The organism is Streptomyces albofaciens JCM 4342 (assembly GCF_008634025.1).
GTDB classification, from domain to species: domain Bacteria; phylum Actinomycetota; class Actinomycetes; order Streptomycetales; family Streptomycetaceae; genus Streptomyces; species Streptomyces albofaciens.
On sequence record NZ_PDCM01000002.1, the window covers coordinates 2,619,529 to 2,677,199 of the forward strand.

48 protein-coding genes (2 of these 48 only partly in view) are annotated in these 57,671 nt (G+C 71.0%); 14 read left to right on the plus strand and 34 right to left on the minus strand.

The features are described from left to right. The 6 genes from rlmN to rpsB all read right to left on the minus strand — a co-directional run. A protein-coding gene (gene rlmN, locus CP973_RS31295; RefSeq protein WP_150247212.1) for a dual-specificity RNA methyltransferase RlmN crosses the window boundary here: on the minus strand, window positions 1-959 show its 5' portion. It extends 148 nt beyond the left edge of the window; the window shows 959 of its 1,107 coding nt (coding positions 1-959); the start codon lies at window positions 957-959; the stop codon falls past the left edge of the window. A 135-nt stretch (window positions 960-1,094) separates the two neighbouring features. Continuing rightward, the gene (locus CP973_RS31300; protein WP_150247213.1) at window positions 1,095-2,234 is read right to left on the minus strand and encodes a phosphatidate cytidylyltransferase; all 1,140 of its coding nucleotides are present in this window, start codon (window positions 2,232-2,234) and stop codon (window positions 1,095-1,097) included. Next, window positions 2,234-2,791, minus strand: coding sequence for a ribosome recycling factor (gene frr, locus CP973_RS31305; protein ID WP_150247214.1), 558 nt, complete (start codon window positions 2,789-2,791; stop codon window positions 2,234-2,236). The genes CP973_RS31300 and frr overlap by 1 nt, the downstream gene beginning before the upstream one ends. 175 nt (window positions 2,792-2,966) lie before the next feature. After that, the gene (gene pyrH, locus CP973_RS31310; protein WP_003980212.1) at window positions 2,967-3,740 is read right to left on the minus strand and encodes a UMP kinase; all 774 of its coding nucleotides are present in this window, start codon (window positions 3,738-3,740) and stop codon (window positions 2,967-2,969) included. A 176-nt stretch (window positions 3,741-3,916) separates the two neighbouring features. Beyond that, complete coding sequence (tsf, locus tag CP973_RS31315) at window positions 3,917-4,753, minus strand: translation elongation factor Ts (protein ID WP_150247215.1); 837 nt, start codon at window positions 4,751-4,753, stop codon at window positions 3,917-3,919. Between the two features lie 109 nt (window positions 4,754-4,862). Beyond that, window positions 4,863-5,744, minus strand: coding sequence for a 30S ribosomal protein S2 (gene rpsB / locus CP973_RS31320; protein ID WP_003980214.1), 882 nt, complete (start codon window positions 5,742-5,744; stop codon window positions 4,863-4,865). A 693-nt stretch (window positions 5,745-6,437) separates the two neighbouring features. On the opposite strand from rpsB, the gene CP973_RS31325 reads away from it, so the two are divergent. Continuing rightward, window positions 6,438-7,394 carry a M23 family metallopeptidase gene (locus tag CP973_RS31325; RefSeq protein WP_150247216.1) on the plus strand — a complete coding sequence of 319 codons (957 nt, stop codon included), beginning with the start codon at window positions 6,438-6,440 and terminating at the stop codon, window positions 7,392-7,394. A gap of 133 nt (window positions 7,395-7,527) precedes the next feature. Here the strand turns inward: CP973_RS31325 and CP973_RS31330 are convergent, their stop codons facing one another. The 17 genes from CP973_RS31330 to CP973_RS31415 form a co-directional block, all read right to left on the minus strand. After that, complete coding sequence (locus tag CP973_RS31330) at window positions 7,528-8,067, minus strand: TetR/AcrR family transcriptional regulator (RefSeq protein ID WP_150250548.1); 540 nt, start codon at window positions 8,065-8,067, stop codon at window positions 7,528-7,530. A gap of 941 nt (window positions 8,068-9,008) precedes the next feature. Further along, complete coding sequence (gene whiG / locus CP973_RS31340) at window positions 9,009-9,845, minus strand: RNA polymerase sigma factor WhiG (protein WP_150247217.1); 837 nt, start codon at window positions 9,843-9,845, stop codon at window positions 9,009-9,011. Window positions 9,846-10,213: 368 nt separating this feature from the next. Further along, the gene (gene dprA / locus CP973_RS31345) at window positions 10,214-11,380 is read right to left on the minus strand and encodes a DNA-processing protein DprA (RefSeq protein ID WP_150247218.1); all 1,167 of its coding nucleotides are present in this window, start codon (window positions 11,378-11,380) and stop codon (window positions 10,214-10,216) included. A gap of 349 nt (window positions 11,381-11,729) precedes the next feature. Beyond that, a complete protein-coding gene (locus CP973_RS31350; RefSeq protein ID WP_150247219.1) occupies window positions 11,730-13,346 on the minus strand; it encodes a YifB family Mg chelatase-like AAA ATPase in 1,617 nt (538 codons plus the stop codon). A gap of 1 nt (window position 13,347) precedes the next feature. Beyond that, entirely contained in the window at window positions 13,348-13,746 is a 399-nt protein-coding gene (locus CP973_RS31355) for a YraN family protein (protein WP_150250551.1), read from the minus strand. A gap of 557 nt (window positions 13,747-14,303) precedes the next feature. Then, window positions 14,304-14,612: a DUF2469 domain-containing protein gene (locus CP973_RS31360; RefSeq protein WP_150247220.1), complete on the minus strand. Its 309-nt coding sequence runs from the start codon at window positions 14,610-14,612 to the stop codon at window positions 14,304-14,306. A 38-nt stretch (window positions 14,613-14,650) separates the two neighbouring features. Beyond that, a complete protein-coding gene (locus CP973_RS31365; RefSeq protein WP_150250553.1) occupies window positions 14,651-15,139 on the minus strand; it encodes an NUDIX hydrolase in 489 nt (162 codons plus the stop codon). A gap of 151 nt (window positions 15,140-15,290) precedes the next feature. Further along, the gene (lepB, locus tag CP973_RS31370) at window positions 15,291-16,016 is read right to left on the minus strand and encodes a signal peptidase I (protein ID WP_150247221.1); all 726 of its coding nucleotides are present in this window, start codon (window positions 16,014-16,016) and stop codon (window positions 15,291-15,293) included. Between the two features lie 189 nt (window positions 16,017-16,205). After that, complete coding sequence (gene lepB / locus CP973_RS31375; protein ID WP_150250557.1) at window positions 16,206-17,183, minus strand: signal peptidase I; 978 nt, start codon at window positions 17,181-17,183, stop codon at window positions 16,206-16,208. Then, window positions 17,125-18,345: a signal peptidase I gene (lepB, locus tag CP973_RS31380; protein WP_244410138.1), complete on the minus strand. Its 1,221-nt coding sequence runs from the start codon at window positions 18,343-18,345 to the stop codon at window positions 17,125-17,127. The genes lepB (CP973_RS31375) and lepB (CP973_RS31380) overlap by 59 nt, the downstream gene beginning before the upstream one ends. Beyond that, a complete protein-coding gene (gene lepB, locus CP973_RS31385; RefSeq protein ID WP_150247222.1) occupies window positions 18,338-19,240 on the minus strand; it encodes a signal peptidase I in 903 nt (300 codons plus the stop codon). Before lepB (CP973_RS31385) ends, lepB (CP973_RS31380) begins: the two co-directional genes overlap by 8 nt. Window positions 19,241-19,285: 45 nt before the next feature. Further along, complete coding sequence (gene rplS / locus CP973_RS31390; RefSeq protein ID WP_003980226.1) at window positions 19,286-19,633, minus strand: 50S ribosomal protein L19; 348 nt, start codon at window positions 19,631-19,633, stop codon at window positions 19,286-19,288. A gap of 131 nt (window positions 19,634-19,764) precedes the next feature. After that, window positions 19,765-20,574, minus strand: coding sequence for a tRNA (guanosine(37)-N1)-methyltransferase TrmD (gene trmD, locus CP973_RS31395; RefSeq protein WP_150247223.1), 810 nt, complete (start codon window positions 20,572-20,574; stop codon window positions 19,765-19,767). Then, entirely contained in the window at window positions 20,574-21,128 is a 555-nt protein-coding gene (gene rimM / locus CP973_RS31400; RefSeq protein ID WP_150247224.1) for a ribosome maturation factor RimM, read from the minus strand. The genes trmD and rimM overlap by 1 nt, the downstream gene beginning before the upstream one ends. Window positions 21,129-21,316: 188 nt before the next feature. Further along, window positions 21,317-21,556 (minus strand): RNA-binding protein, encoded by a 240-nt coding sequence (locus CP973_RS31405; RefSeq protein WP_003980229.1) that lies wholly within the window; start codon window positions 21,554-21,556, stop codon window positions 21,317-21,319. Between the two features lie 2 nt (window positions 21,557-21,558). Further along, window positions 21,559-21,999: a 30S ribosomal protein S16 gene (rpsP, locus tag CP973_RS31410; RefSeq protein WP_150247225.1), complete on the minus strand. Its 441-nt coding sequence runs from the start codon at window positions 21,997-21,999 to the stop codon at window positions 21,559-21,561. A gap of 156 nt (window positions 22,000-22,155) precedes the next feature. After that, complete coding sequence (locus CP973_RS31415; protein ID WP_003980231.1) at window positions 22,156-22,746, minus strand: hypothetical protein; 591 nt, start codon at window positions 22,744-22,746, stop codon at window positions 22,156-22,158. An 801-nt stretch (window positions 22,747-23,547) separates the two neighbouring features. Here CP973_RS31415 and CP973_RS31420 point away from each other — a divergent pair. From CP973_RS31420 to CP973_RS31460, 9 genes are all read left to right on the plus strand, one after another. Further along, window positions 23,548-24,423 carry a methyltransferase domain-containing protein gene (locus CP973_RS31420; protein ID WP_150247226.1) on the plus strand — a complete coding sequence of 292 codons (876 nt, stop codon included), beginning with the start codon at window positions 23,548-23,550 and terminating at the stop codon, window positions 24,421-24,423. Between the two features lie 354 nt (window positions 24,424-24,777). After that, entirely contained in the window at window positions 24,778-25,725 is a 948-nt protein-coding gene (gene yhfZ / locus CP973_RS31425) for a GntR family transcriptional regulator YhfZ (RefSeq protein WP_150247227.1), read from the plus strand. Window positions 25,726-25,979: 254 nt separating this feature from the next. Next, window positions 25,980-26,351, plus strand: coding sequence for a PRD domain-containing protein (locus tag CP973_RS31430; RefSeq protein ID WP_150247228.1), 372 nt, complete (start codon window positions 25,980-25,982; stop codon window positions 26,349-26,351). Further along, on the plus strand, window positions 26,348-26,704 hold the full coding sequence (locus CP973_RS31435) for a DUF2620 family protein (protein WP_150247229.1): 357 nt from the start codon (window positions 26,348-26,350) through the stop codon (window positions 26,702-26,704). The genes CP973_RS31430 and CP973_RS31435 overlap by 4 nt, the downstream gene beginning before the upstream one ends. 89 nt (window positions 26,705-26,793) lie before the next feature. Then, on the plus strand, window positions 26,794-28,176 hold the full coding sequence (locus CP973_RS31440) for a YhfT family protein (RefSeq protein ID WP_150247230.1): 1,383 nt from the start codon (window positions 26,794-26,796) through the stop codon (window positions 28,174-28,176). A gap of 35 nt (window positions 28,177-28,211) precedes the next feature. Beyond that, entirely contained in the window at window positions 28,212-29,222 is a 1,011-nt protein-coding gene (locus CP973_RS31445) for a phosphotriesterase family protein (protein WP_150247231.1), read from the plus strand. Further along, the gene (locus CP973_RS31450) at window positions 29,219-30,463 is read left to right on the plus strand and encodes an aminotransferase class V-fold PLP-dependent enzyme (RefSeq protein ID WP_150247232.1); all 1,245 of its coding nucleotides are present in this window, start codon (window positions 29,219-29,221) and stop codon (window positions 30,461-30,463) included. The genes CP973_RS31445 and CP973_RS31450 overlap by 4 nt, the downstream gene beginning before the upstream one ends. 5 nt (window positions 30,464-30,468) lie before the next feature. After that, on the plus strand, window positions 30,469-31,656 hold the full coding sequence (locus CP973_RS31455; protein ID WP_150247233.1) for an alanine racemase: 1,188 nt from the start codon (window positions 30,469-30,471) through the stop codon (window positions 31,654-31,656). After that, complete coding sequence (locus CP973_RS31460; protein ID WP_150247234.1) at window positions 31,653-32,903, plus strand: phosphopentomutase; 1,251 nt, start codon at window positions 31,653-31,655, stop codon at window positions 32,901-32,903. The genes CP973_RS31455 and CP973_RS31460 overlap by 4 nt, the downstream gene beginning before the upstream one ends. 110 nt (window positions 32,904-33,013) lie before the next feature. Here CP973_RS31460 and ffh read toward each other — a convergent pair whose 3' ends face one another. The 5 genes from ffh to nsdA all read right to left on the minus strand — a co-directional run bounded on the left by ffh (window position 33,014) and on the right by nsdA (window position 42,330). Then, window positions 33,014-34,570, minus strand: coding sequence for a signal recognition particle protein (gene ffh, locus CP973_RS31465; protein WP_150247235.1), 1,557 nt, complete (start codon window positions 34,568-34,570; stop codon window positions 33,014-33,016). Window positions 34,571-35,284: 714 nt separating this feature from the next. Next, the gene (locus tag CP973_RS31470; RefSeq protein ID WP_150250559.1) at window positions 35,285-37,762 is read right to left on the minus strand and encodes a [protein-PII] uridylyltransferase; all 2,478 of its coding nucleotides are present in this window, start codon (window positions 37,760-37,762) and stop codon (window positions 35,285-35,287) included. Window positions 37,763-38,505: 743 nt separating this feature from the next. Further along, a complete protein-coding gene (locus tag CP973_RS31475; RefSeq protein WP_150247236.1) occupies window positions 38,506-38,844 on the minus strand; it encodes a P-II family nitrogen regulator in 339 nt (112 codons plus the stop codon). Then, entirely contained in the window at window positions 38,841-40,289 is a 1,449-nt protein-coding gene (locus CP973_RS31480; RefSeq protein WP_244410140.1) for an ammonium transporter, read from the minus strand. The genes CP973_RS31475 and CP973_RS31480 overlap by 4 nt, the downstream gene beginning before the upstream one ends. 565 nt (window positions 40,290-40,854) lie before the next feature. Continuing rightward, window positions 40,855-42,330 carry a transcriptional repressor NsdA gene (gene nsdA, locus CP973_RS31490; protein WP_150247238.1) on the minus strand — a complete coding sequence of 492 codons (1,476 nt, stop codon included), beginning with the start codon at window positions 42,328-42,330 and terminating at the stop codon, window positions 40,855-40,857. Between the two features lie 1,441 nt (window positions 42,331-43,771). Between nsdA and CP973_RS31495 the strand changes: the two genes are divergently transcribed. Then, complete coding sequence (locus CP973_RS31495) at window positions 43,772-44,440, plus strand: bifunctional DNA primase/polymerase (RefSeq protein WP_150247239.1); 669 nt, start codon at window positions 43,772-43,774, stop codon at window positions 44,438-44,440. A 311-nt stretch (window positions 44,441-44,751) separates the two neighbouring features. Here the strand turns inward: CP973_RS31495 and ftsY are convergent, their stop codons facing one another. Next, a complete protein-coding gene (ftsY, locus tag CP973_RS31505; protein ID WP_150247240.1) occupies window positions 44,752-45,981 on the minus strand; it encodes a signal recognition particle-docking protein FtsY in 1,230 nt (409 codons plus the stop codon). Between the two features lie 701 nt (window positions 45,982-46,682). Between ftsY and CP973_RS31510 the strand changes: the two genes are divergently transcribed. Further along, a complete protein-coding gene (locus tag CP973_RS31510) occupies window positions 46,683-48,164 on the plus strand; it encodes a purine-cytosine permease family protein (RefSeq protein WP_150247241.1) in 1,482 nt (493 codons plus the stop codon). Between the two features lie 92 nt (window positions 48,165-48,256). Next, window positions 48,257-49,246, plus strand: coding sequence for an LLM class flavin-dependent oxidoreductase (locus CP973_RS31515; RefSeq protein ID WP_150247242.1), 990 nt, complete (start codon window positions 48,257-48,259; stop codon window positions 49,244-49,246). Window positions 49,247-49,453: 207 nt separating this feature from the next. On the opposite strand, the gene CP973_RS31520 is transcribed toward CP973_RS31515, so the two are convergent. From CP973_RS31520 to CP973_RS31535, 4 genes are all read right to left on the minus strand, one after another. Next, entirely contained in the window at window positions 49,454-50,869 is a 1,416-nt protein-coding gene (locus CP973_RS31520; RefSeq protein ID WP_150247243.1) for a sugar porter family MFS transporter, read from the minus strand. Window positions 50,870-51,131: 262 nt separating this feature from the next. Continuing rightward, window positions 51,132-54,689, minus strand: a complete 3,558-nt coding sequence (gene smc, locus CP973_RS31525; RefSeq protein WP_150247244.1) for a chromosome segregation protein SMC — start codon at window positions 54,687-54,689, stop codon at window positions 51,132-51,134. A 653-nt stretch (window positions 54,690-55,342) separates the two neighbouring features. After that, window positions 55,343-55,549 carry a hypothetical protein gene (locus CP973_RS31530; RefSeq protein WP_030376453.1) on the minus strand — a complete coding sequence of 69 codons (207 nt, stop codon included), beginning with the start codon at window positions 55,547-55,549 and terminating at the stop codon, window positions 55,343-55,345. A 381-nt stretch (window positions 55,550-55,930) separates the two neighbouring features. Beyond that, window positions 55,931-56,212 carry an acylphosphatase gene (locus CP973_RS31535; protein ID WP_150247245.1) on the minus strand — a complete coding sequence of 94 codons (282 nt, stop codon included), beginning with the start codon at window positions 56,210-56,212 and terminating at the stop codon, window positions 55,931-55,933. A gap of 134 nt (window positions 56,213-56,346) precedes the next feature. On the opposite strand from CP973_RS31535, the gene CP973_RS31540 reads away from it, so the two are divergent. Then, window positions 56,347-57,327 (plus strand): CAP domain-containing protein, encoded by a 981-nt coding sequence (locus tag CP973_RS31540; RefSeq protein ID WP_150247246.1) that lies wholly within the window; start codon window positions 56,347-56,349, stop codon window positions 57,325-57,327. Window positions 57,328-57,518: 191 nt separating this feature from the next. On the opposite strand, the gene CP973_RS31545 is transcribed toward CP973_RS31540, so the two are convergent. After that, window positions 57,519-57,671: the 3' portion of a hypothetical protein gene (locus CP973_RS31545; protein ID WP_150247247.1), read on the minus strand. The gene runs 84 nt beyond the window's last position; 153 of the gene's 237 nt are visible here — the last part of the coding sequence; the start codon falls outside the window, past its right edge; the stop codon is at window positions 57,519-57,521.

Here is a 57,671-nt window from a genome sequence, read left to right on the forward strand (position 1 = left end):
GGGGTCGGGTTCAGCGGGATCAGGTTGACGTGCACGCGCTTGCCCTTGAGCAGGCGGCCCAGCAGGTCGCCGCGCCACGCCTGGTCGTTGATGTCGCGGATCAGGGCGTACTCGATCGAGATGCGGCGGCCGGACTTCTCGGCGTACTCCCAGGCCGCGTCCAGCACCTCACGCACCTTCCAGCGCGTGTTGACCGGCACGAGCGTGTCGCGCAGCTCGTCGTCGGGGGCGTGCAGCGAGACCGCGAGCCGGCACTTGAGGCCTTCGTCCGCGAACCGCAGCATCGCCGGGACCAGGCCGACCGTGGAGACCGTGATGCCGCGCTGGGAGAGCCCCACCCCGTCGGGCTCGGGGTCGGTCAGCCGGCGGATCGCCCCCACGACCCGCTTGTAGTTCGCCAGCGGCTCGCCCATGCCCATGAAGACGATGTTGGACAGCCGGGCCGGACCACCCGGAACCTCACCGTCACGCAGCGCCCGCATGCCGTCGACGATCTGGTGGACGATCTCGGCGGTGGACAGGTTCCGGTCCAGCCCCGCCTGCCCCGTCGCGCAGAACGGACAGTTCATGCCGCACCCGGCCTGCGACGAGATGCACATCGTGACCCGGTCCGGGTAGCGCATCAGCACGGACTCCACGAGGGTGCCGTCGTGCAGCCGCCACAGCGTCTTGCGCGTGGTGTCGTCGTCACAGGAGATGTGGCGCACCACACTCATCAGCTCGGGCAGCAGCTCCGCCGCCAGCTTCTCGCGCGCCGCGGCCGGGATGTCGGTCCACTCCGCCGGGTCGTGCGCGTACCGCGCGAAGTAGTGCTGCGACAGCTGCTTGGCGCGGAACGGCTTCTCACCGGCCGCGGCCACGGCTTCGCGCCGCTCGGCGGGGGTGAGATCAGCAAGGTGCCGCGGGGGCTTCTTGGCTCCGCGCGGCGCGACGAAAGTGAGTTCTCCGGGCTTAGGCATGGTTCTTCCAGTGTCGCAGACGTACGAAGTGACGATCGCCGACGCGGACCGGGGGCGGTTCGGGGGCGCTCCAGGCGTACGAAAAGGCCCGCCACGCGGTGTGACGGGCCCCTCGTACGTACGGAGAACCGCTGGTCAGCCGGTACCGACGAAGATGACGTACAGCAGCCAGACGACCGGGGCGGTCGGCAGGAGGGAGTCCAGGCGGTCCATGATCCCGCCGTGGCCGGGCAGCAGTGTGCCCATGTCCTTGATGCCGAGATCCCGCTTGATCATGGACTCGCCGAGGTCGCCGAGCGTCGCGCTGGCGGCGACCGCGATGCCCAGCAGCAGGCCCTGCCACCAGGCGCCGTTCTCGATGATCAGCTCCATGGACAGCGCGCCCGCGATCATGGCGAACAGCACCGCGCCGAACAGGCCCTCGCGGGTCTTGCCGGGACTGATGCGCGGCGCGAGCTTGTGCTTGCCGAAGCGCCAGCCCACCGCGTACGCGCCCGTGTCGCTGACGACGGTCAGCAGCAGGAACGTCAGGACGCGCTGCGGCCCGTCGTCGGCGGCGAGCATCATCGCCACGAACGTCGCCAGGAAGGGCACGTAGAACGTCGCGAAGACGCCTGCCGTGACGTCCCGCAGATAGTTCTCGGGGGCCTCGGTCATGCGCCACACCAGGGCGGCGAGCGCGGTGAGCGCCATCGCCACCCAGGCGCCCTCCGCGCCGCGTACATAGCCGGCGACCACCATCGCCGTACCGCCGAGCGCGAGCGGCACCAGCGGCACCTTGATGTCCTTGCGCTCCGACAGCCGCGAGGTCAGCTCCCACAGGCCCACGACCACCGCGATGACTATCACGCCCACGAACAGCGGCTTGTAGACGAAGAGCGAGAACAGGATGACGGCACCGAGGCCGACGCCGACCCCTATGGCGGCCCGGAGATTGCGTCCCGCGCTCTTCTTCTGCGGTTTGTGGGGCTGCTGTGAACTGTCGGACCCCGGCAAAGAGGTGGACATGGGCTCCTGCGGCTGTTCATCGCGGAACAGGGGGCCGCTCGGCCGAGCGGCCCCCGAATCGTCCCGGTGGTCCCGGTCGTCGTCCAGAGGGTTCCGGTCGTCGTCCTGGTGTCCGCCTGCGTCGGGCACGATGGGCATGGGGCGAGTCTGCGCCGCCGCGCCCCAGTCGTGCGCGGGACCCGCCGAACCGACGGGTCCCTGGTCGGGTGGTCCCCATTGACCGGCTCGGCCGACGCCAGGCGGGGCCCCCCAGGATGACTCGTTCATCAGACCTCGAGGAGCTCGGATTCCTTGTGCTTGAGGAGCTCGTCCACCTGCGCGACGTACTTCGCGGTGGTGTCGTCGAGCTCCTTCTCCGCCCGGCGCACCTCGTCCTCGCCGGACTCCTTGTCCTTGACGAGCTTGTCGAGGGCGTCCTTGGCCTTGCGCCGGATGCTGCGGATCGAGACCTTCGAGTCCTCGGCCTTGTTCTTGGCGACCTTGATGAACTCCCGGCGGCGCTCCTCGGTGAGCTCGGGGAAGTTCACACGAATGATGTGGCCGTCGTTGCTCGGGTTGACGCCCAGGTCGGAGTCCCGGATCGCCTGCTCGATGTTGCGCAGGGCGCTCTTGTCGAACGGGGTCACCACGGCCATCCGCGGTTCGGGCACCGAGAACGACGCCAGCTGGTTGATCGGCGTCATGGCACCGTAGTAGTCCGCCACGATCTTGTTGAACATCGCCGGGTGCGCACGCCCGGTGCGAATCGCGGCGAAGTCCTCCTTGGCGACCACGACGGCCTTCTCCATCTTCTCCTCGGCCTCGAGGAGGATCTCTTCGATCACCACTTGCTCCTGGTCTTTTCGGTAAGAAGCAGAGCCTCGCCCCTGCCGCGCGTCTTCTCCTGCACGGTGTCCGACCGGCAGGCAGTTGTCCATCCCCGTGCCGGGCTCTTCCCCCGGCCCGGGGTTGCCGCCCGTACGGTGCGCTGCCCGTACGGCAATACGGCAGTTGGGGCCGTCAGGCCCGGGTGCCCTGATCGCTGACGAGCGTGCCGATCTTCTCACCCTTCACCGCGCGCGCGATGTTGCCCTCGGCGAGCAGCTCGAAGACGAGGATCGGAAGCTTGTTGTCACGGCAGAGCGTGATGGCGGTGGCGTCGGCGACCTTGAGGTCGCGGGTGATGACCTCGCCGTATTCGAGAGCGTCGAACTTCACCGCGTCCGGGAACTTCTTGGGGTCGGCGTCGTAGACCCCGTCCACCCCGTTCTTGCCCATCAGCATGGCCTCGGCACCGACCTCCAGGGCACGCTGGGCGGCGGTGGTGTCGGTGGAGAAGTACGGCATACCCATGCCGGCACCGAAGATGACCACGCGGCCCTTCTCCATGTGCCGCACGGCGCGCAGCGGAATGTAGGGCTCCGCGACCTGTCCCATGGTGATGGCGGTCTGGACGCGGCAGTCGATGCCCTCCTTCTCCAGGAAGTCCTGGAGGGCCAGGCAGTTCATGACCGTGCCGAGCATGCCCATGTAGTCGGAGCGGGCCCGGTCCATGCCGCGCTGCTGCAGCTCGGCGCCGCGGAAGAAGTTGCCGCCGCCGATCACGATGGCGATCTCGTAGCCGTCCCGGACCACGGCCGCGATCTCGCGGGCGATGGCGTGCACGACATCGGGGTCGACACCCAGTCCGCCGCCGCCGGCGAACGCTTCGCCCGACAGCTTCAGGAGGAAGCGTCCCTTTCCTTCGCTGTCGGCTTTGTGGGCTGTGTCCGCGCCGTCGGCACCCTGATTCATCACGCTCTCCTCGTGCACATACGAAGAAGGCCATTGCCGGGGGTCTGGTTCAGATCCCTGTACGGCAATGGCCTCCTCGTCACATCTGCGGCCGGCCGGTACGCGGCCGACTGCGTACGACCCTAGCGGGGCCGCAGGTCATTCGCTGGCCTTGGCGACAAGGCCCACGGCTGGGCTCAGGCGCCGACGCGGATGCGCGCGAAGCGCTTCAGCGAGACACCGGCCTCTTCCAGGACCTTCTCGACGGACTTCTTGTTGTCCTTCGCGAAGGGCTGCGCCAGCAGCGTGTTCTCCTTGAAGAAGCCGTTGACGCGACCCTCGACGATCTTCGGGAGGGCGGCCTCGGGCTTGCCCTCCTCGCGCGAGGTGGCCTCGGCGACGCGGCGCTCGTTCTCGACGATGTCGGCCGGGACGTCCTCACGGCTGAGGTACTTCGGCGCGAACGCGGCGATGTGCTGCGCGACGTCCTTGGCGACCTCGGCGTTCTCCTTGTCCAGCTCGACCAGGACGCCGACCTGCGGCGGGAGGTCGGGCATGGTGCGGTGCATGTAGGCGGCCACGTAGCCACCGGAGAACTGCGCGAAGCGGTCCAGGACGATCTTCTCACCGAGCGTGGCGTTGGCCTCGTCGACGTACGCCTGGACGGTCTTGCCGGCCTCGATCTCGGAGGCGAGCAGCGCCTCGATGTCGGCCGGGGAGGTCTTGGCGACGTGCGCGGCCAGCGCGTCGGCGACGGCCAGGAACTTGTCACCCTTGGCGACGAAGTCCGTCTCGCACTTCAGCTCCAGCAGAACGCCGGAGGTCTTGTCCTCGGAGATGAGGGAGACGACGGCGCCGTTCTCGGCCGAACGGCCCTCGCGCTTGGCGACGCCCTTCTGGCCCTTGACGCGGAGGATCTCCACGGCCTTGTCGACGCTGCCCTCGGCCTCGTCCAGGGCCTTCTTGCAGTCCATCATGCCGGCGCCGGTGAGCTCACGGAGCTTCTTGACGTCCGCGGCGGTGTAGTTCGCCATGGTCTGTGAATCTCTTCTCGAAATCTCGACAGTCGAAAGATCTACGGGTGGACGGCGGGGGCGGCGCGCTGCGCGCCCTCCCCCGCCGTCGTCAACCGGTCGTGCGGCGTCAGGCCTGCTCGGCGGCCGGCTTCTCGGCCTCGGGGGCGGCCTCGGCGGCGGGGGCCTCGGCGGGCTTGTCCTCGGCCTTGGCGGCGTCCTCGGAGTCGGCCTTCTTGTCACCCTCAAGCAGGTCGCGCTCCCACTCGGCGAGCGGCTCGCCGGCCTTCTCGCCCGGCTTCTGGTCGCCGGTGGCGGCGCCGGAGCGGGCGATGAGGCCCTCGGCGACGGCGTCGGCGATCACGCGGGTGAGCAGGGTGACGGAGCGGATCGCGTCGTCGTTGCCCGGGATCTTGTAGTCGACCTCGTCGGGGTCGCAGTTCGTGTCCAGGATGGCCACGACCGGGATGTTGAGCTTGCGCGCCTCGCCGACGGCGATGTGCTCCTTCTTGGTGTCCACGATCCAGACGGCGCTGGGCACCTTCTGCATCTCGCGGATGCCACCGAGGGTCTTCTCCAGCTTGGCCTTCTCGCGGGAGAGGACCAGGAGCTCCTTCTTGGTGAGGCCGGAGGCGGCCACATCCTCGAAGTCGATCTGCTCAAGCTCCTTCAGGCGCTGCAGGCGCTTGTAGACGGTCGAGAAGTTGGTCAGCATGCCGCCGAGCCAGCGCTGGTTCACGTAGGGCATGCCCACGCGGGTCGCCTGCTCGGCAATGGCCTCCTGGGCCTGCTTCTTGGTGCCGACGAACATCACCGAGCCGCCGTGGGCGACGGTCTCCTTGACGAACTCGTAGGCGCGGTCGATGTACGACAGCGACTGGAGCAGGTCGATGATGTAGATGCCGTTGCGCTCCGTGAAGATGAAGCGCTTCATCTTCGGGTTCCAACGGCGGGTCTGGTGCCCGAAGTGGACGCCGCTCTCCAGCAGCTCCCGCATCGTGACGACGGCCATGGCCGTACTCCTCGTGTTACTCGGTTCCACTGCGACCGGGCGGCCGCGGTGCCTGACGCCCCGGCGCGCTCTGCCGGGGAAGAGACCTTGCGGGGCCTTCCGAGGACCGAGGGGCGCGGCCACCGTGCTGCCCGAAAAGGGACTGTTGCGCCGGTGGCGGGGCGTGCGAAGTCGACCCGGTGACCCGGATCGCCACAAGAAGTGTACGGGACCGCCGAAGGGGCGGGCGACACGCTCCTTTCGGCCATGTGGGGGTGGGGGTGGGATGGGGCTGGGGTGAGGTTGGGGTGGGCGGGTTTTGGGGTGCGGGGGCTGAGTCCGGGTTTGAGCCGGGTCCGAGCCTGGGGCCGAGGTCAGGTTTGAGCCGGGTCCCGGGCCGGGTCCCGAAGCAGGTACCGAACCGGGTCCCGAGCCGGGTCCCGAGCCGGGTCCCGAGCCGGGTCTGGCTGTGGGGACTGGGCGCGGGGACTGGGTGCGCGCATCGCGACTGGGTGCGCGCATCGGGACTGGGCGCGCAGATCGGGGCGAGGCGAGCAGATCGGCGGGGCGCGCAGATCGGGGCGGGGTGCGCAGATCGGGGCGGAGCGGCGGGGCAGGCATCGCACGGGTGACGGGGTTGTACACAACCCGCGGGTAATCCACTGATCCGGCTCAAGATCCCCAAGCTGCGGCGGAACACGTCATCGTCGCGGCATGCACCCGCGAACCCGAACCGTTTCCGAGGCTGTACGCAACGTGATCACGCGGTGGTCGGCGTTTCAGCAACCGACCACCCATCCGACGCTCCCCAAGTCCCCCGAGCCCCCCGAGCCCACACCCATCACCCGCCGGAGGCGGGCGGCACGGACCACGTGGCCCCGTCGCCCCACCGTCCGCCTCCTGCCCTTGTGGGCGGCGGGCACCACGCTGGCCCTGCTGTCCGCCGGAGCGGCCGCAGCCGGTGGAATCCTCCCCGGGGCGGGAGCCGGGCCACCTGGTCCCGAGGGCGCGACAAGGTCCCCCCAGCACCGGCCGGCACCGACGATCGACGGCTCCGCCGGTTCCGGGCCGGACCGCCCTCCGCCAGGGGTGGTCGGCGAACGTGCGTGGCCGGTCGTCGGAACGGCGGGCGCGCGGCCCACCGTCGCGCGCGGCTGGGAGCCTCCGCCCGCCCCGTGGGCGCCCGGCCATCGGGGTGCGGACCTCCTGGCGACCGCGAACGCGACGGTACGGGCCGCCGCCCCAGGCCGCGTCCTCTTCACCGGCGAGGTGGCGGGCCGGGGCGTCCTGTCCATCGAGGTGGCGGCGTCCGGAACCCCACCGCTTCGCACCACGTACGAGCCGGTCCACCCGACCGTCCGCAAGGGCGACCACGTCACAGCGGGCCAGCCGGTGGCCACCCTCGCCCCGGGCCCGTTCCACTGCTCCACCCCATGCCTGCACTGGGGCCTGCTCCGCGGTAAGACCTACCTGGACCCGCTCTCCCTGCTCCCACCGTCGATACGACACTCCGCGCCATCGCGGCTCCTCCCGATCACGGCCGCACGGGCGTCGGGGGGCGGACGGACCAAGATCGGAACAGGGAACGGCGTCAGGGCGGGAGACCCATGGAGGGAGACCACCCGTAGGGGGAAAGCGCGGACGGGGCAGGCCATGGATCGCGGGCCGTGAACCGGAAGCCGTAGCCCTGGGACCTCGGGCGTTGGTCTCGGGCGTGGGACCTCGGATGTTGGTCAGCCTTGGGCCTTGGGCTTTGGGCCTTGGGCCGGAGACCCGACCAGCCGATCAGCGCCTTACGCGCCGCTCAGCCTTTGACGCCACCCAGGACCATGGCGACCGCAGCCTCCGTGATCTGCGTAGGGTCTTCCGCGGCACCGAGTTCGATACGACGAACCGCGGCGTCGACGACGCCCTGGAGCAGCATGGCGGCGAGACGCGGCTGCTCGTGACCGAGACCGGCCAAAGCCTCCACGATCATCGCGATGAGACCGCCGTGCGCCGCCCGGATCTTCTCCCGCGCACCGGCGTCCAGCTCACCTGCCGAGATCGCGACCACGGCCCGGTGGCGGCGGTCACCGACCAACGCGAGCTGTTGACGTACGTAAGCCTCGATCTTGGCCTCAGGCGTCTCGACCCGCTCCATCGCCGCCTCGACCTCAGCCGCCCACACGGGGAAGTCGACGGCACACAGCTCCTCGACGACGGCCGCGCGGGAACGGAAGTACTCGTAGACGGAGGAGCGCGCGAGACCCGTGCGCTCGGCGAGGGCGGGAAAGGTCAACGCCTCGGTCCCGCCTTCGGACAGCAGGGTGCGGGCAGCGTCCAAAAGGGCGCCACGCTGCATCGTCCGGTGCTCGGCCACTGAAGCCGCTCGAATCCTGGGCACGTCACCACTGTACGGATGGCACGCCTGGCACGGCACTCCGCATCACGATGTGTCCACCGATACCCCCAGACCACGTAGCAGGGAGCGGCCGAACGACAACTGTGATGACAACCCCGTACGGACAAGTGCATGCCCTGGAGGAGCGGCCGCATCCGTGTGCTGACGGCAGACATCTGACGTGTGGGCTGGAGGGGTGGGGCTGACCTTGCGGAACAGGCACCAGCACTGATTCCGAGCCCGTCTCAGCACGCCCGAGAGCCAGTCGTCTGGCGGAAGCGGCCGGCGCGCTGCGGAGAGCACTGACCGCGCACGGCTGATCGCGAGGGCGGGGTGCGGCCGTCGGGCGGGATCGCCAGGTCAGGATCGCCAGGTGTGGGTGGCGTACGGCGACCGGACGAGTCACGCCGCGTTCCGGGGCGGGTCGAGTCGGGGTGGGTCGAGTCGGCACGGATGACCGGACCGGGCCGGGACGGGGCGAGTCGGCACGGAACGGATTGGACCGACCCGGGGCGGGTCGAGTCGGAACGGATCGGGCCGGGCCGGGCCGACGGGCTCAGCCGTGGGCCAAGGCGGGAACGATCGCGGGTCACAGCTTGCCCTCGGACGCAGGAGCAGTGGTGCTCGTATGCGATCGACGAGGCCAGAGATGACTCACAGCCGCAGAAGGCCTCGATGGGGGTGGGGGTGGGGGTGGGGGTGGCGGCGGCGCGGGGCTGTGGTGGAGGCCGTGGCGGTGCGGGGCGGTGGAGGTGGTGCGGGGAGACGGTGGGGGCGGTGGTGGTGGAGGCGGGTGGGCGGGGGGGAGGGGAAAGGAGAGGACCGAGGACCGAGTGGACGCGCCCCGCCCGGCGACAGCTCAGCCGCAAAGACACCGGCACCGAGCATCGCTCTCCCCTGGCTCAGCGCCCCACATCGGCCAGCTTCGCCCGCAACTGCAGTACGGATTTGGTGTGGATCTGGCTGACCCGGCTCTCCGTGACGCCGAGAACGTTGCCGATCTCGGCGAGCGTGAGGCCCTCGTAGTAATAGAGCGTGACGACGGTCTTCTCCCGTTCGGGAAGCGTGTTGATGGCACGCGCCAGTAGCCGCCGTAGCTCGCGATCCTCGGCCACCTCGACCGGGTTGTCGGCCGCCGTGTCCTCCAGCGTGTCCATCAGGCTCAGCCGCTCGCCCCCCTCGCCACCGACGTGCAGCAGCTCCTCCAGGGCGACGACATTGGCCAACGACAACTGGCTGAACACCCCGTGGAGTTCTTCCAGCGCGATACCCATTTCCGACGCCACCTCCGCTTCGGTCGGAGTACGCCGGAGTTTGGCCTCCAGCGTGGCGTACGCGCGCTCGACCGCCCTGGCCTTCTGCCGTACGGAGCGCGGAATCCAGTCCAGCGCCCGCAATTCGTCGATCATCGCGCCCCGGATGCGGGTGATGGCGTACGTTTCGAACTTGATCGAACGCTCGGGATCGAACTTCTCGATGGCGTCGATGAGCCCGAACACCCCGGAGGACACGAAGTCGGCCTGCTCGACGTTGGGCGGCAGGCCGACACTGACCCGGCCGGCGACGTACTTCACCAGGGGTGAGTAGTGCAGGATCAGCTGCTCGCGCAGCCGCCCGTCGCCCGAGGTCTTGTAGGCGCGCCACAGCTCCTCCAGGGAGGTGGGCGCGGTGGGGCGCACGCTACCGCGCGCGGCGGGGGGAGCGGCCGCGCGGTCGGACCCGGAGGTGTGCTGGGGCATTCGTCGCCTTGAGCCGTTCTGCCGAAACACTGGGGAACACGTGCGTGAGGGTGGGATTACTCGTGAGCGTAGCGTGACTGCAGTGTTGCGATGCGCGATGAAGGGTCGTTCGGGAGTGCGCAGATACGTTCCGCTGCCCGCACCCCTGGGTTACAGGGGGCGACCCTGATTCCACTCCCAAGGGGGTGGCAGCAGCGTTACGGGCGCCCGGCGCACGCTCCCCCGAACGCGACTTCGCCACCCGTCCGGCGTGTCCGCGGCTGACGCGCTCCGCCACCGTCCAGCGATGGCGGAACCCCACGAACGGAAGCACGGCGCGCCCGGGCCCCGCGGTCACTCCCTTCCTCTCATCACCCGTTCGCCCCAGGTCAAGGGCCTCCTCGCCGGGCGACCGAAGGGGCTGCGGACGCCCGAGCCAACTCCCACACAGCACCACACCTTTGAACGAATCCCAGCGACTGCAGCTCGAAGAGCTTGCCTTGTGTCACTTCCTCTGCCATTCCTGACTCCCGCGCCAGTCGTCGCAAGTCCGCACCACCCCGCGCGGGGACCGCTTCGAGCACCCGGCTCGCCACCGGGTCGAGCAGATCGCGGGCGAGCACAGGACCGCGCTGGACGGGGGCAAGCTCGCCGATGCTGCCGACCAGCTCGATGATCTCGGCAGCGTTGGTGACGACGACGGCTTCACCCTGCAGCAGTTGATGAACGCCGGCCGACAGTCCGCTGGTGACCGGCCCTGGCACTCCCATGGTGAACCGGCCCAGCCCCGCCGCCCGCCGTGCCGTGACCAGCGATCCGCTGCGCAGTTCGGCCTCCACGACAACCGTTCCCCGGGTGAGGGCCGCGATGAGGCGGTTCCGCATGATGAAACGGCTCCGGCTCGGGTGATCTCCCGGCGGCAACTCCGCGATCACCAAACCCTGTTCCGCGACTCGCCCGATCAACTCGGTGTGTCCCCGCGGGTAGGCGTAGTCGACGCCGGAGGCGAGCACGGCGACCGTAGCTCCTTCGGCGGCCAGGGCACCTCTGTGAGCCGCTCCGTCCACTCCGTAAGCAGCCCCGGACACCACGGTCCAGCCACGGTCGGCCAGGCTCGCGCCCAGGGTGGCCGCCATATGTGCGCCGTAGTCCGTGCAAGCCCTGGAGCCGACGATCGCCACGGACCGCAGCGCCCACAAGCGCAGGTTCGCCCTGCCACGTACCCACAGGCCGATCGGCCTGCCGTCCTCCAAGTCGTCCAACTGCCGCGGCCACTCATCGTCCCCGGGACACACGAACCGGCCGCCGAGCGCGGTGATAGCCGCGAGATCCTCGGTCGGCTTGTCCACCACGTCCAACCGGGTCGCCCGCAGGCGTAGCCCCTCGAACTTCTCCGCCGACACCCCCGTCGGCATCTCCCGTTCGCCGACCAGGGACTGTACGAGGTGTACGGGCGTCGTCCGCCCCAGCCATCGCCCCACCGTCTCGTCACCGGGCTCGACGATGCGCGTCAACGCCGCGCGCGCCTTCCTCTCCTCCTCTCCTACTTCACGCATGTGTTTCCCATCCCTTGCTGGTCGCCGAGAAGTTCACGTTCCCCCGCACGTTCCCGCTCCTTTCCGTTGGCGCTCCCACGCCAGTCGGGCAGCGCTGTGTAGCCGAAAGCGGTAATCGGGTCGAATAGCGACACGCTGCCAAGCTGGCGCTCGTCACCAACCCGTTGGTTACTGCCCCGCCCGGTACTACGGCGCCGGGCACGGGCCGCTGCCGCCAGTGCTGCGCTGGACTCGGAAGCAGCTGGCATATAGGCGAGGTTCGGATTGCGCGTCGACGCGTGGAAATTGCGCGCCGACGCGTACGAATCGGTTTCCTACGCCCTCGAACCTGTTCCTTCGCTCTCCCCCCTCACCTCACCCCGGCCGCCACCGGCACCCCCCGTCTGACCCCCGTGCGCAGTTCCAGGGCCCAGTTGATGTCTTCTGCTGTGGGGCGGTCGCGGCCGGCCAGGTCGGCGGAGGTCCAGGCGACGCGGAGTACGCGGTCCATGCCGCGGGCCGTCAGCAGGCCGGTCTCCAGGTCGCGTTCTGCTTGGGCCATCGCGCCGGGGGCCACTTGCCAGCGTGTCCGCAGTTCGTGCCCCGGGACCTCGCTGTTGGTTCTCCAAGGCGTGTCGGCGAAGCGGGCGGTGGCGCGGTCGCGGGCGGCTCGTACGCGTTCGGCCACTTCGGCGGTGGATTCGGCGCTCCGAGCCAGCGTGAGCAGTTCGGCACGCGCCACCGGCTCGACCGTCACCCGCAGATCGACGCGGTCCAACAACGGGCCCGACAAGCGGGCCCGATAGCGTCGGATCGTGGACGGGCGGCATTCACAGCCGCCGCCGAGCGTGCCGTGGCGTCCGCATGGGCATGGATTCGCTGCCAGGGCCAGCAAGAACTTCGCGGGCATCCGCATCATCCCGGCGGCCCGTGCGACCACGACGTACCCGCATTCGAGCGGCTGTCGTAGTGCGTCCAGAACGCGGGCGTTGCATTCCGCGGCCTCATCGATGAAAAGGACGCCATTGTGCGCCAGCGACACGGCTCCCGGGCGGGGCAATCCGCTGCCGCCGCCCACGAGAGATGCCATGGTCGCGCTGTGGTGCGGCGCGCAGTACGGCGGACGGTCCACCAATGGCTGCCCCGGAGGCAGGGCACCGGCCACCGAATGCACGGCCGTCACCTCCAGGGACTCCTGCGGTGAAAGGCGGGGCAGAAGGCCGGGCAAGCGTTCGGCCAGAAGGGTTTTCCCGGCTCCCGGCGGGCCGGTGAAAAAAACGTGGTGGCGACCTGCTGCCGCTACTTCCAGAGCTTTTCTGGCTCCGTATTGCCCGGCGACGTCGGAGAGATCCGGCACCCGGTCCCCCTGTATGCGCTCCGCTCCGATTCCATTGCCAGGCACGGTCAGTCCCGCCAGCAGCGGGTCAGGGCGCCCCTCCGCCGTCGGGTCCGCGTCCTCCTCTTCCGGTACCGGCTCGTCGGTGAGCACCGCGATCAGCTGTCGGAGGCTGCGGACGCCGAGAACCGCCACTCCTGGGACGAGCGACGCTTCGGCCACCGCCTTCTCCGGCACGACGACCTGCCGGTACCCCGCGTCGGCCGCGGCCAGGACCGCGGGGAGCACTCCGCGCACCGGCCGGACGCGGCCGTCCAGGCCCAGTTCGCCGATCATGACGAGATCGGCCAGCTCGCGCGGGTCGATACGTTCCGCGGCACCGAGCACCGCACAGGCCACCGCGAGGTCGAATCCGCTTCCGCCCTTGGGGACCGAGGCCGGGCTGAGTCCGACGGTGAGCTTCTTCTGGGGCCACTCGCTGCCGGAGTTGACCACGGCGGCCCGCACCCTGTCGCGCGATTCGATCAGGCTCTTGTCAGGCAGCCCGACCAGGGTGAAGGCCGCCACACCCGGCTCCAGGTCCGCCTGCACCTCCACGACCACGCCCTCGACCCCGACCAGCGCGACCGAGCACGTCCGGGCGAATCCCATCTCAGGTCACCCCCCTCACGTGCTCCACGAGCGGGGCACCGCGCGAGGGCAGCACCACGCCGATCACGTCGATGCGCACTCCGCCGGGCGGTGGCCCGCCGTGCTGTTCCAGCCAGCGTTCGGCCAGGTGACGGAGACGGGCGGCCTTCTCGGGGCGTACGGCTGCCATCGGGTGCTCGTAGGCTCCCGCGCGGCGGGCCTTGACCTCGCAGAGCACCAGCGCGTCACCGTCGGCGGCCACGATGTCGACTTCGCCGTCCTGACAGCGCCAGTTCCGGGCGAGAATGCGCATACCGGCGGCGGTCAGGTGCCGTGCGGCCAGGTCTTCCCCGTACCGCCCGAGCGCCCGTCGCGCGCTGGTGACGCGCGGGACACCGGGAGCGGGGACCTCGACGGCCAGCCGTCGGGGCCGGCGCCGGGCTCGGGCATCTCCAAGGCCGCCGCGAGAGCATTGCGGGTCACTACCGCGGCTCATGATCGTTCGGGCTCCCCGGACCCTCGACCCGATGGGGGCCGACCGACCGACCTCCGGGCTGCCGCGCCCGCCTTCACCTGCGGTTACCTGGAACTTTTCCGCATTCGCGGCGCTGTGCCCGGGGTCGTTGACGGGACTGTTCGTGGCGTTCACTCGGCACCACCTCCGGCACCGACTGTGACGCTTCAGCCCAGACTTATTGGATCTTGGTGGACAACCGACCGGCTGTGGAAAACTCCGTCACCCATCCCGGTGGTGGAGGCCCGTCCCCGGATGGAAGACCATGCGAGGGGGTAGTGGCAGAAGCCACGGAGGCAGTCACGCCCCGGCCGGATCAAGCCTTACCCATCTGCCGACCCCACCCGTACTCCGTCGGCCGCCCGTCCCCAGCCCGCCAACCGACCCGTCCGCAACCAGCCGACCCATCCCTAGCCGGCCGATCGGTCCGCACCCCGCCCGCCGGCCCCCATCCGTACGCCGTCTCAGCTGCTCGGAAGGTCCAGATCGGTCTTGTTCAGCTCTTCGATGTTCACGTCCTTGAACGTCAACACCCGGACCTGCTTCACGAAGCGAGCCGGCCGGTACATGTCCCAGACCCAGGCGTCCGCCATCGAGACCTCGAAGAAGACCTCACCCTGCACGGAGTGCACCTGCATCTCATAGTCATTGGTGAGATAGAAGCGACGCTCGGTTTCGATCACGTACTTGAACAGCCCGACGACATCGCGGTACTCCCGGTAGAGCTTCAGCTCCATCTCGGTCTCGTACTTTTCGAGGTCCTCGGCGCTCATGGCAGATCCCCTTCAGCCGTGCGTCCCCCCATTGTGCGTCAGACGCTCTCGGTAGCCAGCAGCACCGGCACGCCAGGGGGCCCCTCGTCGAGCAGCCTGCGCAGCAGCTCGGCGAATGTCTTCGGATACACCGTCTCATGCGACGCGGAAAGTTCTTCCGAAGTCCACCACCTCAGTCCCGATACGCTGCGTCGCTCAAGATCAGTCTGCCCCGACATCTCGGTAGCAGTCCGCTCCGTACGGCCCAGGTAATACCACTCGTCCTGCTCCCAGCGCCGCCCGTCGAAGGGGAAGGAGCAGTGCCGCTTCCACAGCACCGGGCCCAGCTCCACGTCGGTGATCCCGGTCTCCTCGGCCAGCTCCCTACGGGCCGCCTCCTCCCGGGTCTCCGTACCCTCCAGGCCGCCACCCGGCGTGAACCACCACGTACTGGACGGGTCGCCCGGCTCATAACCGTGCAGCAGCAGGACCCGGTCGTCCGGGTCGAGCAGCACCACGCGCGATACCTGCCGTACCTCAACCGGCAGGTGATCCGAACCCGCCGCCCCTGAGCACGCGCCGTTCGCCCCTCCCCCTACCGGAAGGCTCTCGACCGACGCGGCACTCCCTCCGGAGGCTACGCCCCCATCCCGTCCGCCCTGTACATCCCGCTCCGACACCCCAGCCTCTTCCGTCACCTCAGCCACTCCTCCGCCTCCTGCGTCGCGCCAACGGCCCGTACGCCGCGCCTCCCAGGATCAGTACCGCGCCGACGACGACGGCGATGACGATGGTCCGCACCGGGCCGGGCTGCGAGGTGCCGCCGGGCATCGCCGCGAACCCGGCCGGGCGTTCCACCATGCCCATGCTGCCGAGCGGCCACGCCCGGGCGTCCACCCGCGCGTCCACCGCGGTGCGCGACACGGTACCGTGGTCGGCGTCCTGGAGATGCGTACGGGAGTCCAGGGAGTCGTTGCGGTGGTCGCCGAGCAGGAAGAGCTGGCCCACCGGGACCTTCGAGCTGAAGCCGGTCGGCGAGGCCGGGCCCTTGGCGCGCAGATACGGTTCTTCGACGGGCTTGCCGTTGATCGTCAAGCGCCCGTCCTTGCTGCAGCAGGCGACCGTGTCGCCGCCGACCCCGACGACCCGCTTGACCATCGGCAGATCGCCCCACACCGAGTCCCGGAAGACCACGACGTCGCCCCGCCGCACCTCCGCGCCGTCCACCTGCTCGGCCAGGACCCGGTCCCCCACCCCGATCGTCGGTGCCATCGAGTCGGTCGGCACCGTGTAGGGGCGGTAGGTCAGCGCTCCCCATACGAAGCCGCCCAGGAACAGCACACAGCCGACGGCCATGACCACACCGGACAGCACGCTGCCCGTCGTACGGCCGCGGTCGTCGCCCGCCCGCTCTCTGCTGCTCATCCCAGCTCCCGCCCCGCGAGCCCGACCCGCGTCGAAGATCTGCGACGGCACCCTACCCGGGGGTACGTTCCCCAGTCAGCACCATGAGCCGTTCGGACAGCGAAACACCGGGCACGCTCGGACGCGTACCCGGTGTTCATGTCAGCCGGTCACCGGACCGCGCATCTCGTACGCGGCCCGCTCAGCCGTTCAGTCCGACGCCCGCGCCTCGGCCCGAGCGGCCCGCCTGCGGCGCCGCCACAGCACGATCGGCACCGCGCCCGCGAATCCCAGCGCCGCCGGGGTCGCCGCCATGGCCTTGTTCAGCGCCGGCTGGTCGAACGTGTCCGGCACCGACAGCCACGACCAGCGGTTGATCGGCCAGGCGATCGTGAAGGCGCGCCCCACGACCTGCTTGGTCTCGACCGTGCCGTTGCCCTTGAGGTTCGTGTGGTAGCGCGAGTCGAGGGAGTCCTGACGGTGGTCGCCCATGACCCAGATGCTGCCCTTGGGCACGGTCATCTTTTCGATGTTCTTGTCGCCACAGGGGGTGTTGCCGGGGAAGAGGTACGAGTCCTCCTTCAGCGGCGTGCCGTTGACCTTGACCGGGCCGTTGCCGTGGCACTCCACCGTGTCGCCGCCGACCGCGATGACCCGCTTGATCAGGTCCTTCTCCTCCGCCGACGGCATCAGGCCGATGAAGCTGAGGACCTGCTGGAGCGCGTTGGGCTCGGGGGTGGCCACCTCGTTCAGCCAGCCGCCCGGGTCATGGAAGACGACGACCTCGCCGCGCTCCGGCTCCGAGCCGAACCACGGGGTGAGCTTGTCCACCAGGACGCGGTCACCGCGCTGCAGGGTGTCCTGCATCGAGTCGGACGGGATGGAGAACGCCTGCACCAGGAACGTCTTGATGATCAGCGCCAGGACCAGCGCGATTCCGATGAGAATCGGCAGCTCTTTCCAGAAGGCACGCGGCTTCTTGCCCTTCTTCACGCTGCCGCTCTCCTCCTCGTCCGTCTGCTGTTCCTTGCCCATCGAGACTCCCGGACCGGGCGGCCGCCCCGGGCCCGCCGGCTGTCCGGCATCCGCCGACCGCTCCGGTCCGCCGGACGCGGCGGCCTGTGAGGACTCACCGTTTCCTGCCGGCTCTTCGGGCTCTTCGGTTCCGGACCGTGCGCCGACCGCCAAGTCCCCCACATCCACTCCTTACTCCACGCCGCCGCCCGCCCGATCGTCGGTGCAGGCCCACCACTCCCATAACGAGCGGGAGTTCCGCAGGGGTCGGGAGTACGGACAAACTGTCGGAGGACACACTATGCGGCGTGTGCCCCGCCGTCGCCCTCGCACCCGGCGCGTCGCGTACGGTCGCGTAGGTCTCCGGCTCCTCCAGACGACGCCAGTGCCCCACCGGCCAGGCGATGACCACGGCCCGGCCCACCACGCTGTCCACCGAGATCGTCCCACGGTACGGCTCGTCCAGGTGATACCGCGAATCCGCCGAATTGGAGCGGTGGTCGCCCATCACGAAGATCCGCCCGGCGGGAACCTTGACCTCGAAGGCGAACTGCGAGGGCGGATTGCCCGGATGAATGTACGGTTCGTCCAGAGGTGTCCCGTTGACCGTGACGTGACCCTGCTTGTCGCAACACTTGACCGTGTCGCCCCCGACGCCCACCACGCGCTTGATCAGATCCTGCTCGTCGGCGGACGGCAGCAGCCCGATGAAGGTCAGGAACTCCTTGATCTGCTTGACCACGACGGGGTCGTCAGCGGGCTCGACCTGCTCGCCCTTGAGCCAGCCCCCGGGGTCCTTGAAGACGACCACGTCGCCGCGCTCGGGCTCGGAGCCGAACCAAGGGGTCAGCTTGTCGACCAGCACCCGGTCGCCGATCCGGATGGTCTGCTCCATCGAGCCCGAGGGGATCACGAACGCCTGGACGAGGAAGGTCTTGAGCACCAGCGCGATGGCCAGGGCCACGCCTATGAGGATCGGTATTTCCTTGAGGTAGGAGCGACGCCTGCGGCGTTTGATGCGACGCGCCTGGCGCCGCCGCTCGGCGCGCCCTCCTCTGGCGGGCCTGATCGTACGCGTGACGACGCCGCCGGTACCGCCGTCGTCCTCCGCGGTCTCGAAGCCGTACGCGCCCGCGTCGCCCCCTGCGCCCCCGCCCGCGTACGCACCGCCCCCGTGGCTCCCGGTTCCGTACGGCCCGTCCGCGTACCCGTCGTACCTCCCGTACGCTCCGTTCTCGTACGCCCCGTACGGGCCCTCCCCGTACGCCCCCTCCGCGCCCGTATCCGCCCCTGTACCCCCCCGCTGCCCGCGTTTGGGCCGCCCCCGGCTACCCATGGCTGCCTGCCGGTCCCGGTATGCCGTCGAAGGCACGCGGGCGGTGCAGGGCCGTCCAGTGGCCCACCGGCCAGGCGATCCAGTCGGCGCGGCCGATCACCTTGCCGACCGGAACGGTGCCGCCGCCCGGTTCGCCGAGGTGGTCCCGTGAGTCACGTGATCTGCCGCGGTGGTCTCCCATGACCCACAGTTTCCCCTCCGGCACCACGATGTCGAACGCGTCGGAGGACGGCGCGTCCCCTGGATACAGATAGCCCTCGGCCACCGGCTCGCCGTTCACCTTGATCCGCCCCCGCTTGTCGCAGCAGGTCACCCGGTCCCCGCCGACGCCGATGACACGCTTGATGTAGTCGGTGGCCGGGGGCTCGGCCAGGCCCAGCGCCGCGCCCGCCCCCCTGACCAGCCCCGTGACCGGGTTCTCCGACGGTTCGCTCTGCAGGAACGAGCCGGTGCCGTCGAAAACGATCACGTCGCCCCGGCGCGGCTCGCCGCCGAAGCGGTACGCCAGCTTGTTCACCAGCACCCGGTCGCCGATCCGCAGGGTGTTCTCCATGGAGGAGCTGGGGATCAGGAAGGGCTGTACGACGAAGGCGCTGAGCAGCAGCACAAACGCCACGCAGACGGCCAGCAGCAGCACGGGCCGGTGCCACAGGGCCGCCAGGGCCGCCGCCGGCCGGGACATGAGCCGTCGCAGGCGGGGCGCCCGGCGCGGAGAGGCCGCTTCCTGTGGGGACGTGCCCTGGGCCGTCCGCTCCTCGGAGGCAGGCCGGCCGGCCTCGTCCTCCTTCTCGGAGGAAGGGCGTTCGGGAAAACACGCGGAGCGCGACCCCTGCTCCGGCCCCTGCTCGGGGGCGGGAGAGCGGTCGCGCTCCGAAAGCTGTGCGTCGGTGTCCATCGGACCCTGAGCCTATCCGGCCGGTCCAGGACGCCGGACGTCTGTTCAGCTGTCGCGCTTCTCCTTGATCTTCGCAGCCTTGCCGCGCAGCTCACGGAGGTAGTACAGCTTGGCGCGACGCACGTCACCGCGGGTCACCAGCTCGATCTTCTCCACGATCGGGGTGTGCACGGGGAAGGTGCGCTCGACGCCGACGGAGAAGCTGACCTTGCGGACCGTGAAGGTCTCGCGCACGCCGGCGCCCTGGCGGCGGATGACGACGCCCTTGAACTGCTGCACACGGGAGCGGTTGCCCTCGATGACGCGCACGTGGACGTTGACGGTGTCGCCCGGGCGGAAGGCCGGGATGTCGCTGCGCAGCGACGCGGAGTCGACGGAGTCGAGAAGGTTCATGACCCACTGCTTTCTTCGTTGATGCCACAGGTCATCAACGGAACCGGAAGTTCAGATGAGGTTGCCGTTCCGTCGGGCGGGCGTCGTTCCCCCTGTGGCAGGGGCGCGCGCCGGACGCACACAGCAGCGGCCTATTCTTCCACGGCGTCCCGGGTACGCCCAAATCGACCGTCCGTTCCCTCGGCCCACCCCAGGATGGAGAGGGTTTCGCGGTCCTTCTTGTCGAAGGCGGCCGGGTCGGCGCGCTCGATGAGGTCGGGGCGGTTGCGGTCGGTACGGCGGAACGCCTCGTCGCGGCGCCAGCGGGCGATCTTGCCGTGGTGGCCGCTGAGCAGGACCTCGGGGATGCCGCGGCCGCGCCACTCGGGCGGCTTCGTGTAGACCGGTCCCTCCAGGAGGTCCGCCATCGCACCGGGGGCGAAGGAGTCGTCCTGGTGGGAGGCCGAATTGCCCAGTACGCCGGGCAGCAGCCGGGCGATGGCCTCGACCATGACGAGCACCGGGGCCTCACCTCCCGCGAGCACATAGTCGCCGATGGAGACCTCGCGGACGTCCACGCGGTCGCCGTACTCCTCGATGACGCGGCGGTCGATGCCCTCGTAACGCGCCGGGGTGAAGACCAGCCAGGGCTTCTCGGAGAGCTCGACGGCAAGCTGCTGAGTGAAGGGCCGGCCGCTCGGCGTGGGGACGACGATGACCGGCTCGCCCTCCTGGGAGTCGATGACCGAGTCCAGCGCCTCGCCCCACGGCTCGGGCTTCATGACCATGCCGGGGCCGCCGCCGTACGGCGTGTCGTCGACGGTGTTGTGCTTGTCGTGGGTCCAGTCCCGCAGGTCGTGGATGCGCACGTCGAGCTGGCCGCGGGCGCGCGCCTTGCCGACCAGGGAGACGTTGAGCGGTTCCAGGTACTCCGGGAAGATCGTGACGATGTCGAGCCGCATCACACGTCCTCGCCCGCGTCACGGGCCGAGGCCACCTCGGCCCGGCTGTCGTCGAGCAGGCCGGCCGGGGGGTCGACGACGGCCTTCTGCTGCGCCAGGTCGATCTCCGGCACGATCTCGGAGACGAACGGGATCATGATCTCGCCACCGTCCGGGCGCCGGACGATCAGCAGGTCCTGGTAGGGCAGGTGGGAGATCTCGGTGATGCGTCCGACGGGCGTGCCGTCGGTGGTGACCACGTCGAGATCGATGAGCTGGTGGTCGTAGAACTCCTCGGGGTCCTCGGGGACCTCCTCGGGGTCGACCTCCGCGATCAGCAGCGTGTTGCGCAGCGCCTCGGCGCCCGTACGGTCGCGGACGCCCTCGAAGCGCAGCAGCAGGCGCCCGCTGTGCACCCGGCCGGTCTCGATGGTCAGCGGGCCGGCGGTGGGCGGGTCCGTGGCGAGTACGGCGCCGGGTGCGAGTCGCAGTTCCGGCTCGTCGGTCCGCACCTCGACGGTGACCTCGCCCTTGATGCCGTGGGCGCGGCCGATCCGCGCGACTACCAGCTGCACAGTGGCCCCTCTTCGCGGCGGCCGCCGCCGCTCGCGCGGTGGTCGTGCTCGCCGTCGTGGTTCATCGATCGGTGATTTCGGTCATACGGACATCGTCGCAGACGCCTATGACAACGGGCCGGGGTGAGCCGTAGCCCTCCCCGGCCCGTGCCGGTACTGCCTGGTCCGGGGGCTCGCCCCGGTTCTGCTCAGCGGACCTGGTCCACGTCGACGAGGTCGACCCGGATACCACGGCCGCCGATGGCGCCTACGACCGTTCGCAGGGCGCGCGCGGTGCGGCCGTTGCGGCCGATCACCTTGCCGAGGTCGTCGGGGTGGACCCGGACCTCCAGCACGCGCCCGCGGCGCAGGGTGCGCGAGGCGACCTGCACGTCGTCGGGGTTGTCGACGATGCCCTTTACGAGGTGCTCGAGGGCCTCCTCGAGCATGATCAGGACTCGGTCGACTCAGAGGTGGACTCGGCCTCGGCCTCGTCCGCCTTCTTGTCAGCCTTCTTCGCCTTCGGGGTGATGGCCTCACCCTTCGGCTCGTCGCCGGCGTCCTTGGCCAGGGCCTCGAACAGGGCGCTCTTGTCGGCCTTCGGCTCGGCGACCTTCATCGGCGCCGGGGCGGGCAGGCCCTTGAACTTCTGCCAGTCACCGGTGACCTTGAGGATGGCCAGGACGGGCTCGGTCGGCTGCGCGCCGACACCCAGCCAGTACTGGACACGCTCGGAGTCGACCTCGATGCGCGACGGGTTCTGCACCGGGTGGTACAGACCGATCTCCTCGATGGCCCGGCCGTCACGGCGGGTACGGGAGTCGGCGACGATGATGCGGTAGTGAGGCGCGCGGATCTTGCCCAGACGCTTCAGCTTGATCTTGACTGCCACGGGAGTGGTGTCTCCTGGTCTTGACGTGGTTGGGCACAACGGGATGCCACGTGGGGTTGCGGTACTCGGAGTGCCCGATGGACGCGCCAGCCGGAGGAGAGAGGGGTCCTGTGCGACTGTCGAGTACAGCTAGCCATTGTGCCACACCACTCCAGGTCAGCCGACCGCGGCCACCTCGGGAATCCGGAACGGCTTGCCGCAGCCGCCGCAGACGATGGGCGCCTGCGCCAGCACGGACGGGACGACCCGGACATTCCTGCCGCAATCACAGACAGCCTTGACGCGTACACCGCCACCGGATGAGCCATGCCGAGCGGCCGGCCCCCGGAAGCTTCGGGCACTGTCGGCCGTGGTCGCGGCGGAGTGCGCCTTGAGGGCTCTGGCGAGCCGCTCGATGGTGGGACGGTAGCGCCTTCGGGCCTCGGGGTTGAGCGTGACCAGCGAGAAGCCGCTGCTCGGATGCGGCTCGTCGACGTGGTCGAGGCCCAACTCCTCGGCGATCGCGAGGAATCGACGGTTGTGGTAGCGGCCTGCGCGCGAGGTGTCGCGGACGCCGCGGGCGGCGGCGATGCCGTGGACTGCCTCGTGCAGCAGCCGTTCGAAGGAGAGCTCGGCGCCACAGGCGGACGACGACTCCCCGATCAAGGACTCGGGCGCGGCCAGGTCCGGCAGCTCGGGGTGGTGCCGTTGAATGTCGGCCCACGCGAGCGCCAGCTCGGCGGCGAGAACAGGCGGTGTCGTGCTCACGTCGTGACAACGAGCCGGGCCCATCCAGTGTTCCGATTACGGGGCATCTCAAATAATTTGCACGTACCGGTCAGTTTCTGGTCATGGGTTTCGAGGACGGCGTGTGCGCAGAACTGCGGAGAAGGCGCGCGCCAGGTGGCAAGCCGGGGCGTACCCGCGCGTACGCCCCGGCGCGTAAGAGATGTGTACGCGCCGGGGCATCGGTGGCCCATGGGTCGCGACGTGACCCCGGTGGAATCCGGTGGGACCCGGCGGCGTGCGCGACGATCGCGATGCTATCGGGAGGCGTGTCGGCACCCGGCACCGCCCCGCCGTCTGTTTGCAGACACCGTACGGCTCTCGTACGCCCGGCGGATGGGCTCCGCGGGCAGCGGGGGTGCCGGCCCTGTCGGAGAACGCGCCCGTTCCGGACGCCGCCCCGGTGGTGCCTCCCCATGGACACCGGACCCGAGCGGCGCGCCGCCGCTTCCGCTCACAGCCCTGCCGAGATGCCTCCCGCCGCAGTACGCCAGCGCCCCGAACCCCTGTTGTGTACGGGAAATACCGTCCACCTGTGATGTGAGCAGAGGCGCTTTCGTCCTGACGTATGTGTTGCGGGCGCGACAGTTTGCGTCACCGTCCCGAAAAGCACCCCGGCGCACCGAGGGGCGCGCGGGAGACAACCCCGGCGCACCCCTGGACTCAGGCACGGATGGGGAGTTGTCTGGAATGCGGGGGGCGCACGACGCGAACACAGGGGCGGGACACGGGGGCGATCGATCACTGACAGCTTCGGGTTCTCGGCGGATTGGGGCGCTTTCGATGACACCCACGCTCGTACGGCATCACCTCCGGCAGTCCGGCTCTCCCGGCTCGTACGGCTCCACGGCACCGGCCGATCCCTGCGCGCGCGCCCGTGACTGGGCCGAGATCCAGGAACGGATGCTGGTGCCGCTGTACGAGGCCGTCTACGACCGGATGGATGTCGGGACGCACACCAGGCTGCTGGGCCTGGGCTGCGGTTCCGGGCTCGCGCTGCTGATCGCCGCTGCCCGCGGCGCGCAGGTCTGCGGTGTGGACCTGGACGAACAACGGCTGGATCTCGCGCGGCAACGACTGGCACCCGACTCCGCGCGCGAGGCCCGGGACGACGCGATGCGTGCCACCGTACTGGCATGCGGGGGCCCGGAACGGGCTGCGGACCCCGGCGGCGGCTCCTTCAATATGGTGACGGCCTTTCACCCGGTGGGCTGCGTCAGCAGCATCGAGGGCCTGACCGCTTCTCTGGTGACGGCGGCCGGACTCACGGAGCACGGCAGTCCCGTGGTGCTGGGCGGCTGGGGCCCGGTGGAGCGGTGCGCCACGGCGAGCGTGCTGCGGGTGGCCCAGCGGCTGGCCGACCCCTTGCGCACGGCGGGCGGCTGGCGGCCCAGCGGCCGGGACGATCTTGAGGAGTTGGCCGACCGGGTGGGCCTGCGGCCCGACGGCTCGGGCCGGGTGGCCTGCCCGTTCGGCTACGGCGACCTGCCGAGCGCGGTGCGAGGGCTGCTGTCCACGGGTCTGTTCGACGCTGCGCTGGAGGTCACCGACCAGGCGCAGGTGGAGAAGGAGCTGAGCGAGGCGCTGCATCCGCACCAGCGTCCGGACGGCACGGTCTGGATGCCGAATGTGTTCCGCTATCTCATCGCCCGCACGTGACTCCTACGATCCCCGCCCAGGCTGCCGACGTTGCCGATGATCTGACGCCCTGAACTCCGATAACCCGCCACTGCCAGTACGTCCGCCCGTCCCTCGCCGAGGCTTCGCCGGCCGCGGCGCGGGCTTCCGGAACGGCCGGCCCACGCCGTGCCGCACGCTGCCCGTGCCGCGCTCCGCAGCCGTCCTTACGCCGTTGCGGCATGCGGCGCGGACGGCCACCGCGGCGATGGTGTCGTCACGCCCCTTCCCCCTTGCCCGCAACCGCGAGGACGCCGAGCGCGTCATCGCGGGGCCCCACGCGTTCACCCTCGCGAGCGATCCCCAATATCCAGAATTCTGTTTACTGTGATTTCCATGAACAGCATCGACGAACGGTTCCTGACCCGCAACGGACACGCCGCCAGGCGGCTCGCCGCCCTCCTGATCAATCAGCCCACCGAAGGCGAGGCCGCACGACTCCCCCGAGTGCGCGACCTGGCCGCGCGCCTCGGGGTCGGCAACGGCACGGTGCAGGCCGCGCTCCAACTCCTGGAGGAATCGGGGGCGATAGACACGGTGGCCCGCGGACACCTCGGCACCTTCCTGGTCCGTTCCGACCGCGCCATACTGTGGCGCCTCGCGGGTCTGGGCACCGTTCTCGCCGCGATGCCGTTGCCCCACTCGCGTCGTCACGAGGGCCTGGCGACCGGCTTGCGCGGCGCGTTCGAGAAGACCGGCGCGCCCTTCGCGATCACCTTCATGCGCGGTGCGGCGACCCGCGTGGCGGCCCTGCTGGAGGGGAAGGCCGATCTGGCGGTGCTGTCCCGCTTCTCCGCCGACGCGCTGATGGAGCGGCATCCGATCGAGTTGATCGCCGATCTCGGCCCGACCACCTATGCAGGCGCCCACGGGCTGCTGCTGCGGCACGGCGTCCAGCCCGACAGCGAAGGCCTGCGGGTCGCGGTGGATCAGACGTCGGAGGACCAACGCGCACTGGCCGAGCGGGCGTTCGCGGGCCGGACGGATGTGACCTGGCTGGAGAGTTCGTTCACGCAGCTGTACGACCTATTTGCACAGGACCGGGCCGACGCCACCGTCTGGAACCTCGACGAGGTGCCGGGACAGCTGGCCGGAGAGGTGGACGTACTACCGCTCGACGATGAGACCACCGGCGATTTCTCCCCCCGGAATTCCAGCGCGGCGCTGATAGCCCGGAAGGAGGGCGGCGAGGCGTTGGCAGCGGTGAGTGGGGCGCTCGATCTGGAGGCCGTCACCAGCTTGCAGGGCGAGGTGCTGCGAGGAGAGCGCATGCCTGCCTACTGAGATTACTGAGATCGCCGGTCGGCCAAGGGGCCGGATCTGATCGGAGTCGGTTCAGGCAGCCGCCCTGCCAGGCCCGACGAAATCCGAGGTGCTGGGCGGACCGCGGCATCGGATCTGTTCGCGGGACCTGGCCTGACTGCGGCACCGGGACTAGCCGCGGCATCGGAGCCGATCGCCGGTGACGCCTCCGCGTTTCGCATGCAATCCGGAAAGACGAGACCTGCTTGTTGGCTACCAGGAGGGGAGGGACGGCCATGGAGGCCCTGCTCGCACGACGGATCCGGCTCTTCGTGGAGAGCGGTCAGGTACGGCCCGAGGTCGCCGCGTTCGTCCGGGTCGAACTGGACGCACTGGCCACCGAAGGGTGTGTGGTCACCGAGGACTCCGCGGGCATGCTCACCAGCCACCTGCTCATGGCATTGACCCGGCTGCAGAACGGCGAGCCGGTGGCGGAATTCCGCACCGACGGCCTGGCCGCCGCGGAGCTGGCGGAGCATCCCCGAGCCGTCCGGCGGGCCCGCGCCGTTTCCCTACGGGCCGAGCAGGCCCTCGGCGCCCCGCTCCCCGAGTCCGAGATCAAATTCCTGGCGATGCACTTCGCCCTACTGCGAAGGGACACACCATGACGACCATCCTCACCGGCGGGGTCGGCAAGACCGAGGTCGCGGACGCGGTACGGCGGCTGGCGCCGGCCGGCGTCGAGGCCGTGGTCAGCAACGACATGGACGCCGTGGCGCTGCTGCAAGCCGGCCGGGCCGACTACTTCCTGGGCACCTGCCAGACCGGAGCCGGTGCGTCATTGGGTGTCCTGGTCGGACTCATGGGTGCTGCCACCTGTCACACCTTCGGCCGCTCCGTCCCCTCGGTGGAAGAGATCGACACTTTGCTGGACCAGGGCAAGAGAGTGTTCGGCTTCGCCGTGGACCAGGTCGACGCGATCGTGCCCGCACTGGTTCTGGCCATAGCCACCCGAGCGTGACCGCGCCGGACCGCCCCTCGGGGTCCGGCAGGCCTCGGCCCCGCGAGCCGTACGTTCCGATGACATGCCAGGGCACAAAGGAGTGACCCGTGAGCAGCACCGTCCTCGCCGCGAGCACCGGTCTCGACTTCTCGCTCGCGCAGCAACTGACCGTCGTGGCGCTGTGCGCGCTGACCGCCTTCCTCGCGCACCTGGCACTGGCCGTCTTCAACGACGGCCTCCGGCCCTTCATGCTCGACTTCGTCCAGGGCCGTACGACCCGGAGCGCGACCACGGCGGTCTCCTTCGGACTCTCCGCCGGGTTCATCTTCGGGCTGGGCGCCCCGATGGCGCTCTCCTCCGGGACGCTCAACCCCTGGCTGCTGTTTCTGCCCACCGACATCCTGGGCCTCCTCGCGCCGAAGAAGTGGCTCGCGCCGGTGCTGGGCGGCGCGTGGGGCGGGGTGGTCGTGTTCGGCCTGAAAGGCGCCAACGACCTCGCGCACGATCTCCCGGTCGATTTCCTGACGGCCCTGCAGCAGATGGCGACGCCGATCCTCTTCCTCTTCACGCTGTTTCCGGTGCTGGCGATCACCAAGCAGTTCGGGAAGCTGCTCGGCGGACTGGCCGGTGTGGTGGAACTGGCACTGGTCGTGCTGACGATGAAGGTGTGGCCCGACGTGTTCGCGGGGGCGCCGGCCATGGCGGTCGGTGTGCTGCTCCTCATCGGCTGCGCGGTGGCCAGGGACGTACGGCAGCGCCGGGCGGCGGAGCGGGCCGCCGCGGGCGCGGTGCCGGCAGCAGGCGAAGAGGCCTCGACGGTCACATCCGGCAGGGCGCCGGGAGGCGTGGATCCGATGGCGTCGTTGTTCGGCGCCAGTGCGGCCCGGCTGCGCCGGCACCTGCCGTTGTTCATGGTGCTGGGTGCGGGGATCTGTCTGCTGTCCCAGCTGCATGTGTTCGGTGGCGGGGAGGCGACCAGCTTCCTGATCGCCAAGGGGCAGTACGCGGAAGCCGCGCAGGTCGACTTCTACCGTGCCCTCGGATTCATCCCGTTGATCGCCACCACCGCGCTGGCCTCCGGCGCGTACGGCATCGTCGGCTTCACCCTCGTCTATCCCATCGGCTATCTGCTGCCGAGTCCCTGGCCGGCCCTGGTCTGCGGTGCCCTGGTCTTCGCCGTCGAGGTGCTGGCGCTGAGCTGGATCGGCAAGGCACTGGGACGGCTGCCGTCGGTGCGCGACTCCTCGCAGCATCTGCGTGGCGCCATCGGCGACACCCTGCACCTGGCGATTCTCTTCGGTTCCCTGATGGCGGCGCATGCCATGGGCGGCGGGCTCGGGATTCTCATAGCCGGCGGCCTCTACCTCCTCAACGAGGCCATGGGCCGGGTGGTGGTCCGGATGGCCGCCGCGCCCGCCGCGGTCCTCGTGACCGGCATCGTCCTCAACGTCCTCCACTGGCTGCACCTCTTCACCCCGATCAAGACCTGAGCAGGCGTGTGGACACGCCGGGAAGGCAGTGTGCGATGAACTCTCTCCTGCGGACCGTCACCGGCCCGCTGTCCGTGACGGCCGTGCAGGGCCCTGTTCTCGCCCACGAGCATCTGGCCCTCGACCTCTCCCGCCCCACCGACCGTACGGCTTCGCTGACAGCCGGGCATGCCATAGCGGTAGCCGGCGAACTGGCCGCGCTCCGCGAGCGGTTCGGGCTGTCGCTCGTCGTCGAGCTGACCTGCCGGGGCATGGGGCGCGACCCTGCTGCGCTGATCCGTATTTCCCAGGAGGCGGGGGTCGCGGTCGTGGCGGGCACCGGCTGGTATCACGATGCCTTCCACCCGCCCGAGGTGGAGGATGCGAGCGTCGAGGAGCTGGCGAACAGGCTGGTGGAGGAGGTCGAGAGCGGCATGGGCACCGGTGGGCCCTCCCCCGGTGTCATCGGAGAGGTCGGCAGCCATGGGGACCTGCCGGGCGAGGCGGAGATGCGTACGCTCACCGCGGCCGCCCACGCCGCCGTCACCACAGGCCTGTCGCTGGCCACCCACGCGCAGTTGGGGCGCGGCGGCCTCGCCCAGTTGGATGTGCTGACCGCGGCCGGACTGGAGCCGTGTCGGATCAGCATCGGCCACCAGGACCTGCTCGACGCCCCCGCGATCCACCGAGAGCTGGCGGCGGCGGGAGCGTACGTCGCCTTCGACACCGTCGGAAAGGAGAGGTATCAGAGCGACGCGACCCGGTTGCGGCTGCTGCTCGCGTTGCTGGAGGCCGGGCACGCCGATCGCGCCCTGCTCAGCTGCGACATCTCGCGGCACGGGTACCTGCTCGACGAAGGCGGCCATGGGTACGGGCACCTGTTCCGGTCGTTCCTGCCGGACCTGCGGGCCGCCGGAGCCGACGACGCGCTGATCGACCTCCTGACCCGCCGCAATCCGCTGCGCTTCCTCACGGGCGGGGACGGCAGGGAGCGGCAGCCGTTTCAGGCCCGGACCACAGTCGCACTCCAGGAAAACGGCCTGGCGGGAAGAGAGGCGTCGCCATGAGCGTGCGATTGCCCCGGACGTTTCCGTTGCCGACGGTCACGTTGGAGGGAGCGGAGGCGAACCAGTTCCGGCTGATGGAGAGTGTCGCCCGGCATTTCGAGGGCCGGCAGCTCTTCGAGGCGGATGCGGGTGTGGTGCCGGGGGTGGGGCGTCCGCGTACCACCGCACGGGTCGAGGCCGTTCTCGCGGAGTTCTTCGGGGCTCCTGCCGCGGCGCTGGTTCAAGGCGCGGGCACGGGCGCGATCCGGGCAGCGCTCGGTGCCGTGCTCCGTGCGGGCGATCCGCTGCTCGTGCACCGCGCGCCGGTCTACCGCACTACCGGCGTCACCTTGCGCGGGCTGGGGGTGGAGACGGTCGAGGCGGATTTCAACGACCGTGCCGCGTTGGACCGGGCGCTGTCCTCCGGACGGTTCCGGTGGGCGTTCGTCCAGCACACCCGGCAGCGGGTGGCGGATTCCCACGACCCGGGCGAGGTGCTCGCCGCCTGCCGGGCCGCCGGTGTGCGCACCGTCGTGGACGACAACTACGCGGTCTTCCGGGTGCCGCGATGCGGTGTGGAACTGGGCGCGGACGCTTCCTGCTTCTCACTGTTCAAGCTGCACGGCCCGGAGGGGGTGGGCGCAGTGGTCGGCGCGCGTGACCTGGTGGAGCGGGTGCACGACGACAACTACTCCGGCGGCGGCCAGGTGCAGGGGCACCAGGCGCTGGACGCGCTGCGGGCGCTCAGCCACGTACCGGTGATGTGGGCGGTGCAGTCCAGGGTGGGTGCGGAGATCGCCGAGCGGCTGGGGGCCGGGGAGGTGCCCGGGGTCGCCGAGGTGCGGATCGCCAATGTCCAGGACCGGTGCGTGCTGCTCCGGCTGGACCGGCCGGTCGCCCGCGCGGTGCCGGACGCCGCGGCCCGGTACGGCGCCGCCCCGTACCCCGTGGGTGCCAACTCCCGTTACGAGATCGCCCCGCTCTTCTACCGGATGTCCCGGTCCGCTTTGGAGGACGCGCCGGAGCTTGCCGACTGGACGGTGCGTATCAACCCGATGCGGGCGGGTGCGGACCTGGTGATCGACATCCTCCGGCGCGCGCTGCACGATCTGCGCGACGTTTCCGTGAACAGCCCCCGGGACACCGCCGCACCCGTACGTGAACCCGGTCGCGTACCACCGCCCGCGCCCGATGCCGCCCTCCGTGCTCCGCGATCCACGCACAGCGCCCACGGCTTGCGCGATCACGAGGAAGGAGGCTGATCACCGTGTTCCTCGACACCGTCCTCGCACGCAACCCACGGCTGATCGACTGTGCCGCCGACCTGCACCGCACCGGCGCGGTGGAGCCGGACACGTATGTCCTGGACCTGGATGCCGTCGAAGCCAACGCCGCGCTGCTGGCGAAGGCGGCGCGACGACAGCGCCTCGGCCTATGGTTCGTGGCCAAGCAGATCGGACGCAACCCCGAGCTGGTCCGGGCCGTGGCCCGGCATCTCCCCCGGTTCGCCGCCATCGACGCGCGCGAAGCCCGCACACTGCACGGGGCGGGTGCGCGCGCCGGAAATGTGGGCCACCTGGTGCAGATTCCCCACCGTGCACTGCCAGAGGTGCTCGCCTGGCGTCCCGAAGCGGTCACCGTCTTCGACCTGGCCAACGCCCGTGCCGTCTCGGACGCCGCCCGGCAACTGGGTCGCGTACAGGATGTTCTGGTACGGGTCGAGGGCGCGCCCGGCGCGGTCCATCCGGGGCAGGAGGGTGGCGTGCCGCTCAGTGAGCTGGAGGGTTTCGCGGCCGAGGCGGAGCGGATGCCCGGCATCCGGCTGACCGGAGTCACCGCCTTTCCGTGCGTTCAGTGCGCACCCGGGTCCGGGCACCCGCGCCCCACCGCCACCTTCGAACTGGCCCGCCGGGCCCAGGCCTTGCTGGCCGCGCGCGGGCGCACCGAACCGAAGCTGAGTGCTCCCGGCGTCACCTGCGCTGCCACCTTGCCGATGCTCGCCGAGCTGGGCGCCACGCACGGCGAACCCGGTCACGCGCTCACCGGCACCACCCCTCTGCACGCCATCGACCCGGAGCAGCCGGAGCGGCCCGCGTACGTATACGTCACCGAGGTCGCCCACCTCCTCGCCGATGGCCGGCCCGCTCTCCACGGTGGCGGCTTCTACCCTCGTTCCGGCGTCGAGTCGGCGTTGATCCCCCGGACCGGCGCCCGGCTCGCCGTCCAGACAGTCCCGGCCGAGAACATCGACTACTACCGGCTGCTGGCTCCCGGCCGTGCCCGGCCCGGTGATACCGCCGTCCTGGCGTTCCGTACGCAGATCTTCGTGACCCGCAGCAACGTCGCGGTCGTCGCCGGTCTCAGCGCGGGCAGCCCACGGTTGACCGGCCACCACGACGCGCTCGGCCGACCGCTTCCGCAGGTCACGGGCGGGGAAGGCGCGGATGGGCCATGAGCAGGATCGTCATTCTCGTCATCGACGGGTTGGGCGTCGGCGCGATGCCCGACGCGGCGGATCCGCGGCCCGGTGACGCTGCCGCCGATACGCTGGGCCACCTTCTCGACGAGCACCGTACGGCCACGGGTCGCCGACTCCCGCTGCCCGCCCTGGAAGCACTCGGCCTTGGCTTCGTGCACCCCCACCCGGATCTCGCGCCCGCGCCGTCCCTCCCGGTGGCCGTGGGCCGTGCCGCGCTCGGCTATCCGGGCGCCGATACGTACGCCGGGCATCAGACGATGATGGGGGCCGACTTCAGCCGGGTGACCGTGGCCCGGCTCGCCGGCCATCTCGGCGAGGTCGCCGCGGCCCTCCGGGCGAGCGGACGCCGCGCGGATCTGCTTGCCGGGCGTCCCGTGCTGGTCGTGGGCGGGCGGGTCCTCGTCCACGACAACCTCGAAGCGGACCCGGGCGTCAACTGGAACGTCTCCGGACTGCTCGCGGACAACCCCTTCACGGAGATCCTCGACATCGCACGGGTGGTGCGTTCGGTGGCGCCCGTGGCCCGGGTGATCGCCGTGGGCGGCCGTGCCGACGGCCCGCTGGACACCTTCGTACGCGACGGAGACCTCGGCACGGTCGGGCTGGACACCCCGGCGAGCGGTTTCTACCGGAACGGCGGGCTGGTGGTACGGCACCTCGGGGCGCCGCTGGATCACGCCCGCCGGCTGCCGGAGCTGGCATCCGGGGCCGGTGCCCCCGTGACCCTCGTGGGCAAGGCCGCGGATGTATTGGCCTGCGACACGGCGCTGTGCTGCCCCGCCGTCGGCACCGCTGAGGTCCTCGGGGTGACGGCCGACGCCGTACGCCGGGCGCCGGACACCGCCCTGATCGTCAGCAATGTCCAGGAGACGGATCTGGCGGGGCACCAGCAGGACGCCCCGCGTTACGCCGCCGTGCTCCGGCGGACCGATGCCGGACTGGGCACGCTGCTGCGGCTCCTCTCGTCGCCCGGCGACCGCTTGATCGTTACGGGTGATCACGGCAACGACCCGGTCATCGGCCATGCCCACCACACCCGTGAGTACGTGCCGGTGCTGATCCACCGTCCCGAGGCCACGGGCTTCGACCGTCTGCCGATGGCCCGGACCCTGGCGGATGTGGGCGCCACAGCGGCGGCCGCGCTCGGGCTGCCGCCAGCCGCGCTGGGGAACGGCACGCCTCTGCTACGGCCGGTGGGCGGATCGGCGGGTGTGCCGCGATGAGCACGCGGACGAGCCCCCGACCGGGGGTCCGGGCAGGGGCTCGATCGGACGGCTTGGCGCCGTGTGCGGTTCCCGGTGCGGCGCGGGCCGACCAGGAGCCGAAAGGGGTGCTAGCCCATGAACTTCTTGAACTCGTCGGGGAGTTCGAAGTTCTTCGCGTCGCCGCCCTGCGGCAGGCCCAGCGGGTTGCCGGACTGCGCGGCCTCGCGGCGTGCGGCAGCGGCCTCCTCCTCGGCCTTCCGCTTCATGGGGTTGCCGCTCTTGCGCTTGCCCTTGGCCTGCTTCTGCTGCTTCTTCTTCTTGGCGCCGCCACCCATGCCCGGCATCCCAGGCATGCCGGGCATTCCCGGCATGCCGCCGCCCTGGGCCATCTTGGACATCATCTTGCGGGCGTCGAAGAAGCGCTCGACCAGGTTCTTGACCGCGCTGACGTCGACGCCGGAGCCCTTGGCGATGCGGGCCCGGCGCGAGCCGTTGATGATCGTCGGGTCCTGGCGCTCGCCGGGCGTCATCGACTTGATGATCGCGGCCGTACGGTCGACCTCACGCTCGTCCAGGTTGTTGATCTGCTCCTTCATCTGCCCCATACCGGGCAGCATGCCGAGCAGCTTGGAGATGGAGCCCATCTTGCGGACCTGCTCCATCTGGGCCAGGAAGTCGTCGAGCGTGAAGTCCTTGCCCTTGCTGCTCGCCAGCTTGGAAGCCATCTTCTCGGCCTCTTGCTGGCTGAAGGTCTGCTCCGCCTTCTCGATCAGCGTGAGCATGTCGCCCATGCCGAGGATGCGGGACGCCATGCGGTCCGGGTGGAACGCGTCGAAGTCGTCCAGCTTCTCGCCGTTGGAGGCGAACATGATCTGCTTGCCGGTGACGTGCGCGATGGAGAGCGCGGCACCACCGCGGGCGTCGCCGTCCAGCTTGGAGAGCACGACGCCGTCGAAGCCGACGCCGTCGCGGAACGCCTCCGCGGTGTTGACCGCGTCCTGACCGATCATGGCGTCGACGACGAACAGGACCTCGTCCGGCTTGACCGCGTCACGGATGTCCGCGGCCTGCTGCATCAGTTCCTGGTCGATGCCGAGACGGCCCGCGGTGTCGACGATGACCACATCGTGCTGCTTGGCACGGGCGAACTCGATCGAGTCCTGAGCGACCTTGACCGGATCGCCGACGCCGTTGCCCGGCTCGGGCGCGAAGATCGCGACATTGGCGCGCTCGGCGACGACCGAGAGCTGGTTGACGGCGTTGGGGCGCTGGAGGTCACAGGCGACCAGCAGCGGCGCGTGGCCCTGCTGCTTGAGCCAGGCGCCGAGCTTTCCGGCCAGGGTCGTCTTACCGGCACCCTGCAGACCGGCGAGCATGATGACCGTCGGAGGGTTCTTGGCGAAGCGCAGCCGACGGGTCTCGCCACCGAGGATGCCGACGAGCTCCTCGTTGACGATCTTGATGACCTGCTGGGCGGGGTTGAGCGCCTGGGAGACCTCGGCACCGGTCGCCCGCTCCTTGACCTGCTTGATGAAGGCCCGGACGACGGGAAGCGCGACGTCGGCCTCCAGCAGGGCGATCCGGATCTCGCGCGCCGTGGCGTCGATGTCCGCCTCGCTCAAGCGGCCTTTGCCCCGGAGGTTTTTGAAAGTACTCGCCAAGCGGTCGGAAAGCGTATCGAACACGGCGGTCGTCGATCCTCGGGGTCGGGGGCAGGGTCAAGTCGGCTTCTAGGGTATCCGCACGCGCAGGCAACGTGCCCCTGCCCGCCGGGGAGGGCCGCCGGGACGGGACCGCGCGCGACTGCGAGAGCGGTCCGCGCACGGCGTGGGCGCCTGCTGCGGTTGCCGCCTCCACCGTCTCACGGGGGTGGGGCGGGCCGGCAGCCCGTGCCGGTTTCGGGGACCGGACAGCCCGTGCCGGTTTTGGGGACGGGGCGGAGGCGGGGGCGGTTCCTGGGGCTGGGGGCCGGGGGCCAGTCATTGCCCGGGCCTGGGGCCTGGGATTGGAGCATCTGGACCAGGCCGGGAGCCTGGGGCTGGGCCGACCGGGCCGGGCCGGGAGTTTGGGCCCGGGCCGACCGGGCCGGGCCGAGAGCCGCCCCGTCTCCGGAGCGCGCGCCGTCGGCGAACCGCCTGCCGTCTACGGAACGCCTGCCACCTACGGACCGCCTGCCCTCTACGGACCGAATCCCGCGGCCGAGCCCGGCGTCGCCGCCAAAGGCCGTACAGCCGCAGGGAGCCTCCCCGCCGCCAGACTCGCAGGGCTCGGAGGGCTTCCCCGCGGCAGGCGCCAGCCCATCCGCCCTCGCAGGCCGGTCGTGGAAGCCTGTCCCTCCCGGCGCTCCCGCCCCCGGCGAGGGCGGTCCGTGCCCATCGCCTCCCACAGGCACGCTCCCATCACTGCTTCAATGCGCGCTCCACCGCCTGGGCCACCTCTGCGGCCGACGCGTCCGACAGTGGTTCGGCCTTCTCGTTCGTGACGTAGAACGCATCCACCGCGTTCGCTCCCAGCGTGCTCACGTGGGCGCTGCGTACGGTGACGCCCGCGGCCTCCAGTGCCCGGCCGATGCGGTGCAGCAGACCCTGCGCGTCCTGGGCCCTGACCTCGATCACGGTCGCCAGCTGCGAGCTTCCGGAGGCAACCGTCACTCGGGGCGGCGGGGCCTGTACGCCGCGCGAGCGGCGTGCGTACGCCTTCTCGCGTTCCGCCAGCCGTGCCGGTACGTCCAGCGAGCCGTCCAGGGCTCGTACGAGGTCCGCCCTGAGCCGTACGGTCTGCGGGAGCGAACCGTATTCGGCGGCGACCCGCCAGCTCAGCAGCAGGACCGGGCCCTCGCCGAGGGGGTCCACGCTGCGCAGGTCGGCGGCGCGGACAGTGAGACGGTGCATGGCCAGGACACCCGCAGCGGCGGGGAGCACGCCGGGCTGATCCGGTACGGCCATCAGCAGTTCGACGCCCACCGGCTCCGGTTCGGGCACGATGTCCGGACCCGTGCCCGGGGACGTACCGGCATCCTGGTCCACACCGGTGGCGTCAGGGGCATACTCCGTCTCACCCTGGCGCTCTTCCCGTGTGTGCAGGACCAGCACCGGGCCGCCGCAGCGCCACGCCTCGACGGCCAGGCGTTCTTGCTCGGCGGTCGGCTCGTCGGTCGTATGCCCCTCCGGCACGGCCTCTCCCGCCAGCCGCGCCGTGACGCGTTTCACCAGGTCCGCGACGAGCGACCCGCGCCAGGTGCTCCAGGCCGCCGGGCCGGTGGCCAGCGCGTCGGCCTCGGTGAGGGCGTGCAGCAGTTCCAGCGTGCCGATGGTGCCCACCGTGTCCGCGACCGCCGCCACGGTCGCCGGATCGCCCAGATCCCGGCGGGTGGCCGTCTCGATGAGCAGCAGATGGTGCCGTACGAGCGTGGCGATCACCGCCACGTCCCGGGCGTCGAATCCGATCCGGGCCGCCATGTCCCGGGCGATGGTCTCGCCGGAGACGGAGTGGTCGCCGGGCCAGCCCTTGCCGATGTCGTGCAGCAGGGCGGCGATCAGCAGGAGGTCGGGCCGGTGCACGCGGCGGGTGAGCGCCGAGGCGCGGACGGCCGTCTCGATCAGGTGCCGGTCCACGGTCCACCGGTGTACGGCGTTGCGCTGGGGCCGGCAGCGCACCCGTTCCCAGTCGGGCAGCAGCCGGCTGACGATCCCCTCCGCTTCCAGCGCCTCCCACACGGGGACGGTCTGGGCGCCCGCGCCCAGCAAGGTGATCAGTTGTTCTCGCGCCTCGGCCGGCCACGGCACGGGCAGGGGGCGGGTCGCGGCGGCCGTGCGGAGCCGGCGCACGGCGTGCCGGGACAGCGGCAGCCCGGCCTGCGCCGCGGCGGCAGCGGCGCGCAGCGGAAGGACCGGGTCGTGTTCGGGGCGCGCCGTCCGGGCCAGTACGACTTCGCCGTCCAGCTCGACCACGCCCTCGGCGAGCGGCGACCGTTCGCCCCGGCCCGTCCCGCCACCGGCCGTACGGCCCTTCAACAGCCCGCGCAGTACGGGACGGACGGAGCGGGACCGCAGCACCCGCCGGACTTCGCGCCAGGTGACGTCACTCGCGTACGAAATGGTGCGCGCGGACTCGTACACCTGCCGCAGCAGTACGTCCGCGTCCAGCACACCGAGCGCCTCGGCGACCTGGTCCTGTTCCTGGAGGGCGAGCCGGTCGGTGGCGCGGCCGGTCGTCAGATGCAGCGCGTCGCGGACGTCCAGCAGACGGGTGCGGGCCGCCTCCAGGCCTTCGCGCGGCGCGTCGGCCAGCCAGGAGGCGGCCACCGCCCGGAGTGCGGTGGCGTCCCGCAGTCCGCCCCTGGCCTCCTTCAGATCCGGCTCCAGCAGATACTGCAGCTCGCCCTGACGGGACGCCCGTTCGCGACACATCTCGTGCAGCTCCGGCAGGCGTTTGGGGGCCTGTTCGCGCCAGTCGGCCAGTGCGGTGCCGCGCAGGGCGCTCGTCAGGTCCGGGTCGCCGGCCAGGTGGCGGGCCTCCAGGAGACCGAGTTGGACCTTGAGGTCGTCGCGAGCGGCTTTGCGCGCTTCGGAGGGGGTCCGTACCGAGTGGTCCAGGGCGAGGTTCAGGTCCCAGACCGGATACCAGAGCTGGTCGGCGAGTGCGGCCACCGTCCGGGCGCCGGCTTTGCCGTCGTGCAGCAGGAGCAGGTCGAGGTCGCTGCGGGGGGAGAGTTCACCGCGGCCGTAGCCGCCGACGGCGACGAGTGCGATACCGGAGCCGGCCTCGGCTCCGGCTGCCGCGCGGTGGAAGAGGCCGGCCAGCCAGTCGTCGGTGAGGCGGGCGAGGGCGGACCTGCGCTCGGGCCCGCCCGGCCCGGAGGCCTGGAGAAGCCGCAGGCGGTCGGCGGAGTAGCCGCTCTCGGGGCCGGGGTGGCTGTCTTCGGTGTCCGGTTGGTGGCCGCCCTGGGCTTCGGGGCGGCGGCCCTTGGTGCTGGGGCGACCATCCTTGGTGTCGGGGCTGCTCTTGGTGTCGGGGCCACGCTCGGCACAGGAGCCAGCCTCGGCACCGGAGCCAGCCTCGGTACCGAGGCCATCCTTGGTGCCAAGGGGCGTCCCATCACCCCCGATGGCCTCGCGCGCCCCTGCCTCGCGCGCCCCCGCCTCGCCTGTCACCACCCCATCCGCGTCCCCCTTATCCCCGCAAACCCCGCTCCCCCCAAGCGCCCCTTCCTCAGCCTCCGGCCCGTCGTTCTCAGTCGTCTTTTTCACGCTCTCCGCCAACTCAGGCGCTCCTTGGTCGCGTCGGTCCCCGGGCCCCACCCCTCTTCCCACCCCCGCTCCACTTCCGGCCCCGCCCTCGCGGGCTCCTTCAGCTGCGGTCGGCAGTCAGGCGACGTCGGCGTACTGCCCCGGCTCCGCCTGGGGCCGCTCTTGCCTGGGGCGGAGCCGGGAGCCGGGAGTCGGGAGCTGGGAGCCGGCGGGCCCGTCGCCGCGCCCGACCGGGCCGGACGGAGGCGGGTCGATCGCTCGCGTCCACCCGCGCCCGGCCACCCAGCCGCCCGCCCGACCGCCCGAACCAAGCCGACGTCACACCCGTCACGTCCGCCACGCCCGTCACGGCCGCCACGCCCGCCCCACGCCTACAGTGCGTCCGGGCCCCGCTCGCCCGTGCGGACGCGGACCGCCTCGTCGACGGAAACGCTCCACACCTTGCCGTCGCCGATCTTGCCGGTGCGGGCCGCCTTGACCACGATGTCCATCAGTTCCGCGGCGTCCGCGTCGTCCACCAGCACTTCGATACGGACCTTCGGCACCAGGTCGACGGTGTACTCCGCGCCCCGGTACACCTCCGTGTGCCCGCGCTGCCGGCCGTATCCGCTGGCCTCGGTGACGGTCAGGCCGTGTACGCCGAACGACTGCAGGGCCTCCTTCACCTCATCGAGCCGGTACGGCTTGATCACTGCCGTGATGAGCTTCACGCGTCCACCTTCTTTCCCTCGCCGGAAGCCGACGCCTTGCCGGAAGCCGGTTCCTTACCGGAAGCCGGGGCCGTGCCCTGGCGCTTCGCCGGGGCCGGGCCGTCGCCGCGGGCCGGGCCGGCGCCCCCGGCCGCCCCCGCGCCCGCTCCCGGGCGCGCCACCGCGCCCCCGCCCGTACCGCCGAAGTCGTATGCCGTCTCCGCGTGCGCGGCCTGGTCGACGCCCGCGACCTCCTCGTCCTCGGAGACCCGGAAGCCCATCGCCAAGTCGATGATCTTGGCCAGGACGAAGGAGACGACCAGGGAGTACAACAGGACGCAGACGACGCCCACGGCCTGCTTGCCCAACTGCTCCAGGCCGCCGCCGTAGAAGAAGCCCTTGGCGTCGCTCTGCACGCCACCGGTCGCGAACAGGCCGACCAGCAGGGAGCCGGCGATGCCGCCGACGAGGTGGACACCCACCACGTCGAGGGAGTCGTCGTACCCGAAGCGGTACTTCAGCCCGACCGCCATCGCGCACAGCACACCGGCGACGACGCCGACCGCGATGGCGCCGAGCGGGCTGACCGCGCCGCACGCCGGAGTGATCGCGACCAGTCCGGCCACCGCGCCGGACGCCGCGCCCAGGGTGGTGAAGGAGCCGTGCCGCAGCTTCTCGTACGCGAGCCAGCCGAGCATCGCGGCGGCCGTGGCGACCTGGGTGTTGACGAAGGCCACCGCACCCACCCCGTCGTCGTTGTTGAGCCAGGAGCCCGCGTTGAAGCCGAACCAGCCGAACCAGAGGAGGCCGGCGCCGAGCATCACCAGCGGCAGACTGTGCGGTCGCATCGGGTCCTTCTGGAAGCCGATGCGTTTGCCGACGACGAGGATCACGCCGAGCGCAGCGGCGCCCGCGTTGATGTGGACCGCCGTGCCGCCGGCGAAGTCGATGACGCCCAGGTCGAAGAGCCAGCCGCCCTCGGCCCACACCCAGTGCGCGACGGGGAAGTAGACGACGGTGGCCCACAGGGCGATGAACAACGCCCAGGCGGTGAACTTCACCCGGTCCGCCAGGGCACCGCTGATCAGCGCGGGCGTGATCACGGCGAACATCAGCTGGAAGACCGCGAAGACATAGACCGGGATGGTGGTGGTGCCCCACAGTTCGGTCAGGCCGATGCCGCCGAGCCCGGCGAAGTCGCCGCTCCAGCCGAGGAAGCCGCCGTTGTCCTGGCCGAAAGCCAGCCCGAAGCCGTACAGGACCCAAAGGACGGTGACGATGCCCAGGCTGATGAAGCTCATCATCAGCATGTTGAGCACGCTCTTGACCCTGACCATGCCGCCGTAGAAGAAGGCTAGCGCGGGGGTCATGAGCATCACCAGCGCGGTACAGATCAGCATGAATCCGGTGTTGGCCGGGCTCAAGGCGGCCTTGTCCGCCGCGAGCGTCATGATGCCTGGGGGCATCGGCGCCTCCTGTCGTCGATGCGGCCCGTGCGGGCGTGGTTCCGGGTGGGCCGACTTTCGCCATGAGGCTTTCGCAGCACCGTTTCGGCCATGACCCGTCGGTGTTTCCCCCCGGTGACGAAGCCTGCGTCCGTGTTACGCCCCGGTGAACCGCAAGATCGCCCCGCCACGCCCGACATCCCTCAGCAACCAGCCGAAACGACCACGCCCGGCACCCACCCCGGCCCGGCTCCCGGCCCCCGGCCCCCGGCCCCCGGCTCCCGGCTCCCGGCTCCCGGCTCCCGGCCAACCACACCCCGCAATACACCCGCCCTTCGCCCGTCCTACACCCGTCAACGCCCCTCACCCCCCGCCACGCCCCCACCATCACTCTCGAACAGCGCCGCACACACAGCCGACCGCGGCCATCACCCATGTGACCTGGCGTGGGGGAGCCGAGTCGAGCTGTACGGGGTGACGGGCCGCGGCCGGGGTCTGTGGTGGCGTGCGTTCGATGTGGATGCATCCGAAGTGGGTGCATCTGAAGTGGGTGCAGTCGGTGTGGATGCGCCCGAAGTGGGTGTGGTCAGACGGCCTCCGCGCCGGTCTCCGGCAGTTGCTCGGCCAGCTCTTCGCTGAGCTGGACCACCTCGGCGACGTTCTCGAAGTTGCGCGCGGCCGTGTCCACGGTCTTGCGGAGCCGGGTGTTGACCCGCTCCGAGCGGACCTTCTTCGCCAGCGGTATGGCCTGCTGCGCCAGTACCGCGCACTGTTCCGGCTCCTTCTGGAGCAGGTGCACGGTCGCCATCCCGATCAGGTTGAGGGCGTACGAACGCTGGTGCTCCGCGTCCTTCGCGAACAGTTCCACCGCCCGCTGCATCACCGGATTGGCGAGGGAGGCGTAGGTCGGGCTGCGCCCGGCGACGTAGGCGAGGTCGCGGTAGGAGTGCGCGTTCTCCGCGTTCAGCTCGGCCTCCGAGAAGAAGCGGATCCAGTCCGGCTCGGGCTCGCCGGGCGTCACATCGGCATAGGTGTCCTCGGCCATCCGCACGGCTCGCTTGACCTTGCCCGGCTGGCCCATGCTCGCGTACGCCCGCGCCTCCATCGCATACAACATCGCCTGCGTACGGGGCGTAGCCGATTCGCGGCTGCCGTACTGGGCGAGGTGGATGAGCTCCAGCGCGTCGTCCGGGCGGTCGAGGTGGATCATCTGGCGGCTCATGCTGGAGAGGATGTACGAGCCGAGCGGGCGGTCGCCGGCCTCCTTGGAGGCGTGCAGCGCCAGCACGAAGTACTTCTGCGCGGTGGGCTGCAGCCCGATGTCGTAGCTCATCCAGCCGGCCAGTTCGGCCAGTTCGGCGGCGACCTTGAACAGCCGCTTGGAGACCTCTTCGCTCTGCGGTTCCTGCAGCAGGTCGGTGACCTCGTGGAGCTGGCCGACCACCGCCTTGCGGCGCAGGCCGCCACCACACTGGGCGTCCCACTGGCGGAACATCACGGTCGTGGACTCCAGCAGGTCCAGCTCTGGTTTGGACAGCCGGTTGGAACGCCGGGAGCGCTCCTGCGCGGCCTGCTGGGCGGCGGCCGCCTGGCCCGGGGAGACCGGCACCAGCCAGCGCTGCATCGGCTCGATGAGGGCGGGCCCGGCGGCCAGCGCCAGGGAGGTGCCCAGGAAGCCGCGCCGCGCCAGCATCAGGTCGCTGCGGGAGAACTCGCTGATCAGGGAGACCGTCTGGGGGCCGGCCCAGGGCAGGTCGACGCCGGACACGGACGGGGACTGGTGCGCCGAGCGCAGTCCGAGGTCCTCGATGCCCACCACGCAGCCGAACCGCTCCGAGAACAGTTCGGAGAGGATGCGCGGGATCGGCTCGCGCGGCTGCTCGCCGTCCAGCCAGCGCCGTACGCGCGAGGTGTCGGTGCTGATGTGGTGCGCGCCCATCTGGCGTGCCCGCCGGTTGACCTGTCGTGCCAGCTCGCCCTTCGACCAGCCGCTGCGCACGAACCATGAGCCCAACGGTTCGTTGGGGCGCTTGTCAGCGCCGGTGCCGCCACTGCCGCCCACTGGAACGCCCCCATTCCGATTGCTGCCTTGCTTCACTGCGTCGCGCCATCGCTTCGCATCGCCGCTCTTCGTTGCTTCCGGTTTTCGTGAACTGGTGTTCTGTTGACGGTTCGTACCGCGCCGCCGCCGCGTTGCGCCGGTGCGGTGTGCTGCCGCGGTCGTCACCCCGAGCGGTGCGGTACGGGAAGGTGCCGCGCCGCCGGTGCCCCGGCCGCGTCGTGGCCGCGGTGGCCTTCTTCCGCCGCCGCGCCCGCCGTTGTGGTGCCGTTTCCGGTGCCGGACTGCTTGGCCGGTATCGCTGTACCGCTCGTTCGGTACCGCTCGTTCGGTACCGCTGGTTCGGTACCGCTGGTTCGGTACCGCTTGGCCGGTACCGCTCGTCCGACTGATGCTGTCCGTTCCGCTCGTACTGCCGCTCGTACTGCCGCTCGTACTGCTGCCCGTGCGGCTGATGCCGCGCCTTCGTCTTCTTCTGCCTGTACTGAACGGGTGCCGCTTCTTCCGCTTAGCGGTGCCGCCTCTCGGCGGTACCGCCTCTTCCGCCGGGCCTCCTTCTCACACTCACGCCGGCCGCCTCTTCGGCTCGCTCCTGCCTCGCTGCCCGGCATTCGTTCTCCGCCCGGCAGAAGTTCCTTGTCCGGCACCGATTCCCTTCTCCGGCACCGGTTCGCTGCTCCGTCCCGCTTCTGCTGCTCGTCGCGCGCCCCTTGTGCGCGCCCTTCGCCTCTTCGCTTCTTCCGCTCGCGCCGCGCTTCTTCCGCTTGTCCTACGAACCGCGCCGGTACGTCTGTTTCCGTTTGTGCTGCCTCTGTTGTGCTGCCGTGCGCTGCCCGAATCCCCGGGGCCGCCCGTCGTGCCGCCGCTTCTGTCGCGTCCGCTGTTCGTCGTCGCTCTTCGTGACACTTCACCGGTCGTCGATTCGCCGCCGTACGTGGCACCGTGCTCGCGCCCCACCAGATCGCCGCACCGCTCCGCACGGCCCTATTGCCGCTGTGCGTCGCGGCCGCGTCCCGTGAATCTCCCACAGGATGCCGTCCGTTGCGGCGACCGGTACGGGGTGGATCTACCCGAACACGGAATCCGGCCAACCCGATTCGACAGGGTTCACCCGCCGGTGCGTTGCCTCCGGCATAACCACGCCCACGGTGCTTCACCCCAGGTCGTGCACCGAAAGTAATCCTACGATCACGCCCGCGGCGAGGGCGATCCGCTAAACGCCACCATTCGCCACCCCTTTGAATGAACTCCCCGACCGGTCCTCGCGATTGACTTGACACAGGTCGAGAGGGGACGGACGGAAAGGGGCACGCGGAGGCGCGCGCCGCGCGTCGCACCACCCACCGCACTCCACTGCGCCAGGAACACGGCCCCCCTCCTGACCGAGCGTCACGTTCGCACTCCGGCACGTAACCACTGGCATACACCACCCGTTGGAGGAGGCATGGGCTTCACGATCGGCGGCATCCGCGACATTCGATCCGGTTCACGGCGTCGCGCCCGCTCGACCGAGAGCACGGCGGTGGCGGAGTACACGGGGCTGTGGGGCTGGGACGTGGTGCCCGGCGCCCGCGCGGCCCGCGCCGGCAGCGGGCGCACGGTCTGTTCGTGCGGCGCGGACGACTGCCCCTCCCCCGGCGACCACCCGCTGGCCTTCGCGGACGGCCTGAAGGCCGGCGCGACGCTCGAAGAGGCCACCGCCGCATGGACCAGGACGCCCGGCGCGGCCGTACTGCTCCCGGTGGGCCGGACCTTCGACGTCCTCGAAGTGCCGGAGGCGGCGGGGCGCAGCGCGCTCGTACGGCTGGAGCGGATGGGCCTGCCGCTCGGGCCGGTGGCCGCCACGCCGACGGGTCGCGCGCTGTTCTTCGTGGCGCCCGGCGCCGCCGCCGGCCTGCCCGGCCTGCTCTACCGGATGGGCTGGGACGACGCCGCCCTCGACCTGTGCGCGCGCGGCCCCGGCGACCACGTCACCGCGCCTCCGTCCGACCTCGGCGGGCTCGGCCCGGTGCGGTGGCTGCGCCCGCCCACCCTGGACACGGCCGGACAGCCGCCGCAGGCCCGGCTGCTGCTGGGCACGCTCGCGTACGTGTGCCACCGGTCGGCCGCGTAACGGACCAGGGCAGGGGCCTGCCCTCGAACCTGCACGCCAGTCCCCGCCCACTCAGCCCCTAGCCCTGACTCAGCCCCCTAGCCCTGCCCCGGCCCGCTCCCGGCCCCCCGCGCCCGCACCGCCCCCTCCGCCACACCCGTCCCACCACACAGCCCCCACGCCACATCCGTCCCACCACACTGCGCCCAGCCACAGCACTCCCGCCCACCAAAAAGCCCCGCAGCGCCACAAACGCGCTGCGGGGCTCTTCTTCCGCGCCTTTCGGACCATGTCCGTAAGGCCGATCGCGCCCGTAAGGCCATCAACGCGGCCTAGTCGCCGATCAGGGCGTCCACGAAGGCCTCCGGCTCGAACGGCGCGAGGTCGTCCGCGCCCTCGCCGAGGCCGATCAGCTTGACCGGCACGCCCAGTTCGCGCTGGACCGCGACGATGATGCCGCCCTTGGCCGTACCGTCCAGCTTCGTCAGCACGACGCCGGTGATGTCCACGACCTCCGCGAACACCCGGGCCTGCACCAGACCGTTCTGGCCGGTGGTGGCGTCCAGGACGAGGAGGACCTCGCCGACCGGGCCGTGCTTCTCGACGACCCGCTTGACCTTGCCCAGCTCGTCCATCAGGCCGGTCTTGGTGTGCAGGCGGCCCGCCGTGTCGATGAGAACCACGTCGGCGCTCTCGGCGATACCTTCCTTCACCGCGTCGAAGGCGATCGAGGCCGGGTCGCCGCCCTCCGGACCGCGGACGGTACGGGCACCGACCCGCTCGCCCCAGGTCTGGAGCTGGTCGGCCGCGGCGGCGCGGAAGGTGTCAGCGGCGCCCAGGACGACCGACTTGCCGTCGGCGACCAGGACCCGGGCCAGCTTGCCGGTGGTGGTGGTCTTGCCGGTGCCGTTGACACCGACGACCATGACGACGCCGGGGATCTCCTGGCCGTCCTTGCCGACCGCGTTGTCGGTGGCGACCGCGCGGTCCACGTCCGTGCCGATCAGCTTGAGCAGTTCCTCGCGCAGCAGGCCGCGCAGCTCCTCGGGGGTACGGGTGCCGAGCACCTTCACGCGCTCGCGCAGCCGCTCGACCAGCTCCTGCGTGGGCGCGACGCCCACGTCGGCGGTGAGCAGGGTGTCCTCGATCTCCTCCCAGGTGTCCTCGTCGAGGTGCTCGCGGGACAGGAGGGTGAGCAGGCCCTTGCCCAGCGAGTTCTGCGAGCGGGAGAGCCGGGCGCGCAGCCGCACCAGGCGGCCGGCGGTCGGCTCCGGGACCTCCACCTCGGGCGCCGCGGGGGCGGGCGGCGCCTCGGCCACCGGCTCCTCGACGGGCGCCTCGGCGGGCGGCAGGTCGACTTCCTCTATGGTGCGACGGGCTTCGTCGCGGGGGGTCTCGGCGTCCTCACCGACCTGCGGTTCCGCAGGAGGCGCGGTGACGGACGGGGTGGTCGGCGGGGCCGGCGGCAGCTGCTGCTTCTTTCTGCGGCTGCTGACGACGAGCCCGCTGATCGCGCCGAGCGCGACCACAGCGATGACTACAGCAAGGATGACGATTTCCATAACCCACCCAGTATCGGTCACACCCCGCCGTGCGGGACCGCACACGCTGGACCTGGATTCGTCATATCCAGGTTCCATCGGCGCGGGTCCGCGCGCGGGGTGCGGGGACGGGAGCCCGGAGGTTCGGTGGCTTGTTTTCGGGTGGCGGGTTCGCGGGAGCGTGGAGCGCGTCCGGCACCGTACGGCTGCTGCGCGCGAGCGCGACGCGGACCGCTCGGCCGGCCCACCCGCCCCAAGCCGACGGACCCCTCAGCCAGCCCACCCGCCCCGGGCCAGCGGACCGCTCGGCCCACCCGCCCCAAGCCGACGGGCCGCTCGGCCGGCCCACCCGCCCCGGCCCCGGGTCGTACCCGCACCTGTACGAGCCGGATCCGATCCCTTCTCCGGCTGCCGCCGACCGATGCCGCGACCCGTTCCCGCAGGACGCGGACTTCCAGATTTTCCGGCGCCACCCGGCGGCCGAAGCCCCATATCAGGGGCGGGCGCACCGTCTGACCTGCGTCGGTGCCGGATGCCCCGGATACTCGGACGAGACGAGGGGCGGCCGACGGTCATCAGTGGACACAACAAGGCGCAATAACCGAAGTTGGATCAAAGTACGATAGCTCTCGGCTGCGCAACGCGCGTAGAGTCCTGGCAACCCCCTCCCCTTCGCCAGGCATCACAGCCGCTGCCTGAACCCGCACGGAGACACCTGCACCATGGGCACCACGTCCACGGACACCCTGTCCGCTCCTGAAACCGAAGGCGCCGTCGAGCAACGAGGCATCGAGCCCGTCCCCGACCACGAACGCCACGGCCGCGTCCGCGAGCTCTTCCCCACCTGGGTCGCCGCCAACATCAGCGTGCTGCTGCTCACCATGGGGGCCTCCCTGGTGATCACCAACGGCCTGAACTTCTGGCAGGTCCTGATCGTGGCCGCCATCGCCTCCGTCGTCTCCTTCGGCATGGTCGGTGTGCTGTCGGTCTCCGGCAAGTGGGGCGGCGCCCCGGGCGCGATGCTCTCCCGCGCGGCCTTCGGTGTGCGGGGCAACTACTTCCCCGGCGCGATCCTGTGGGTGGCCCGGTTCGGCTGGGAGACGATCAACGCGGTCAGCGGCGCGTACGCGGTGCTGACCGTCCTGAAGCTGCTGTTCGGCATCGAGGCCAACAACGTCCTCACCGTCATCACGCTGCTGCTCTTCGTCGCGACGACGTTCCTGGTCAGCGGGATGGGCCGGAAGGCGCTCAACATCTGCAACAAGTACTCCACGTACCTGTTCAGCATCTTCAGCGTCATGGTGCTGGTGTATCTGATCGCCGAGATGCCGTGGGGGAAGATCTTCTCCCAGTCGGCGGGCAGCACCGCCCTGATGATCGCCGGTATCGGCACCATCGCGGCGGGCGGCATCAGCTGGGTGCCCACCGGCCCGGACTTCGCGCGCTACCTGCCGCACTCCGCCTCCGGCAAGAAGATCGTCGGCACCACCATCTCCGGCGCGGCCCTGGTGCTCGTCCCGATGGTGCTGATGGGCGGCATCATGGCCGTCTCCAAGCCGGACCTGGCCAACCAGAACACCGACCCGATGTCCTTCCTCGGCGAGGTGCTGCCGGGCTGGCTGGCGGTGCCGTACCTGATCACCGCGCTGGTCGGGATGCTGCTGATCAACAGCCTGTCGATGTACTCCGCCGGTTTCACCGCGCAGACCATGGGCGTCAAGCTGCCGCGCGCCCTGGCGGTGAGCATCAACGCGATCATCAGCCTGGTCGGCGGCGCGTTCATGATGCTGGTGGCCAAGGACTTCATCGGCCAGTTCATCACCTTCCTGACCCTGCTGGCGGTCTCCTTCTCCGCGTGGATCGGCGTGTACGCCGTCGACATGGCGCGCCGCCGGAAGATGGCGGTCCGCTACGACGGCGACAGCCTGATGGACACCACGCGCACCAGCCGCTACTGGTACACGGGCGGCTTCTGCTGGCAGGCGCTGACCGCCTGGGGCGCGGCGCTGGTGGTGGGGCTGTGCCTGACCAAGGTCACCTGGTTCACCGGTCCGCTGGCCGAGACCTGGCCGGGCCAGCACGGTCTGGGCTGGGCGGCCACGATCCTGATCGCCGCGGTGGTCTTCGCGGTGCTGCCGAAGCCGAGGGAGACGGTGCCCGCGGGTGCCGCCGTCCCGGCCGAGGAGCCGGCGCCGGTCGGCTGATTCGGCCCCCGCGCCCTTCTCACCTGATGTGACGTCAGCTAACGTCCCCTTCGCCAGCCGGGCCACCGCCCTCGGTGAAGGGGACGTTCGTCATGCCCGTAACGGTCCTGCGCTTCAACCTCGCCGACCCCGACCCCTCCCCCGCGTCGCTCGCCGCCCGCTACCGGGCCGCCGTGGAGATGGCCGTCTTCGCCGACGAGCGGGGGCTGACCACCGTCCAGACCGAGGAGCACCACGCCACGGACAACGGCTGGATGCCCGCGCCGCTGGCCTTCGCCGGCGCCGTCCTGGGTGCCACCCGGCGGATCACGGTCACCGTCTCGGCGCTGATCACGCCGCTGTACGACCCGCTGCGGCTGGCCGAGGAGATCGCCGTACTGGATCTGCTGAGCGAGGGCCGGCTGGTCACCGTCGCGGGCATCGGCTACCGGCCCGAGGAGTACGCGGCGCACGGCCGGGACTGGCAGTGGCGCGGCAAGCTCCAGGACGAGGTGCTGGAGACGCTGCTCGCCGCCTGGACGGGGGAACCGTTCCGCTACCGGGGCCGTACGGTACGGATCACCCCGCGCCCGTACACGCAGCCCCACCCGCTCCTGCTGGTCGGCGGCGCTTCCCGGGCCGCCGCGCGCCGGGCGGCGCGGCTGGGCCTGCCGCTGTTCCCCAGCGCGCATCTGCCGGAGCTGGAGGCGTACTACCACGCGCGGCGCGCCGCGTACGGGACCGAGGGCTGGGTGCTCCAGCCCGCCGAGCGGACGTGTCTGCTGCATGTGTCCGAGGACCCGGACCGGGCGTGGGCCCGGTACGGCGGGCATCTGCTCCATGAGGCGCGTACGTACGCGTCCTGGCAGGCCGCCGGTGCCCGGTCGGCCGTACGGTCCGCCGCCGAGGACGCGGCGGCGCTGCGCCGGGAGGGGATCTACCGGATCGTGACGCCGGAGGAGTGCGTGCGGCTGGCCGCTGAGGCGGGGCCTTCGGAGTCGCTGATTCTGCACCCGCTGTGCGGCGGGATGCCGGTGGACGAAGGCTGGCGTTCTGTACACCTGTTCGCGGAGCAGGTGGTTCCGCGTCTGGCCGGCGGCTGAGGCGGCGCCCCGGGAACCGCCGGGTCCGAGTGCGGGAGGCATCCCGGAAAAGGTTGAACCGTCCACCGCTGCACGATTGCGGTACGGAAGGCGCGCGGCGGGAAAAGGGGCGCCACGGAAAAGCCCCCGTAATGGAGGAGCTGCCCCGATCCGCAGGACGGACCGGGGCAGCTGCCCACAACTGAGGAGAAGGGCTGGCGGGGGGTGTTAGCCCATCTCCTCCAACGCCTTGCCCTTGGTCTCCTTCACGAATTTCAGCACGAAGGGGATCGAGAGCAGAGCGAAGACCGTGTAGATCACGTACGTACCCGAAAGGTTCCAGTCGGAAAGGCTCGGGAAGCTGGCCGTGATGGCCCAGTTGGCGATCCACTGCGCACAGGCGGCGACACCGAGCGCGGCGGCGCGGATCTTGTTCGGGAACATCTCACCGAGAAAGACCCAGACCACGACACCCCAGGACAGGGCGAAGAAGAGCACGAAGGCGTGGGCGGCGATCAGGGCGACGGTGCCCTGGGCGGCCGGCAGCGTGTCGCCCGTCTTCGACGCGAAGGCCCAGGCCTCCAGGGCCAGCGAGACGGCCATGCCGGCGGAGCCGATCAGCGCCAGCGGACGGCGGCCGATCTTGTCCACGAAGATCATCGCGATCACGGTGCCGATGATGTTGATGATCGAGGTGGTGAAGCTGTAGAAGAACGAGCTGCTCGGGTTGATGCCGACGGACTGCCACAGCGTCGAGGAGTAGTAGAACGCCACGTTGATGCCGACGAGCTGCTGGAAGACCGACAGGCCGATGCCGATCCACACGATCGGCAGGAAGCCGGCCTTGCCGCCCAGCAGGTCCTTGAAGCTGGACTTGTGCTCCCGGCGCATCGCGTCCTTGATCTCCGCGACCCGGTGGTCCAGGTCGACGCCCTGGCCCTCGACCTCGGCCAGCACCTCCTTGGCCTTGTCGGTCTTGCCGACGGAGATCAGGAAGCGGGGCGACTCGGGGATCGCGAACGAGAGCAGGCCGTAGAGCAGGGCGGGCACGACCATCACACCGAGCATCCACTGCCAGGCCTCCAGGCCCGCCAGCTTGCCGCGCTGGTCACCGTCGGCGAGGTTGAGGATGCCCCAGTTCACCAGCTGGGAGACGGCGATGCCGATGACGATCGCGGCCTGCTGGAAGGAGCCCAGCCGGCCCCGGTACGCGGGCGGCGCGACCTCGGCGATGTAGGCCGGGCCGATCACCGAGGCCATACCGATCGCGATGCCGCCCAGGACGCGCCACATGGCCAGGTCCCACAGGGCGAACGGCAGCGCGGAGCCGACCGCGCTGATGGTGAACAGCGCCGCGGCGATCTGCATGACCCGGATGCGGCCGATGCGGTCGGCGATCCGGCCCGCGGTGGCGGCACCGATGGCGCAGCCGATCAGCGCGATGGCGATCACCTGGGCGAGCCCCGCGGAGCCCACCTCGTAACGGCCGCGGATCGCCTCGACCGCGCCGTTGATCACGGAGCTGTCGTAGCCGAAGAGGAAGCCGCCCATCGCGGCAGCCGCGGTGATGAAGATGACATGGCCGAGGTGGTCCGGCTGGGCCTTGCGGCCCTCCGGAATCGTCGGCGGCGCGGTGCTGGTCAACGTGTACTCCAGTGCCCGGCTGCGCTGCCGGGCGTAGGGGGCTGGCCCTTCCAGTGGCGCATAGGTTGGGGGTACCCACCACTTGAAGGTAAAAGCGACGTTGCAGACCCTATGCCTTCAAGTTTCGAAGTCAATAGGTCGTAATGAATTTGTTTCGGCACAGCTTCCGGGGCAATGCGTTCAAGTTATGAACCGTAGCGGGCCGTAGTAATCGTGTATGTCACACCGGTTACCCGGCCGCGCACCGGATACGCGGCCACACTCAGCGCAGTCGCTGGCTGATGACCTTCGAGACCCCGTCGCCCTGCATGGACACCCCGTACAGCGCGTCGGCGACCTCCATGGTCCGCTTCTGGTGCGTGATCACGATCAGCTGGGAACTCTCCTGGAGCTCCTCCATGATGGTGATCAGCCGCTGCAGGTTGGTGTCGTCGAGCGCCGCCTCGACCTCGTCCATCACGTAGAACGGGCTGGGGCGCGCCTTGAAGATCGAGACCAGCAGGGCCACCGCGGTCAGCGACCGCTCGCCGCCGGACAGCAGTGACAGCCGCTTGACCTTCTTGCCGGGCGGGCGGGCCTCCACGTCCAGGCCGGTGGTGAGCATGTTGTCCGGGTCGGTCAGCACGAGCCGTCCCTCGCCGCCCGGGAACAGCCGCGCGAAGACGCCCTCGAACTCCCGGGCGGTGTCCCGGAACGCCTCCGTGAAGACCTGCTCCACCCGCTCGTCGACCTCCTTGACCACCCGGAGCAGGTCGGCGCGGGTCTTCTTCAAGTCTTCAAGCTGCTCGCTGAGGAACCGGTGGCGCTCCTCCAGGGCGGCGAACTCCTCCAGCGCGAGCGGGTTCACCTTCCCGAGCTGCTGATACGCCCGCTCGGCGGCCTTGAGCCGCTTCTCCTGCTCGGCCCGTACGTAGGCCACCGGCCGGTTGCGCGGGTGCTCCGGATCCTCCGGCAGCTCCTCGCCCTGCGCGGCGGGGGACGGCGGTACGGGCTGGTCGGGGCCGTACTCGGCCACCAGCGCGGCGGGCTCGACGCCCAGCTCCTCCAGCGCCTTGGCCTCCAGCTGCTCGATGCGCATCCGCTTCTCCGCGCCCAGCACCTCGCCGCGGTGCACCGAGTCGGTGAGCTTGTCCAGCTCCGCCTTCAGCTCCCGGCTCGCGTTGCGCTCGGCCACCAGGGCCTGTTCGCGCTCCTGCTTGGCCAGCTCGGCGGCCAGCCGCTCCTCCTCGGCCCGCACGACCGACACCTCGACGTGTGCCAGCAGCTGGCGCGCCCCGGAGGCGACCGCCGAGGCCACCGCGGCCTCGTGGCGGGCCCGCGCGCGCCGCTGCTCGGCCCGGGCGCGTGCCTCGCGTTCGGCCCGCGCCGCCCGGTCCAGGCCGTCGGCCCGCCCCGCGAGCCCCTTGACCCGCTCCTCGTGCGTACGGACCTGGAGGCGCGCCTCCATCTCCGTCTGCCGCGCGTTGGCGCCGTCCGCGGCCAGCCGGTCCCGTACGGAGGTGTCCGGCTCCTCGTCGCCCGGCTCCTCCTCGGCCACCGCCAGGCGCGCGGCCAGCTCCTCGGCCTCCTCGGTCGCCCTGGCCAGCGCCTCCTCGGCCTTGGCCGCGGCGGCGGCCGAGCGCTCCGCCTCGTCGGCGGCGCCGCGCGCCTGCCCGCCGAGGCGGCCGAGGTCGCCCGCGACCCGGGACTTCTCGCGGTCCGCCGCGCTCCGCCGCTCCCCCAGTTCCTCGGCCAGCGCCGCGCACGCGTCGCGCCGCTGCCGGGCGGCTTCCTGAGCGGAGGTCAATTCCGCGCAGCGCTCGCGCAGTTCAGCGGCCTCGGCCGCCGCCTCGTCGACGGACGCCTGCACCTCCAGCAGGCTCGGCGCGCCGGCCGAGCCGCCCTGCGCGAAATGCGCCCCGAGGACGTCGCCTTCGGAGGTCACGGCCGTCAGGTGCGGCCGGGAGGCCACCAGTTCCTCGGCGTCCTCCAGCGTGGCGACGACCACGGTGTCCCGCAGCAGCCACCGTACGGAGTGCATCAACTCCTCGGGCCCCTGGACCAGTTCGGCCGCGAACGGCGGGCCGTCGGCGTCCGGGGTCCGCGCCGTCTCCGCCGCCGGTCCCGCCCCCAGCACCATGGCCGCGCGCCCCGCGTCCTCCTTGCGCAGCAGGCGAATCGCTTCGGCTGCCGTGGCCGGGTCGGCCACCGCCACGGCGTCCGCCGCCGCGCCGAGCGCCGCCGCCACCGCCGCTTCGTGGCCGGGCGCCACGGTCAGCAGCTCGGCGGCCGGGCCGAGCAGACCGGTCAGCCGGCCGGCCGCGCCGAGCAGCGCGCCGGTCCCGTCCTTGCGGCGCAGCCCGAGGGCGAGGGCGTCGTGCCGGGCCGAGACCGCGGCGCGCTGCCGTTCCGCGGCCGTCAGCGCCTCCCGGGCGTCGGTCAGCGCGGCCTCCGCCGCGGCCAGATCCCGCTTGGCGTCCTCGTGCTGCCGCGACAGGTCGGCGTCGCCCGCGTCCAGCCCGTCGACCTCGGCCTTCAGCGCCTCGTACTGCTCCTGGGCCCGCGCCGCGCGCTGCTGCGCCTCGTCCCGGGCGGCGGCCAGCCGGCCGATCTCCGCCTGGGCGGACGCGGCCCGGCCACGCGCCGCGGTGACCTGCCCGTGCAGCCGCGCCAGGCCTTCCCGCCGGTCCGCCAGGGCGCGCGCCGCGTCCCGCAGCCGCCGTTCCTCGTCCTGGAGCTGCCGCTCCAGCTCGGCGCGGTGCTCGGCGGTGTCCTCCAAGGCCCGGCTCGCCGCCTCCAGGGCGGCTTCCAGCTCGGCCTCCTGCTCGCGGATCCGGGCCGCCTCCCGCTCCAGGTCCTCCGGGTCCCGGCCGCGCCGCTCCTCGGGCGGGGCGGCCGTCGCGCTCTTGACCCGCGCGTCGGCCAGCGAAACCGTGCCGCGCACCCGCTCGGCGAGCTGCGACAGCTCGTAGTACGTCTGCTGGGCCCGCTGGAGGCGGGGCGTGAGCGTCCGCACCTCTTCCTCCAGGACGGCCTCGCGCCGCGCCGCCTCCTTGAGCCGTTCCTCGGCGGCGTCCTTGCGCTGCTTCAGCGCGGCCTCGTCGGCGATCTCCGCGCGCAGTGCCTCGCGCAGCGTCACCAGGTCGTCGGCGAGCAGCCGCAGCCTGGCGTCGCGCAGGTCGGCCTGGATGACGGCGGCGCGGCGGGCCACGGCGGCCTGCCGGCCCAGCGGCTTGAGCTGGCGCCGCAGCTCGTCGGTGAGGTCCTGGACCCGCGCCAGGTTCGCCTTCATCGCCTCCAGCTTGCGCAGCGCCTTCTCCTTGCGCTTGCGGTGCTTGAGGACGCCGGCGGCCTCCTCGATGAAGGCGCGGCGGCCCATCGGGTCGGCGTGCAGCACGGAGTCGAGCTGGCCCTGCCCGACGATGACGTGCATCTCCCGGCCGATGCCGGAGTCCGACAGCAGCTCCTGGATGTCCAGCAGACGGCAGGTGTCGCCGTTGATCTGGTACTCGCTGCCGCCGTTGCGGAACATCGTGCGGGTGATGGTGACCTCGGCGTACTCGATCGGCAGCGCGCCGTCGGCGTTGTCGATGGTCAGCGAGACCTCGGCGCGGCCCAGCGGCGGCCGGCCGGTCGTCCCGGCGAAGATCACGTCTTCCATCTTGCCGCCGCGCAGCGACTTGGCGCCCTGCTCGCCCATGACCCAGGAGAGCGCGTCGACGACATTGGACTTGCCCGAGCCGTTGGGGCCCACGACACAGGTGATGCCGGGTTCGAAACGCAGTGTCGTGGCGGAGGCGAAGGATTTGAATCCCCGCAGTGTCAGGCTCTTGAGATGCACGCCGTTGGACTCTACCGGCCGGTTGCCGCCGGAGACCGCCCGGCACGAGGGCCCGGGGACGGCCGGTACGTGGGCCCGGGGACGACCGGGCACGAGGGATCGGAGACGACCGGGCACGAGGGCGCGGGGACAAGCCGGTACGTGGGCCCGGAGACGACCGGGCACGAGGGCCCGAGGACGACCGGGGACGTGGAACCGGGGACAACCGGTACATGGGCCCGGAGACGACCGGGCACGGGGCCGGGGACAACCGGCACGAGGGCCCGGGGACAACCGGTACGTGGGCCCGGAGACGGCCGGGCACGTGGGCCCGGGGACGGCCGGGCACGTGGGCCCGGGGACGGCCGGGCACGTGGACCCGAGGACGACCGGGCACGAGGGCCCGGGGACGGCCGGTACGAGGGCCCGGGGACGGCCGTCCGGGGGCGCACCCGGCGCGCCTCGCCGGCCGCGGACGGGGCATCCGCTCCCCTCACACCTATTCGATTTCGGTTTCGCCGCTGAAGGTGCAGGGCACATCAGACGGTGAGGGTGCCACGGGACGGAAGAGAAAACGGCGCAAACGACGAAGGGACGCCGAAGCGTCCCTTGAAGATCTTGCTAGCGGTGCCTCAAGCGGCTGGCGAACAGCCCGCCGGCCCCGGGGGATGGGGTCAGGTGAGCGCGGGCTCCGCCTGGGGTACGTCGATGCTCTCCAGCATCGAGTCGTCGTGACGTGCGGCAGCGGACAGCATGTCGTTCTCGGCCTGCATCCGGATGAGCTCGGATTCCAGGTCCTGGACGCGCTGCTGAAGCCGTCGCATCTCGGAGAGGACTCGGGGGTCGGAGCCGCCGACGTAACCGAGAAGCGCCTTTGCCATGATGGATGGTCCTCCACACTGAGTGACCGACCGAAGCGGTGTGGGTCGTGAGGGATTCGCACCCGCGGTGCTTGTCATTATCCTGCGAGCTCAATGCCAAACAGCTAAGGTGCGCGGGGCTTCCAGAGTCTCACCAAAAGGTTTGAGGGTCAACACGATCACGCCCCGTATCCTTGGGCGCCCGGGAGCCCACGGTCACGGCAACGCCGGACCGGCTCCCCAGAAAAGCGCCTCGGGGGCGTGGAGATCATCCTTACAGCGGCAGCCTTCCATGGGTCGGCCCAGTTGGCAACCACCAGGTCATGACTGCATTGTGCATGTGACGGGGACACGCGAAACCGACCCGCGGGCCGGTTCGCCTCTCCCCCGCCCCGCAGCGGGTCAGCGGATGGCGAAGCCGTCGTACCCGCCGCGCGGAGTGTCCCAGATCTCAGTCACCCCTTCGACGCGCCCGGGCGTGTCGCCGGTCCGCAGCCACTCCAGGAGTTCTTCGCAGCGCTCGCGCGCGCCCTCGGCGACCACCTGTACCCGGCCGTCGCCGAGGTTGGAGGCGAAACCGGCGAGACCGCCGATGCGCAGGGCGTTGGCCCGGGTGAACCACCGGAAGCCGACACCTTGGACCCGGCCGCGCACCCAGGCCGTCAGGCGGACATCTTCGTTCATGTCTGCACGTTAACCGGCCAATTGCCCGGCGAGCACATCCGCCCCACGTGGCATGGCGTACAGTCGCCCGGCAACGGGCTCACCCTTACGGGTGAGGCACGTTGACGCTCGTGTGGACAGAAGGAAGGCAGTGGATGGGCCGCCATCGACGCTCCGCTCCCGCATCGCCCGAAGCCGCCGGAGCCGCGGACCGGACCGGGCCACCGGCCGCCGCGCACCCCGCGTCCGCCGGCCGCCACCGCGGTCACCGCTCCGCGCGCGACCGGCACACCGCTCCGGTACGCACCGGACTGCTCGGCGCCTCGGCCGCCGTGGCGATGGGCGCCGTGGCCGTCGCCTCGGGACTGCTGCCCGGCGGCAGCCAGTACGACTGGAACGGCAGCGGCGGCGCCGGGGAACGCGTGCGCGCGGGCTCCCTGCCGACCGCGTCGACGCCCGACGCGGCGTCCGTGACACCCTCGGACCGCGGCACCGGCCAGGCCAGCCGCGGTGAGGCACGCCCCGGCATCCCGGAGCGGGAACGCCCCGCACCGGCCGCCACCCCGTCGGCCGCCCCGGCCTCCCGGCAGCCTTCCGCCCCCGCGGACACCGACACCGACACCGACACCGGCGCAGGCACCGGTACGGGCGTCGGCACCGACCGGGACCGTACGGAACGGCCGGGCCGTACGGTCCCGTCGTCCTCCGCCGCGCCCTCGAAGACCGCCCCGAGCGCCACCGCCGCACCCGACACCACGCCCTCGACCGCCGAATCCCAGGTGCTGGCCCTGGTCAACCAGGAGCGCGCCAAGGCCGGCTGCTCCCCGCTGACCGCCGACCGCCAACTGGGCGGTCTGGCCCGCGACTTCAGCGCCGACATGGCGCGGCGCGGCTTCTTCGACCACACCGACCCGGACGGCCGCAGCCCGTGGGACCGGGCCAAGGCCGCGGGCATAGAGGGTCTCGGCGGCGAGAACATAGCCCGCGGCCAGGCCGACGCCCGCGCGGTGATGGACACCTGGATGCACAGCTCCGGGCACCGCGCCAACATCCTCAACTGCGAGTACAAAACCCTGGGAGTCGGCGTCCACTTCGGCTCCGGCGGCCCTTGGTGGACGCAGGACTTCGGCTTCTGACCCGGCCCGGACGGTAACCGGCAGGCCGATCCTCTTCTGCTGGGCGCGCACCGGCGGGCCGGTCCTCACCCGCCGGGCGACAACCGGTGGGCCGGTCCACTCCTTCCGGGCGGGCACCGGCGGGCCGGTCCTCACCTGCTTGGGCGGGCGCCGACGGGCCGCCTTCTCCGGTCCGGGCGGCCGACGGCGGGTCAGCCCTCCGCCTGCTCCGGCAGGCTCTCCCACTCCGGCCCGTCGCGGTAGAGCTCGTAGTCGTGCTCGGCGGCGATCTCCTCCGCGTGGGCGCGGCTGCGCACGGTGACCTCGTGCCGCTCGCTGACCACCTCTCCGTGTACGCCGCCCTC

Excerpts from the sequence above, each read along its gene's own strand:
- CP973_RS31300 (WP_150247213.1), bottom strand. The coding sequence starts at position 2,234 with ATGAACGAGTCATCCTGGGGGGCCCCGCCTGGCGTCGGCCGAGCCGGT.
- pyrH (WP_003980212.1), bottom strand. The coding sequence starts at position 3,740 with ATGAATCAGGGTGCCGACGGCGCGGACACAGCCCACAAAGCCGACAGC.
- tsf (WP_150247215.1), bottom strand. The coding sequence starts at position 4,753 with ATGGCGAACTACACCGCCGCGGACGTCAAGAAGCTCCGTGAGCTCACC.
- rpsB (WP_003980214.1), bottom strand. The coding sequence starts at position 5,744 with ATGGCCGTCGTCACGATGCGGGAGCTGCTGGAGAGCGGCGTCCACTTC.
- CP973_RS31325 (WP_150247216.1), top strand. The coding sequence starts at position 6,438 with ATGCACCCGCGAACCCGAACCGTTTCCGAGGCTGTACGCAACGTGATC.
- CP973_RS31330 (WP_150250548.1), bottom strand. The coding sequence starts at position 8,067 with ATGCAGCGTGGCGCCCTTTTGGACGCTGCCCGCACCCTGCTGTCCGAA.
- whiG (WP_150247217.1), bottom strand. The coding sequence starts at position 9,845 with ATGCCCCAGCACACCTCCGGGTCCGACCGCGCGGCCGCTCCCCCCGCC.
- dprA (WP_150247218.1), bottom strand. The coding sequence starts at position 11,380 with ATGCGTGAAGTAGGAGAGGAGGAGAGGAAGGCGCGCGCGGCGTTGACG.
- CP973_RS31350 (WP_150247219.1), bottom strand. The coding sequence starts at position 13,346 with ATGGGATTCGCCCGGACGTGCTCGGTCGCGCTGGTCGGGGTCGAGGGC.
- CP973_RS31360 (WP_150247220.1), bottom strand. The coding sequence starts at position 14,612 with ATGAGCGCCGAGGACCTCGAAAAGTACGAGACCGAGATGGAGCTGAAG.
- lepB (WP_150247221.1), bottom strand. The coding sequence starts at position 16,016 with ATGAGCAGCAGAGAGCGGGCGGGCGACGACCGCGGCCGTACGACGGGC.
- lepB (WP_244410138.1), bottom strand. The coding sequence starts at position 18,345 with ATGGGTAGCCGGGGGCGGCCCAAACGCGGGCAGCGGGGGGGTACAGGG.
- lepB (WP_150247222.1), bottom strand. The coding sequence starts at position 19,240 with ATGGACACCGACGCACAGCTTTCGGAGCGCGACCGCTCTCCCGCCCCC.
- rplS (WP_003980226.1), bottom strand. The coding sequence starts at position 19,633 with ATGAACCTTCTCGACTCCGTCGACTCCGCGTCGCTGCGCAGCGACATC.
- trmD (WP_150247223.1), bottom strand. The coding sequence starts at position 20,574 with ATGCGGCTCGACATCGTCACGATCTTCCCGGAGTACCTGGAACCGCTC.
- CP973_RS31405 (WP_003980229.1), bottom strand. The coding sequence starts at position 21,556 with ATGCTCGAGGAGGCCCTCGAGCACCTCGTAAAGGGCATCGTCGACAAC.
- CP973_RS31420 (WP_150247226.1), top strand. The coding sequence starts at position 23,548 with ATGACACCCACGCTCGTACGGCATCACCTCCGGCAGTCCGGCTCTCCC.
- yhfZ (WP_150247227.1), top strand. The coding sequence starts at position 24,778 with ATGAACAGCATCGACGAACGGTTCCTGACCCGCAACGGACACGCCGCC.
- CP973_RS31430 (WP_150247228.1), top strand. The coding sequence starts at position 25,980 with ATGGAGGCCCTGCTCGCACGACGGATCCGGCTCTTCGTGGAGAGCGGT.
- CP973_RS31435 (WP_150247229.1), top strand. The coding sequence starts at position 26,348 with ATGACGACCATCCTCACCGGCGGGGTCGGCAAGACCGAGGTCGCGGAC.
- CP973_RS31445 (WP_150247231.1), top strand. The coding sequence starts at position 28,212 with ATGAACTCTCTCCTGCGGACCGTCACCGGCCCGCTGTCCGTGACGGCC.
- CP973_RS31450 (WP_150247232.1), top strand. The coding sequence starts at position 29,219 with ATGAGCGTGCGATTGCCCCGGACGTTTCCGTTGCCGACGGTCACGTTG.
- CP973_RS31460 (WP_150247234.1), top strand. The coding sequence starts at position 31,653 with ATGAGCAGGATCGTCATTCTCGTCATCGACGGGTTGGGCGTCGGCGCG.
- CP973_RS31480 (WP_244410140.1), bottom strand. The coding sequence starts at position 40,289 with ATGCCCCCAGGCATCATGACGCTCGCGGCGGACAAGGCCGCCTTGAGC.
- CP973_RS31495 (WP_150247239.1), top strand. The coding sequence starts at position 43,772 with ATGGGCTTCACGATCGGCGGCATCCGCGACATTCGATCCGGTTCACGG.
- ftsY (WP_150247240.1), bottom strand. The coding sequence starts at position 45,981 with ATGGAAATCGTCATCCTTGCTGTAGTCATCGCTGTGGTCGCGCTCGGC.
- CP973_RS31510 (WP_150247241.1), top strand. The coding sequence starts at position 46,683 with ATGGGCACCACGTCCACGGACACCCTGTCCGCTCCTGAAACCGAAGGC.
- CP973_RS31515 (WP_150247242.1), top strand. The coding sequence starts at position 48,257 with ATGCCCGTAACGGTCCTGCGCTTCAACCTCGCCGACCCCGACCCCTCC.
- CP973_RS31530 (WP_030376453.1), bottom strand. The coding sequence starts at position 55,549 with ATGGCAAAGGCGCTTCTCGGTTACGTCGGCGGCTCCGACCCCCGAGTC.
- CP973_RS31535 (WP_150247245.1), bottom strand. The coding sequence starts at position 56,212 with ATGAACGAAGATGTCCGCCTGACGGCCTGGGTGCGCGGCCGGGTCCAA.
- CP973_RS31540 (WP_150247246.1), top strand. The coding sequence starts at position 56,347 with ATGGGCCGCCATCGACGCTCCGCTCCCGCATCGCCCGAAGCCGCCGGA.